Raw genomic sequence first — 57,671 nt, 5'->3', positions numbered from 1 at the left:
GCCAGATTGGGGCGTCAGGAAATAATGAGCCCTGAATCAAGGCGAATACTACTGTCAGCGCTGATGGGCCATAATACGAAACTAACGACCTGAACATTCGCCTGAAAAATCTTTTAATAAGATTCATCATGGTTATCGAACCATCCTGGTTATGATATCCGCAATTTCATCATCCGATGCCCATTGTGCTGTAAGCGCCTTAGCCCGCTCAAACACTGGCTCTATCAGGAAATACATCATTTCCAACTCTTGAACGTATAGCGCTGAGTAGTAAGCGGGATAAGTAATGTGAAGACGATGCGCGCTGTCTGCTGCTTTTTGGACAATGCCGTATATGCCAATAATCCCAACAACCTGTCCCGCTCTTCGCCCTGCCAGGGCACTGATTTCAAGGTTTAGATTCATGCCTGCTGCGACAAATGATGCCGTTGCTAAAGCAAACCCCACGTTTGTGAGTGAGCTTGCGGCAATATGGATATTAACAGCCATAAGCATTTGTTTGATACGTTCAAGCTGTTCTGTGGTTTTATCTTTAAATATTTCTTCGAAATAAATTTTGAACATGTCATACGCAACATTGTTATGTCGAAGAAGATAAATAACACCGTTTCTAAATCGAATGTCTTCAGCTTTTTGTTTCTTGCATACGTCCTGATATTCATCAGTAAAGCAGGACGTATAATACAGTGCGCGCGTTGCACCTGCGCCGATCGTTTCAATCTGATTTGATACGGCTTTTCCTACACCCGTTAATGCGTGGTCGAGTTTTAACGCAAGAATTTTATTCGCCTGCAAGTAACTTATCACTTCATCTCTGTAGCACATGACCGCTCCTTGCTTCCCTCGCGATCTTGTACATCAACAGCGTCTTTGATATCTGCACCGCCGTCATCTTTAAGCCAAAGATATGCCGGAATTGCCATTTTAATACCCTTTTTAAATTAATGAGTTTAGTGATGTGGAACGTTACTAAACCCTTAAAAGAATTTGTTTATTAGGCAAAAAGTGTTATGTGAAAATTTTATATTTCAACGAGATATGAATTATCGTTGAATTATTGATTTTTTAAATAAGGGGTAGGGGAACGCCGTTGTAGCGGCTAAGAAAATAAAGAGAGGAGGGTGTTCACGTTCCCTCTCCCTTTTGAGGAGAGGGAACGGTTGGAACGCAGAGTTAAATCGACGTCCGGCGATAACTCCGGTATTCAGGCTTCCAGAAGTTGTCGTCGATGGCCTGTTGCAGCGCGTCGGCTGAAGTTTTCACCGCCACGCCTTGCTGCTGCGCCATTTTACCTACCGCGAACGCGATAGCGCGCGACACCTTGTGAATGTCTTTCAGCTCTGGCAGCACCAGACCTTCACCGTTGTTGACCAGCGGCGAGTAGCCTGCGAGGGTTTCGCTCGCCGACATCAGCATTTCATCGGTGATGCGAGACGCGCCGGAGGCGATTACGCCCAGACCAATGCCCGGGAAGATGTAAGAGTTGTTGCACTGGGCGATCGGATAGGTTTTATCCTTCCACACCACTGGATCGAACGGGCTGCCGGTGGCAACCAGGGCGTTACCTTCAGTCCAGGCGATGATGTCCTGCGGCGTCGCTTCCACGCGGGAGGTTGGGTTAGAGAGCGGCATCACGATAGGGCGCTCGCAGTGCTTGTGCATCTCGCGAATGATCTCTTCGGTGAAGAGGCCGGTTTGCCCGGAAACGCCGATCAAAATATCCGGCTTCACGTTGCGCACCACGTCCAGCAGGGAGAGCACTTCGTTGTCGGTATCCCAGTTTTTCAGGTTTTCGCGCTTCTGCACCAGCTTGGTCTGGAACGGCAGCAGGTTTGGCATACCGTCGGTCAGCAGGCCGAAACGGTCAACCATAAAGACGCGAGAGCGCGCCAGCTCTTCGCTTAACCCTTCACGCTGCGTCTGCGCGATAATCTGCTCGGCAATACCGCAGCCGGCAGAGCCTGCGCCGAGGAAGACAATTTTCTGATAGCTCAGCTGGCTGCCTGCCGCGCGGCTGGCGGCGATCAGCGTACCCACGGTGACCGCTGCGGTACCCTGGATGTCGTCGTTGAACGAGCAGATCTCGTCGCGATAGCGGTTCAGCAGCGGCATGGCGTTTTTCTGCGCGAAGTCCTCAAACTGCAGCAGCACGTCCGGCCAGCGGTGCTTCACGGCCTGGATGAAATCATCAACAAACTGATAGTACTCATCGTCGGTGATTCGCGGATGACGCCAGCCCATATAAAGTGGATCGTTGAGCAACTGCTGGTTGTTGGTGCCGACGTCCAGTACCACCGGCAGGGTATACGCCGGGCTGATGCCGCCACAGGCGGTGTAGAGAGAGAGTTTACCGATGGGGATCCCCATCCCGCCAATGCCCTGGTCGCCGAGGCCGAGAATACGCTCGCCGTCGGTCACCACAATCACTTTGATATTGTGGTTAGGCACGTTTTGCAGAATGTCGTCCATGTTGTGACGGTTCTGATAAGAGATGAATACCCCGCGAGAGCGACGATAGATCTCTGAGAAGCGCTCGCAAGCCGCACCCACCGTCGGGGTGTAGATCACCGGCATCATCTCTTCGAGATGGTTCTGTACCAGGCGATAGAAGAGGGTTTCGTTGGTGTCCTGAATGTTACGCAGGTAGATGTGTTTGTCGATTTCAGTTTTGAAACCCTGATACTGGATCCACGCGCGCTCTGCCTGTTCTTCAATGGTCTCAACCACTTCGGGCAGTAAACCCAGCAGGTTAAAGCTGCTGCGCTCTTCTATGCTGAAGGCGCTGCCTTTGTTAAGCAGGGGGAATTCGAGTAAAACCGGTCCGGCATAAGGGATATATAAGGAACGATGTTTTTTCAGTTTGTTGTCCATGTCACTCACTCTTTTTATGAAGATCCGTCCCTGACACTGCTGTTTGTCATCTTTCTGGCCTGTGCTACGGGATTCGGTCAGCGGTATTATAAAGGAGCTAAATATGAATTACCGCAACACATAAACAAAAACACCATCGGAAGACCGATGGTGTTGAGGTTCTGTTTCTGGAACTTACTTGCCCGCGTGGCGTTTTCTGCCGGTGGCGTGAGTGACTTGCGTTTCATGGTCGCCTTCAATCACCACTTTACGTTGGTTTGAAAGCTTGTAGTTCAGCCCCAGAATGTGGCGTGCCTGACGGTTCGATTTCATGTTAACTCCTCAATCCTGTTGATAGTTTTAAGGACCAGTTTGCTCACGCAAACGAAATGTAACCCCTTAGGTTGCACATCCAGCATAGCAGGTTTTTACATTACCACTTCATTTCGCCGGTATTCACTTTGGCGCTCAGCTCCAGTGAGCTGGCTTCTGCAAGGTTCGGCCACTGTTTTTTCATCGTGTCGATTACGCTGGCTGAGTTTTTATGTTGACCCAACGCCAGTTCGAACTGCTGAAGGTACTGACGGGTAAAGTCGATAGCCCCGGTTCCGGCTGGCGGCGTGCCGAGATAATGCCCCGGAATGACGCGCGCGGGCTTATGTGCGGCCATATCATCCAGCGTTTCTTGCCACTGCTTACGGCTCGCTGGTGTCTGGGTGTCTGCTGTCCAGACGTGAATGCCCCAGGAAACCCCGGTACCGCCAAGAATGGTTTTCGCTGACGGGATCCAGACATAAGCCGCGTAGCTGTCTGGTTGCTCAATATCAATCTTTTCTCCGTCAACCATAAACGTGGTGGAGGTAAGCACCTGCGGCACAATCAGCTCGGTTGGCGCGCCGTCTTTCATCTGTGGACCCCAGAAGGCGAGCTTGGCGTCTTTGGTGGCTTTAATATGGTCAACGACATGCTGGGTGGCTACCACTTTGGCATTCGGGAAGGCTTTTACCAGCGGCTGCAGGCCGAAGTAAAAATCGGGGTCGCCAGACGTGATCACAATCTTATTCAGCGTTTTACCGCTGTGGCGAATTTTCTCTACCAGCGCTTCGCCATCTTTCACACTGAACTGCGCATCAAATAGAACAGCTTCTTTCGGGCCGGAGACCAGCGTTGATGAGACTGCGAAAATCCCTTTTTCTTGCGGGTTATAGGTATCAATGGTCAACGGTGCGGCAAAAACAGCCGGAGTGAAAAGGGTGGAAAGCAAAGCAAGGTGAGTGAGTTTCATACTGTTGTCTCTGTTGTGCAGGAAAGTCTCTATTGTACGGATATTCGCATTTGCCAGAATTCCTGAAACAAGACATGCTTAGTTTCATAAATCGAGCAAATGGAGTTTCTATGGATCGCGTTATTGCCGCTCAGGTCTACAACCGGATATGCGAGCTGGGAAGTTTGAGCGCGGCGGCCCGCGCGCTGGGGATTTCCCGACCGATGGTGAGCCGCTACCTTGAACAAATGGAGAAGTGGGCGGGAACACGGCTGGTTAACCGCTCAACGCGCAAGTTAACCCTGACCGCGGCAGGGGAAAAAGTGCTGCAAAAAACGCGGACACTCTCGCAGATCTCGCAGGAAATCGAAGGTCAGTCAGAGAAAGATCTGCCGTCTGGCACGTTGCGGGTGGCCTGTGCGCACTTTACCGCCATGCACCTGATTGCGCCGGTGTTGCCCGGTCTGCTTTCGCGCTATCCGCAACTGCGCATCGAGCTGGATGTGAACAACCACCCGGTCAGCCTGGTGGGAGAGCGCATTGATGTCGCTGTGCGCATTACGGATAACCCTGAACCCGGCATGATTGCCCGTCGGCTGGGAGAATGTCGCTCGGTTCTCTGTGCCTCACCCGATTATCTTGCACTGCACGGGACGCCCGTCAGCCCCGAAGAATTAGCACAGCATAACTGCCTGCACTACAGCTTTTTCGCCGGGCAGTCCTGGCACTTTCTGACCCCGGAAGGCGAAAACCTGAGCGTGGCCGTCAGCGGCAACCTGAGCGCCAGCATCTCTTCGCTGTTGATGGATGCGGCGATAAAGCATTGTGGTATTGCGATGCTGCCGGAGCGTGAAGCGTCTGCCGCGCTGGACCAGGGCTTACTGGTGCCGGTGCTGAGCGCGCTGGAGCCGAAACCGCTTGCCATCCATGGCATTTATCAGTCCCGGGAATATCAGCCAGCTGCACTGCGCGTGTTTCTCGATGAACTGGCCGGTTATCTGGCATGATAGCCGCGAACGCTCTTGATTACTTTGCCTTTAGCCAGGGCGTGGCGGTGCTCCAGAAAATAATATCGGCCCCGAGGTACTGTTCTGCGAACTGGTCAAACTCGGCTTTGGTAAAGGGCTTACCGGTCTGCGGATTTTTATAGGTCAGGGTCGGCTCCTGAACCGCCATGGCGATGAGCGGCAGCGTGTGTTTATTTTTATGGAAGAAGGGATAGGCGTTCTTCATGTGGGCCTTGCGGTTGGGAACAATGTCCGGTCCACCCAGGCCGATATTGTTAGCGCTGGCATACGCAAACAGACGCCCCATGTAGTTGTGGTCATTATCCCACTCGCACGGCCAGAAGTTCACATATTGCACAACGTGTGATTTCTGAAAAGCCTTTCGCGCAAAGGCGAGGTTTTCCATTTCACCCGCGAAATAGCTGTCGCAGGTAAATCCGGCCGGCGGATTTTTTTCGTCGATATCAATGGCGGTTTCCGGCAGGTTTACCCCGTATACCTCGCCATCAAAGCGTTTCGCCAGGGCGGCCAGCAGCGCCTGGTAGCGCTGGCGCACGGCAGGATCCCACTGACGCGCCACCCATCCTGAACCGACTGGCTTTCCTTCGCCGGGGTTATCGAACTGCGGTGCAATCCCGCCACCATATTGCTTATCGTGCATCAGATAATCCGGCACGTAGCGGGCATTAGGCTCAAAGAAACGATCCTGAAGCTGGATGAAGAGCTTTTTCCTGGCAGTCTTAAGACGCGCCAGATCCTGCTCAATGCGCGAGAAGTCATACTTGTCCTTCTCGGGTTCAAGCAAGCGCCAGTTGTAAACAATTTGCACGCCGCCGATGTCGCTTCGCGCAACAAGCGGAAACGCCGCATCGAGATCGCCGGAGCTGGTATAGATAAAGTTCTCCGGCGTTTTCGCCAGTGAAGACAGCGATAGAGCCAGTGTGGTTACGGCAACGGCCATCCTGATTTTTAGCGCCATATCATTATCCTTTTTGTTGGTGCAGCAGGTGAAAGTCCTGGAAAAGTCTGTGTTGCAGGGTGGGTTAGATGCGTAGTCTATACTTAACCCTTTGTAAGCCAAAAGGAGAGCAAGAATGACTATTCATAAGCACGGTTCGGCACACTGGTCTGGCGACATTAAGCGCGGAAAAGGAACGGTTTCCACCGAGAGCGGCGTTCTCAATCAACAGCCTTATGGTTTCAATACCCGTTTTGAGGGCGAAAAGGGGACCAACCCCGAAGAGCTGATTGGCGCAGCACATGCGGCCTGTTTTTCGATGGCACTGTCGCTGATGCTTGGCGAAGCGGGCTATACCGCCGATTCCATTGATACCACCGCGGACGTCTCTCTGGATAAAACCGACGGCGGCTTTGCTATCACGAAGGTTGCCCTGAAAAGTAAGGTGACCGTCCCAGGCATTGCCCCTCAGCAGTTCGATGGCATTATTCAGAAAGCGAAAGCGGGCTGCCCGGTATCGCAGCTCCTGAAAGCCGAAATTACGCTGGACTATAAGCTTAACTAAGTCCCAGCCGGGTTCGCGCCCGGCTATCCCTTCAGCGCGGCGGGGAACACCTCCGCCAGCCACGCAATAAACACCTTAAGACGGTGCGTCAAATGGCGGTTCTGCGGGTATACCACGTGAAACGGATAGGCAGCAGGGCGCCAGTTGCCCAGGATCGCCGTCAGCGTACCCGCCTGTAAATACGCATTTGCCGAATACTCAAAGGTCTGCACAATGCCCAGCCCCGCCGCGGCAGCCGCCAGGTGGGCATTACTTTCATTTACACCGAGATAATGCGGAATATTTATTTCCAGCGTCTCGCCGTTCTCTCTGAAGCGAAACGGAAATGCCCGCCCGGTGACGGGCGAGAGGTAGCTGATGAGCTTGTGGCCATTGCACAGCTCCTGCGGATAGGCGGGAACGCCGTGATTTTTCAGGTAGCCTGGCGTCGCGCAGGTGACCATTTCGGCGTTGCCAATATGGCGGGCGATGAGAGTCGAGTCGTTCAGCGGGCCGCCGCGGATCACGCAATCAACGTTACCGCTGATGAGGTCCACCGGACGATCGGCTACCCCAAGGTCGATGCGGATTTCCGGATAACGCTGCATAAAATCCGGCAGCAGGGGAATGAGCACGTCGCGGGCGGTGGAGCCGCCCACGTCAACCCGCAAACGCCCTTTTGGCGTCGCGCGGGAAACGCGAAACGCGGTGTCGATATCTTCGATATCTATCAGAACCCTGAGCGCTTTTTCATAGTATTTCGCCCCTTCAGGTGTGGTGACGACCCGGCGCGTCGTGCGGTGCAAAAGTCGTATTTCCAGATGCGCCTCAAGCGATTTCACCAGCTTGCTCAGGGTGGCTATCGGCATATTCAGAGAGTCTGCCGCGCGGGTAAAACTGCCGGATTCCACTACCCGCGTAAAGGCGCGCATCGCCATTAACTGGTCCATTAGGCCCCCTGATTATTTCTGTATGTAAATAGTCATTTTCATTTTTGCCCATTTTTCACTAATCACACAAGGGCTAAAGTTTGTCCATAGCAAACCCAACACAAGGTAAATAACATGAACACGACTCTTTCAGGAAAAATTGCACTGATAACCGGCGGCAGCACAGGTATTGGTCTGGCAACGGCACAGGAGCTGGCGGCGCAGGGCGCGAAGGTGTACATCACCGGACGTCGTCAGGCCGAGCTGGACGCGGCGGTCGCAGAGATTGCTTCTGGTGCAGTGGGCATTCGCGCGGACGTCTCTAAGCTTGCCGATCTGGACGAGGTCTATGCCCGGATCGCCAAAGAAGAAGGCCGCCTTGATATCCTATTCGCCAATGCGGGTGGCGGCGATATGCTGCCGCTGGGCGCGATCACCGAAGAGCAGTTTGACCGTATTTTCGGCACCAACGTTCGCGGGGTGCTGTTTACGGTGCAGAAGGCGCTGCCGCTGCTCTCCGCCGGATCGTCGATTATTCTGACCGGCTCGACGGTCTCCGTTAAGGGGACGGCCAACTTTAGCGTCTACAGCGCCAGTAAAGCTGCCGTGCGCAACTTTGCGCGTTCCTGGGCGCTGGATTTGCAGGGCCGGGGGATCCGCGTCAACGTGGTGAGCCCGGGCCCGATCAAAACCCCGGGGCTTGGCGATCTGGTGCCTGAAGAACACCGTCAGGGGTTGTATGACGCGCTGGCCGCTCAGGTACCGCTCGAACGTTTGGGCGCGCCGGGTGAAGTGGGTAAAGCAGTGGCGTTTCTGGCCTCAGACGCGGCCAGCTTTATTAACGCCATCGAGCTGTTTGTAGACGGCGGGATGGCGCAAATCTAATCCAGATTCCGCCAGCAGCGAACGTTCCGGCCCTTGTGTGAGGGCTGTAACGGTTGCGGATGTTCACATCCCTCCATTGCCATCGGGCAGCGATCACGGAAAAAACAGCCAACCGGCAAATGACGGTTTCCGGGAAGTTCAGTCTTACGCAGCGCCAGCCCCTCATCCAGCGGTTGACCCGTTCTGGGAACGGAGTCAAGCAGCAGCCGGGTGTAAGGATGGCGCGGCTCCCCCAACACCTGTGCGGCACTGCCCAGTTCAACAATCTGACCCAGATACATTACTGCCACGCGGTCGCTCATATGCCTGACCACCGAAACGTTATGGGAGATCAATACAAAGGTCAGATTACGCTGCTGTTGCAGTTTTACCAGCAGATTGAGGATTTGCGCCTGCACCGAGATATCCAGCGCGCTGGTGGGTTCATCGAGCACTATAATATCGGGATCGGACGATAGCGCCCGGGCGATGGCAATGCGCTGACGTTGTCCACCGGAAAATGCGTGCGGGAGTCGGTCGAGATACTCCGGGCGAATACCTACCAGCAGTGCCAGGCTTTCAGCCAGCTGGCGGCGCTCGCGCTCGCTGCTGCGTTTTTGCACCCACACCGGCTCGGTGATAATGCGCCAGACCGGTAGACGCGGGTCGAGTGAGGAGAGCGGGTCCTGGAAAACCATCTGCATGCCGCCCGCGTGCTGTGTCCGCTGGCAGGCGCCGGTGCTGGGTTTAAGCATACCCATTAATAGCTGAGCCAAGGTGCTTTTCCCGCAGCCGGACTCACCGACTATACCCAGTGTTTCTCCCCGGCGGATCTGTAAATCAAGCCCGTTGAGGGCATGTACCTGTTCCGTTACGCGGCCAAGCCAGTTTTTGCGTGCCGGAAAATTCACGTGCACGCTATCCAGTTCCAGCAGTACATCAGACATGGTGTTGCTCCCGTTGTGGATACCAGCAGGCAGCCTGTTGGCCTTCTGCGCCATTGGGTTGTAAGCGCGGTGTTTCACTGCATTTCGCCCCGGCGGCAAAGCAACGCTCGCGGAAAGCGCATCCTTGCGGAAGCTGGCTGAGGTTGGGTACTGTGCCGGGGATCGCCGGAAGCATGTCGCGCGGCTGACCATTTTCCGGTGCACACTGCAACAGACCAATAGAATAAGGGTGCACGGGATGGTGGATCAGCGTTTGCGTGGAGCCGCTTTCTATCACGCTACCCGCGTACATCACATACATGCGATCGCAGAGTTGTGACACCACGGCCATATCGTGGCTAATAAATAGCACCGAGGTGCCGCTGGCGCGTGCTTTGTGCTTCAGAAGCCGGAGCACCTGTAACTGAACGGTGACATCCAGTGCCGTGGTCGGTTCGTCGGCGATGATAAGTTCAGGCTCGCAGGAGAAGGCAAGGGCGATCATCACCCGCTGGCGCATGCCGCCTGATAGCTCGAACGGATAGCGTTCCATGACCTGTTTCGCGTCCGGGATTTGCATCTCCTCCAGCAGAGTAATCGCCTTCTGCTGCGCCTCACCCCGCGAAAGCGGCTGGTGCTGGCGGATCACCTCCACCATCTGTTTGCCAATCCGCCGCGTCGGGTTGAGTGCAGTCATCGGCTCCTGAAAAATCATCGCCACTTTAGCGCCTCGCCACTGGCGAAGCTGTTGCTCGGATGCCGTCAGGACATTTTCACCCAATAGCCTCACCTGACCGTGATGAATATGGTAGCTGCCTTCCGGCAGCAGGCGCATAGCCAGCATGGCGGTAACCGATTTTCCCGAACCCGACTCACCAACAACGCCAACGATTTCACCTCGTTTGATCTCCAGCGAGACGTTGTTGAGAGCATGGACCTCACCGCGAAAAATCGGGAAGCTCAGATGTAAATCTTCAATGGTTAATACCGATTCGGTCATGACTGTTTCCCTCCCGATTTCGGATCCAGCAGATCGCGGATACCGTCACCAAACAGATTAAAGCCCACGGCAGTAATCAAAATGGCTGCACCAGGAAAGGCACAGTACCACCACTGGTCGAGGACGTAGTTACGGCCAACGGCCACCATTGCGCCCCATTCGGCGGTCGGTTGCTGAGCACCCAAACCAATAAAGCCCAGCGTGGCGGCCATCAGAATGGCGCTACCGATATCCAGTGAGGCCTGCACAATCAGCGGTGGCAGGGCATTGCGCAGGATATGCCAGCGGATTAAATGCCAGCGCGATGCGCCAAACGTGCGGGCGGCCTGGACATAGGTAAACTGGCGCACCACCAGCGTTTGTCCGCGCGCCAGGCGGACGTAAAACGGAATGCGGACAATCGCAATCGCCAGCATGGCGTTAAAGAGGCTCGGGCCCAGCGCGGCTGCCAGCGCCATGGTGAGTACCAGGGAGGGAATAGAGAGCATAATGTCCATCACCCGCATGATGATGGCGTCGCCGCGCCCGCCCAGAACACCGGACAAACAGCCCAGCAGCGAGCCAATCCCTCCTGCAATGACCACAACGGCCAGCCCGGCGGTAATGGATTGCTGACTGCCCGTCAGTACGCGGCTGAACAGATCGCGGCCCACCTCGTCAGTGCCAAACCAGTGTTGCGCCGACGGTGCCTGCAGGCGGGCGGTCAGATCCAGCGCGTTCGGGTCGTGCGGCACTATCCACGGTGAGGTCACCATCAGGAGCAGCATGGCGATCATAATGACGCCACCGACGATCGTGAGCGGGCTTTGACGCAGCATCCAGAAGAGCTTTGCCCAGTTGATGCGTTGTCTCACGGTTTTAACCGGTACGGGCGTTTCCTGCGTTAACATCATTCGGCACCTCCGCGCCCGATTCGCGGGTCGATCCACAGGTAAAGCAGATCGACCACCAGATTAACCAGCACGTAGGCCAGCGAGACGACGACCGCGAAGCCCATCACCGCCGGGAAATCCAGCGCCTGGATGGACGTCACCACCCAGGCCCCCATTCCCGGCCAGGCGAAGACGGTCTCGGTGAGCACGGCACCGTAAAGCAGATCGCCCAGCGCCAGCCCGAGTACGGTAATTGACGGGATCATGGCGTTTGGTAAGGCATAGCGCAGCACGATGTACCAGCCTGGCAACCCGCTGGCGCGGGCGGTACGAATGTAATCCTCGCTCAACTGCTCAAGCATGGCCGAGCGTACCTGCCGCGCCACAATGCCCAGATGCACAAACGCCAGCGTCAGTGAGGGTAAAATCAGATGCTGCAGGGTGTTCAAAAACACCTCTGCGTTGCCTTCCAGCAGGGAATCGATCAGATAAAACCCGGTGACATGAGCTGGCGGGTCAAGCCAGTCGTCCAGCCGACCGCCACCGGGAAGAATTTGCAGATGACCATAGAACAGCACAATGACGCCCAGCCCGAGCCAGAATGCGGGGGTGGAGATCCCGGTCATTGCCATCAACCGCACCAGATGATCCAGCCAGCGGTTACGATACACCGCCGATAAAATCCCCAGCGGCACGCCAATCACCAGGGCCAGCAGCAGGGAACAAAAAGCCAGTTCCAGCGTGGCGGGGAAAAAGGCTTTTAAATCTTCCGCAACCGGACGTCCGGTGCGAATCGACGTCCCTAAATCACCGTGGGCGAGAGCCTCCACGTAGCGACCAAACTGGATGTACAGCGGTTGGTCCAGCCCCAGTTGCTGGCGGATGCCTTGTACAATTTCGTCGCTGGCACGGTCACCGGCCAGCAGACGGGCCGGATCGCCGGGGATCATGTGTGAAATAATAAAAGTAATAATACAGACACCGGCCACCACCAGGAGTAACCCCCAGCAGCGCTGGCGCACAATGCTCCAGAACGTCATACACTTTCCCCCGGCGAGAACCGTTACTTACTCATGGTGGCGATGTTGAACACCTGCTCGAGCATCGGATTAAAGGTGAAGCCTTTAACGTCTTTGTTCATCGCCAGCTGATAATTCTTCTGGAACAGATAAACGTAGGCGGCTTCGTCGATCACCACTTTTTGCGCCTGCTGGTAGTCTTTGGTGCGCTCCGCCTGATCGGTGGTTTTCAGCGCGGCCTGCAGCAGTGAATCAACCTCTTTGTTCTCATAGAACGAACGGTTGCCTGGCAGCCCTTTTTTGTCCGACTCGAACCAGTAGTTCATGAACATATACGGGTCGGCAAAGTCCGGGCTCCAGTTGCCGATGGCAATGTCATAATCACCTTTACCGACACGGTCGCGCATGGTGGCGTTTGCCAGTTTTTCCAGCTTGACGTTAATGCCGAGTTTGCCGAGGCTGGCCTGGGTGGAGAGGGCGATAGGCTCCCAGTTCGGGTCGTTGTCCGAGTAGAGGAAGGTCAGGCTGGCCGGTTTGTCTTTCACCTTCTCCAGCGCGGCTTTGGCTTTGGCCTCGTCAAAACTGTACTGCATGGCCGTCGCGTCAAAGCCCCACATGCCGTCCGGGATCGGGCCACGCATCTGCTTGCCATTGCCGCTCAGAATGCCTTTCACCATTCCCTGATAATCCGTCGCCCAGGAGACAGCCCGGCGTAAATCCACCTGATTGAGCGGTGCCTTACTGTTGTTAAGATACAGGTAGGTCACGCGCAAAGAAGGGTATTCTGCGACGGCCACTTTGCCTTCCTGTTTCAGTGCGGCCAGCTGATCAACCGGCAGAGAGTCAGCAATATCCAGATCGCCACGGGAAAGCTGCAGTCGGCGGGAGGCGCTCTCACCGATTATTTTCACGGACACGCGTTTAAAGTGCGGTTTATCACCCTGCCAGTGGGGATTTGGCACCAGTACCAGTTGCTGACCTTTCTGCCAGCTTTTCAGCATAAACGGGCCTGAACCAGCGGTGTTTTGCGCCAGAAAACCGCGCGCATCGTCCGCCGCATTGGCTTTCAACACCGCCGGGTTAATGATGGAGGCACCGTCGTTCGCCAGCGTGTAGAGGAACGGGGCAAACGGCTGACTGAGCGTGAATTTCACCGTATGGTCATCAACGGCATCAATTTTCAGGTCTTTCGGGAAGGCTTCAGACGGCCCCTGGCTGAGTTTCAGCAGGCGTTCGAACGAGAGCTTGACCGCTTCGGCGGTGACCGGCGTGCCGTCGGAGAATTTCGCGTTGTCCGTCAGGGTAAAGGTCCACTCTTTTTGGTCGTCGGAGGCTTTCCATCCTGTTGACAGATCGCCTTCCACTTCGGTTGTACCGGGCTTGTATTTCACCAGTCGTTGATAGGACGGATAGGTGACGGTCCAGTCGTTGTTATCAATCGTTACGGCAGGATCGAGCGTTTGCGGGTCAGCTGCTTTACCGATCACCAGCATGTCTTTCGGGACGGCAGCCAGCGCCAGCGGGGCGCTCAGTGCCAGCGTGGCGGCAATTACGGTCGTGAGAAGCGTTGTTTTCATGGTAGTGCTCCAGTTCAAAGAGGGGTGTGCGTCAATGGAAAACAGGCAAAACGGTCGTCAAGCAGCGGATAGCTGGCGGCATTCGGCAGTTCGAAATGCCACCATTCGCTGCTGATCCCCACAAAACCGCCGCCGAACATGATGGCGTTCAGCAGCAGACGGTTGCGCTGGGCGTGCGGTGGCACGGAGGGATGATACGGATGCGAGCGGTCATGCATTTCGTCAAAACCGGCACCCATATCCAGCACGGTGTTATGTTCATCCATCAGCGTGACGTCGATAGCCGTACCGCGGCTGTGATTGGAGCCAATCGCCACATCCACCACATATTCCGGGTTTGGGCAGGCATCCCACAGCTGGGCCTGCGCCTGTTGCGGTCGATAGGCGTCGTACACCACCAGTTTCAACCCGGCCAGCGTGGCAATACCGATGGCTTTCGCGAGTGCGGTGGCAGCGTCGCTATGCAGCAGGCACTGTGCTTCCTGATAGATCGGGCGGCCAGTGATGTTGTCGGCGGTGGCGTACTTCAGATCGATGTGCAGCGTGGGAAACGCTTTCGCCACATCAATCAGTTCACTCTCTTCGGGCATAGCTCCGCTCCTTTAGCGTTCGAATTGGCCAAACTCTTGTTGTAATTGTCGGTTTACGGCCAGGCGCGCCGGAAGCGCGTCACCTAACGCTTCCACCACGCCCGACAGCAGCAGGTTGAACAGACAGCTCACGGGGGCAAGCGAATCCCAGAAATGGCCGGTATCGGTTTTCACTTGCAGTAAATCAATCGGATAATCGCGTGCCCACGGACACCAGATATCAGTGATCAAGGCCAGGGGGATCTGTTTCTCACTCGCCACACGACAGTACTGCCGAGCGACTGCGGAGTAGGTGCGGGTATCTGTCAGCACCACATAGGGATGAGAAAATCCTGAGTTCAGAGATTCAACCCAGCTCCCGGATGCCCCCTCGGAATAGCTGACGCCCGGGCGGAGATACTCGAGGTGGCTGAAGAAGGCGTTGGCGATCCCGCGGGTTGACTGAATTCCCAGTACAAAAACGGCCTCCGCGTGAGCCAACTGATGCACCACCTGGCGGAAGGTGTCCGTTTGCGCCAACTGATACACCTGCGTGATGGCATCCACTTCCAGCGACAAAGCGTGCTGAAGGCGATTGGGCAGGGGGCGCTGCTGCTGCCAGGAGTCCAGACGCTCATTCATGCCCCAGGGCTGGTAAGGGTCGCGCAGGCTTTTCTTGGCGTCTTCCAGGTTACGATACCCCAGCTTGCGCAGGAAGCGTCCGACGGTGATGCCGCTGGTACCGGTCGCCAGACCAACGCTCTCTGCCGTTTCAAACGGAATTTGCGCGGTGTGCGCCAGTAGCCAGCTGCCAACCCGTTTTTCGCTGGGCGTCAGTTGGCTGAAGGTCGCTTCGATACGGCTCAACATCTCGGGTTTTGTCGTCATACCGCCTCGCTGTTAACAGGCTGTCAGTCGCCAGAATTGTGTTACCTGATTAACAATGCATGACGCGTGCCAGAGTCACAGGGCAGTGAGAACCTGCTGCGACGCAAACTTCATGCAATATTTAATTAACCAATGATCAACATTTGTGCAGCCTAGTTCACTTTTGGTGCACTGTCTGAGCGGGCAGGTATGAATTTGTTGAATACGTCAGCTTCTTCACATTTTTGATAAGATATAAATACAGTGAAAATAAAAGGGATCCCGGCATGGCGAATTTGTCCTGGCGTGTCAGCGTGCGCCTGATGGCTCTCGCAAAAAAAATAGCGATGGTAGCGGGGATCGTCCTGGTCGTGCTGCTTGCTGTGCGGGTGTATCTGTCTCAGCAGGGCCCGGAACTGCACCTCTGGCATACCTGGCGGGCAGATGAGATGTCCGTGCGCGAGCTGGACAAAGCCGATTTTGCCGGGTATCAGGCCCGGGAAAAGGCGATTTTCACCGATCTGGATAACGCGGTGACGGCGAAAACAGCGGGCGAGGAACAAACCCCGTTAAACCGTTATTACCGCCAGAGCCTGGTATGGCCCGGTCAGTTTTCACCAGATGCCAACCGTTCATTTGTGCTGATGCCTGCCGGAAAGCCGCGCGGTGCGGTGGTGTTGCTGCACGGATTGACGGACTCTCCTTACAGCGTCAGACACCTGGCTTTACATTATCAGCAGCACGGGTTTGTGGCAGTGGTACCGCGGCTACCCGGACACGGCACCGCGCCCGGCGCGCTGACGGACGTTGACTGGGAGATGTGGCTGGCGGCAACGCGCCTTGCTGTGCGGGAAGCCACGCGTCTGGCGGGAGAGAGTGCGCCACTCCATCTGGTGGGGTACTCCAACGGCGGGGCGCTGGCGATGAAATATACCCTTGATGCGCTGGATTCCACTTCACTTCATCGACCGCAGCAGGTGGTACTGCTTTCACCGATGATTGGCGTGACGGCCTTTGCGCGGTTTGCCGGTTTCGCCGGGTTACCGGCGCTGCTGCCGGCGTTTGCCAAAGCGGCGTGGCTGAATATCTCGCCGGAATATAATCCGTATAAATACAACTCGTTTCCGGTAAATGCCGCCCGCCAGTCGTGGCTGTTGACGAAGACCCTTCAGGAGCAGATTGGCCGCGCGGCGCGGGAACACAAACTGGGGCAGTTGCCGCCGGTTCTGGCGTTTCAGTCAGTGATGGATTCCACGGTCAGTACCCGCGCGGTGGTAACCGGGTTATTTGATCAGCTTCCGGCGAACGGCAGTGAACTGGTCATGTTTGATATCAACCAGGCGGCAAGTTTCCGTCCTTTGTTTAAGCCGTCATCCTGGACGGCGGCCTCGTCGCTGCTGCCCGTCGAACAGAGGCGTTACAGTGTCACGATTATCACCAATGCCAGCGAGCACAGTTTCTCGACGGTGGCGAAAATAACCCCGGCAGGCAGCACCCATGAGACAGTCATACCGCTTGCACAGTCCTGGCCGCAGGATGTCTACTCCCTATCGCATATTGCCGTGCCGTTCCCGCCGGATGACGATCTGTATGGCCGCGAACCTGGCGTGAAAAACCACTATGGCATTAGCCTGGGGACGATTGCGCTCTGGGGAGAAACGTCCGTGTTGAGCGTCGGAAAAGAGGCGCTCATGCGAGTCACCTCGAACCCGTTCTACGACTACATGCTGGAGAGGATCGACGGCCGGATCGGGGATCAATAACCGTAAAGAACCCTTGTGGCGTGAATATGTTAGGTCGCACTGATTAATTATGATAAACAGTAGGTTCAAGGCACCTTTCTCTCTCATTGGAACCCGCTCTTGTGCTGACAACGCTCATTTATCGAAGCCAGTTGAATTTATCCCACCCGTCCACCGAACTGCGGGAGCTGGTGGAGCGGGCCAGGGGCCGCAACACAAAACTGGATATTACCGGCGTCCTTCTGGCTAAAGGGAGTGATGTTCTGCAAATCCTCGAAGGGTCGGAAGAGAGTGTGGTCAAATTGTTCCACACCATCCGTGAGGATAAACGGCACAGTGGTGTGGTTGAACTGATGCGGGACTACGGCCCGCGCAGACGGTTCGAAAATGTCGGTATGCTGCTCTTCGACCTGCAAATCCAGTCGGCGAAAGACGTGCTACAGTCGGTACTGCATTACAGCAAGCTGGACAGCTATCTCGCCTCTGATGATCGGGTATTCAAATTTATCCAGAGGTTTATTACAGATCAGCGACCGTCCTCGTCTGGGGAACGTTACGACCCGACAAAATGGACGCTCTCACCGGAGACATTACCGTTTGGTGATAGCCTGGGCCTGCTGGCTAACCAATCTTGCCAGTTTGCGCTCCAGCCCATTGTTGAGCCCTCCGAAGGGAAGATTAGTTCACTTGAAGCCCTCATTCGCGGTAATGATGGCGGCAGTCCGGAGCATTTTTTCAGCTCCCTCGACCCGGACAAAATCTACGAAATTGACCTTCAGACGAAAGCCTATGCCTTTGCGCTGGCTGAAAAGCTCGGTATTGGTAACCATAAAATTGCGGTAAATCTGTTGCCGATGTCGCTGGTCAATGTTCCTGGCGCCGTGGCATTTCTGGCGGATCAAATTAAAAAACACGGGCTTAAACCGGAGCAGGTGGTCATCGAAGTCACTGAAAACGAGATGATTTCCGGCTTCAACCAGTTTAATAGCGCCATTAAACAACTTCGTGCTGAAGGCATTGGCCTGGCGATTGACGATTTTGGTTCCGGCTATGCGGGGCTTTCGCTGCTGACCCGGTTCCAGCCGGATAAAATTAAAATTGACCGGGAAATTGTCAGCAATATTCATCTCAGCGGCCCGAAACAGGCGATCGTGCGCTCGATTGTCAGCTGTTGCTCCGACCTCGAAATCACCCTGGTGGCGGAAGGGATCGAGAAAATGGAGGAGTGGTCCTGGCTTGAATCCGCCGGGATCCGCCGTTTCCAGGGCTTTCTGTTTGCCCGTCCGCAGATTAATGGCGTCGGTGATATTCACTGGCCTCATCTGGTGCGTTAGCCAATTTTCCTCCCGCGTTATTTCCCCTTCGCCCTGCCTGTGCTTAAATAGCTAAAACGGTTTAACATAGTTTAGCTAAGAGGGTTACATGAAAAAAATCTGGGTACTTGGCGATGCGGTGGTGGATTTGCTGCCTGACGGCGAAGGCAGATTACTGCAGTGTCCCGGCGGTGCACCGGCAAACGTCGCCGTCGGGATAGCCCGGCTGGGCGGTCCAAGCGCATTTATTGGCAGAGTTGGCGATGACCCGTTCGGGCGTTTTATGTCTAAGACATTAGCCGACGAGCGGGTCGACGTGAAGTATATGCGCCTGGACCCGGTGCATCGTACCTCTACGGTGGTGGTGGATCTGGATGACCACGGCGAACGCTCGTTTACCTTCATGGTGCGCCCGAGCGCCGATCTGTTTCTTGAACCCGCCGATCTGCCGAGCTTCAGCGCCGGGGAGTGGCTGCATGTCTGTTCCATCGCGTTGAGCGCAGAGCCAAGCCGTTCTGCGACCTTCAGGGCGATGGCCTCCATCCGGGAAGCGGGTGGTTACGTCAGTTTCGATCCCAATATTCGCCCGGACCTCTGGCAGGATGAGAACGAACTTCGCCGCTGTCTCGAACGCGCTCTGCAGGGTGCAGACGTGGTGAAACTTTCTCTCGAAGAGTTGGCCTTTTTCACTGGCGAAACGCAGGTGGAGACCGGTCTGGATAAGCTCATGAATCGCTGCCCGGCACATCTGGTGCTGGTTACACAGGGTAAAGAGGGCGTCATCGCATGGCATGAGGGCACCGTGAAACACTATCCGGCCACGCCTGTGAAATGTGTTGATACGACCGGCGCAGGCGATGCCTTTGTGGCGGGGCTGCTTTACGGGCTGGCCGCCGGTCAGCCGTTGACGTCCGTTATCGCTTTAGCTCAACGCTGCGGTGCGTTAGCCACCACGGCAAAAGGAGCCATGACGGCTCTGCCATATCAGCACGCCCTGTAATTCCTCCCATTGCTGGCCGCCATCCGGCGGCCTGAATTGTCGCCTCGATCACACTTACTAAAACGGTTTAGCAAAAAAGATTGCCGATCCAAAATTCAGAGGTTTAGTATCAGCAACCTAAACCGGTTTAGCAATTTAGCACGTTTAATGACTTCTTTTAGGGATGCGACAAAATGTATAAAAAACGCAGACTTGCCGTGATGATAGGCATGCTGGCCGGAAGTACCTCTGTTTTTGCCCAAACGGATATGACAAGCATCGAAGCGCGACTTGCGGCGATGGAACAGCGTCTTCAGGACGCGGAGACGCGCGCACAGGTTGCTGAGAAACGCGCGACGGATGCAGAACAAAAAACGCAGCAACTGGTTGCGGCTCAGCAGCAGGCGCAAACGACAACTCAGGAAGTGGCTCAACGCACCGCCGCGCTGGAGAAAAAAGCGGACCAAAGCGGTGGGTTTGAGTTCCACGGCTATGCCCGTTCTGGCCTGCTGATGAACGATGCGGCCTCCAGCAGCAAAAGCGGCCCTTATCTGACACCAGCCGGGGAAACGGGCGGAGCAGTAGGGCGTCTGGGTAACGAAGCCGACACCTACGTTGAGCTGAACCTGGAGCATAAACAAACCCTGGATAACGGGGCGACCACGCGCTTCAAAGCAATGCTGGCCGACGGTCAGAGGACCTATAACGACTGGTCAGCCGATACCAGCGATCTCAATATTCGTCAGGCCTTTGCGGAGCTGGGTAACTTGCCTGATTTCACCGGTGCGCTGAAGGGCAGTACCTTCTGGGCGGGTAAACGCTTTGACCGCGACAACTTTGATATTCACTGGCTGGATTCCGACGTCGTGTTCCTTGCCGGTACCGGCGGCGGCGTCTACGACGTGAAATGGAACGATTCGCTGCGCAGTAACTTCTCTATTTACGGCCGCAACTTCGGCAGCGTGGAGCAGACCGACAATAACGTTCAGAACTATATCCTCAGCATGAACCACTTCGCCGGACCGTTCCAGCTGATGGTAAGCGGTCTGCGGGCAAAAGATAACGACGACCGTAAAGACACCAACGGCGATCTTATCAAAACCGATGCCGCCAATACCGGCGTTCATGCCCTGGTTGGGTTGCACAATGAGAGTTTCTACGGCCTGCGGGAAGGGACAGCCAAAACGGCGCTGCTGTACGGTCACGGGCTGGGTGCGGAAGTGAAAAGCATCGGCTCTGACGGCGCACTGCTGTCTGAGGCGGATACCTGGCGCTTTGCAAGTTACGGTGTCACGCCGATTGGCGGGGGCTGGAGCGTTGCGCCCGCCGTACTGGCGCAAAGCAGTAAAGATCGTTACGTCAAGGGCGATAGCTATGAGTGGGTGACGCTCAACACCCGTCTGATTAAAGAGGTGACGCAGAACTTCGCCCTGGCGTTTGAGGGAAGCTATCAGTACATGGATTTAAACCCGGAAGGCTATAAGGACCGCAACGCCGTCAACGGCAGTTTCTACAAGCTGACCTTTGCGCCAACGTTAAAAGCGAGCAAAATCGGCGATTTCTTCAGCCGTCCGGAGCTGCGCCTGTTTGCCACCTGGATGGACTGGAGCAGCAAACTGGATCATTACGCCAGCGATGATGCCTTTGGCAGCAGCGGTTTCAACGCAGGCGGGGAATGGAACTTTGGGGTCCAGATGGAAACCTGGTTTTAACCCATCACGCTCCCGCCTGGCGGGGGCGTTTCGCACATCATAAAAAGAAGTCAGGCAGAGGTATCTATGGATTTTAATCAAATCGCCCGCGAGCTTATTCCGCTGCTCGGTGGCAAGGAAAATATCGCCAGCGCGGCGCATTGCGCAACCCGTCTTCGTCTGGTGCTGGTCGATGACGCGCTGGCAGATCAGCAGGCTATCGGCAAGGTCGAGGGCGTGAAGGGCTGTTTCCGTAACGCCGGGCAGATGCAGGTGATTTTTGGCACGGGCGTGGTCAACAAGGTTTACGCCGCGTTTATTCAGGCTGCGGGGATTAGCGAATCCAGTAAATCTGAAGCCGCGGATCTGGCGGCGCGCAAGCTGAACCCGTTCCAGCGTATTGCCCGTCTGCTTTCCAATATCTTTGTCCCGATTATTCCCGCAATTGTGGCGTCCGGCCTGCTGATGGGCCTGCTCGGTATGGTGAAAACCTACGGCTGGGTCAATGCGGATAACGCCATCTATATCATGCTGGACATGTGCAGCTCGGCGGCGTTTATCATTCTGCCTATTCTGATTGGTTTTACCGCCGCGCGGGAATTTGGCGGCAACCCGTATCTCGGCGCGACGCTGGGCGGCATTCTGACGCACCCGGCGCTGACCAACGCCTGGGGCGTGGCGTCGGGCTTCCACACCATGAATTTCTTCGGCCTTGAGATCGCGATGATTGGCTACCAGGGCACGGTATTCCCCGTGCTGCTGGCCGTCTGGTTCATGAGCATCGTGGAGAAAAACCTGCGTCGCGCGATCCCGGATGCGTTAGACCTGATCCTGACACCGTTCCTTACCGTCGTTATCTCCGGATTTATCGCCTTACTGATTATTGGTCCGGCGGGCCGTGCGCTGGGCGACGGCATCTCCTTTATCCTGAGCACATTAATTGAACACGCGGGCTGGCTGGCCGGGCTGCTGTTTGGCGGGCTTTACTCGGTGATTGTGATCACCGGTATTCACCACAGTTTCCACGCGATTGAAGCAGGTCTGCTGGGTAACCCGTCGATTGGCGTTAACTTCCTGCTGCCGATCTGGGCGATGGCGAACGTAGCACAGGGCGGCGCCTGTCTGGCGGTGTGGTTCAAAACCAAAGATGCCAAAATCAAAGCCATTACCTTACCTTCGGCGTTCTCTGCCATGCTCGGTATTACTGAAGCGGCCATTTTTGGTATCAACCTGCGTTTCGTAAAACCGTTTATTGCCGCGTTGATTGGCGGTGCGGTGGGCGGGGCCTGGGTGGTCTCAGTGCATGTTTATATGACTGCCGTTGGGTTGACCGCTATTCCAGGTATGGCCATTGTGCAGGCAAGCTCTCTGCTCAACTATATTATCGGCATGGTGATTGCCTTCGGCGTGGCGTTTACCGTCTCGCTGCTGCTGAAATATAAAACGGACTCAGAATAATGACGTTACCTTCACGCTGGCCTGCGATCCTGCAGGCCGTTATGAAAGGCCAGCCGCGCGCGCTCGCAGACAGCCATTATCCGCAATGGCACGCCGCGCCGGTGACGGGGCTGATGAACGATCCCAACGGGTTTATCTGGTTTGCCGGGCGTTATCATCTGTTTTATCAGTGGAACCCGCTGGACTGCGAACATCGGTTTAAATGCTGGGGGCGCTGGAGTTCTGCGGATCTGGTGCACTGGCAGCATGAGCCGCTGGCGCTGATGCCCGACGAAGAGTATGACCGCAACGGCTGCTACTCTGGTAGCGCCGTGGATAACGAGGGTGTTTTGATCCTGTGTTACACCGGCAACGTCAAATTCGATGACGGCAACCGCACCGCCTGGCAGTGTCTGGCCGTGGAACAACCGGACGGCAGCTTTAAGAAACTCGGACCTGTGCTTGCGCTACCGGAAGGTTACACCGGCCACGTGCGTGACCCGAAGGTGTGGCAGCACAATGGGGAGTGGTACATGGTGCTGGGCGCGCAGGATCTGCAAAAACGCGGCAAAGTGCTGCTGTTCAAATCCGCTGATTTGCACACCTGGGCGTCCTGCGGCGAGATCGCCGGTCACGGCGTTAACGGCCTGACGGACGCAGGGTATATGTGGGAGTGCCCCGATCTGTTTGCCCTCGACGGGACGCATGTTCTGATCTGCTGTCCGCAGGGGCTGGCGCGCGAGCCGCATCGCTACCTCAACACCTATCCAGCCGCATGGATGAGCGGGGCGTTTGACTATGCAAACGCCGCATTCGATCACGGCGATCTACACGAGCTGGACGCCGGGTTTGAGTTTTACGCGCCGCAAACGACGCTGGCGGAAGATGGTCGACGCATTCTGATCGGCTGGATGGGCGTGCCGGACGGAGAAGAGATGCTTCAGCCAACGCGAACGCATGGCTGGATGCACCAGATGACCTGTCCGCGCGAATTACGCTACCACGACGGCAAGCTCTGGCAGACCCCGGCTCGTGAACTGGAAGCGCTGCGTGAAGGTGAACAACGCTGGCAGGGGATCGCCAGTGATGCGCCAGAACTGGATGCGACGCGTCTGGAGTTTGAACTGAACACATCGCACGTGAACGTGGATTTTGGTGGAGCCTTGCGTCTCACGGTCGATGACCAGGGGCTGCGTCTGGAACGCGCCAGTCTGAAAACCGGGGAAACATTGACCCGATACTGGCTGGGGGACGTCAGCCATTTACGCGTTCTGTGCGACCGCTCCAGCGTTGAAATTTTCATCAACCACGGTGAAGGAGTGATGAGCAGCCGCTATTTTCCTGACCATCCGGCCCGTGTACGATTCGAAGGTGAGTCCGTCATCACATTACGCTACTGGTCGCTGCGCGCCTGCATGATAGAATGAGGGTTTTGGCAGCCGGATCTAAGTCGTTGTGAGAAAAACAAAACGCGTCACCATTAAAGACATCGCGGAACTGGCGGGGGTATCAAAAGCCACCGCCAGCCTGGTCCTGAACGGACGCAGCAAAGAGCTGCGCGTAGCGGAAGAGACGCGTGAACGCGTGCTGGCGATTGCCAAAGAGCACCACTATCAGCCCAGCATTCATGCCCGGTCGCTGCGTGATAACCGTAGCCACACCATTGGGCTGGTGGTTCCTGAAATTACCAACTACGGTTTTGCCGTGTTTTCTCACGAGCTGGAGACGCTGTGCCGTGAGGCTGGCGTTCAGCTGCTGATCTCCTGTAGCGATGAAAACCCGGGGCAGGAGACGGTGGTGGTGAACAACATGGTGGCGCGTCAGGTGGACGGGCTGATTGTGGCTTCCAGCATGCTTAACGATGCGGACTACCACAAGCTGAGTGAGCAACTGCCCGTTGTCCTTTTTGACCGCCACATCAACGACAGCGCGCTGCCGCTGGTGATCACCGATTCCATTACCCCGACGACGGAACTGGTGGCTGACATAGCGCGTCAGCATCCTGATGAGTTTTACTTCCTCGGCGGTCAACCGCGCCTTTCCCCGACGCGCGACCGCCTGGAAGGGTTTAAGCAAGGTTTGCGTGAAGCCAATGTAACGCTGCGCCCGGAGTGGATCATTCACGGCAACTATCATCCGAGCTCCGGATACGAGATGTTTGCTGAACTTTGCGCCCGCCTGGGACGTCCGCCGAAAGCGCTTTTCACCGCCGCCTGCGGTCTGCTGGAAGGGGTATTGCGCTACATGGGTCAACACAACCTGTTGCAAAGCGATATCAGGTTAGCCAGTTTTGACGATCATTACCTCTACGATTCGCTGACGATCCCTGTCGATACCATTCGTCAGGATAACCGCCAGCTGGCCTGGCACTGCTTTGATTTAATTAGCAAATTGATCGAAGGGGAGACGCCACAGCCCTTGCAGCGCAAGCTGGATGCCACCCTGCAACGACGCTATAAGTCATCTATATAGCTCTGACCGATACATCAATAACTTTAATTAATTTAAGTTTTGGATGCGCCGATAACCATAAGGAATAATTCTCCTTGAGGTATTGGTCTATGTCGTTGAAAAAGTCGTCCCTGATTGTCCTGTTCTCACTGCTTTTCTTCTTTGTTGTCAGCACCGTCACCAGCGTTGGCCTCATCATTAAAAGTAATAATTCCCTGGATAATGTGAACAAAGAGATCCAGGTTGTGCTGTCGATTATTGACCCCATCAACCACAGCCGCACCCTGCGCGTTCGGGTGATGGAGTATGTGAAGATGGTGGAAGCGGGCAACTCGGCAGATGAGTCTGCGAAGCTTGCCGCAGTGAAAGAGGCGCTGACCAAAGCGGACCACGCCTTTGCTGCCTTTATGGATTCACCGCGTCTGACGGATGAAGCGCCGCTGGTGAGTGCCTATCAGGATGCCTGGCAAAACTACCGCAACCAGGGACTGGTACCGCTGATCAATGCTGCCGAAGCGCACGATGTTGCCAAATTTAACGCCCTGATCCCGGACGTGTCCCGCCTCGACCGCCAGTACGAGATCGTTCTCGACCAGGTACTTTCCGTCCACCAGAAATACGCCAAAAGCCTGAACGAAGATGCGAGCAGCAACTTCGTCTCCGGCCTGGTGATGATTGCCGCTATCGCCTGCCTGTTTGTGGTGGTGATTGTCGCGGTCAGCCTGCTGATGAAGCGATTTGTGTTTGCCCCGGTAAACCTGGCACGCGAACACTGCAGCCAGATTGCGGCAGGCAAGCTGGACATCCCGGTGCCGGTGAAGGGACGCTCCGGTAACGAAATCGATCATCTTATGAGTTCGATGGAGCAGATGCGTCAGGCTCTGCTTGCGACCATCGCCCAGGTGCGCGATGCGAGCCATACCGTGACCCACGCAGCGCAAGAGATTGCCTCCGGGAATATTGACCTGGCGTCACGTACCGAACAGCAGGCGTCCGCGTTAACCCAGACGGCGGCCAGCATGGAAGAACTGAGCGCAACCGTGGCGAACAATACCGATAACGTCTATCAGGCCGGAAAACTGGTACAGGACGCGGTGAAAAATGCCCACACCGGTGAAGCGGTGACCCGTGAAGTCATCGACACCATGAATACCATCGCGGCGAACTCGAAGCGCATCGAAGATATTACCAGCGTTATCAACAGCATCGCCTTCCAGACCAATATTCTGGCGCTCAATGCGGCAGTTGAAGCGGCGCGCGCCGGTACGCAGGGACGCGGTTTCGCGGTTGTGGCCAGTGAAGTTCGCACCCTGGCACAGAAAAGCGCAGTGGCGGCTAAGGACATCGAGAGCCTTATTGCGCAGTCGGTTTCCAGCGTAAAAAACGGTGCCGAGCTGGTGAACCGTTCGGGCGAGGTGATCGATTCCATTATCGGTTCTGTTAATAAAGTGAATACGCTGATGGAGCAGATCTCCGTCGCCTCTGAAGAGCAGAGCCGTGGGATCAGCCAGGTCGGACAGGCGGTAACCGAGATGGATGGCGTAACCCAGCAGAACGCCGCGCTGGTGCAACAGTCCGCCGCGGCCGCGGCATCGCTGGAAGAGCAGGCGCAGCAGCTTTCGAGAAGTATTTCGAGTTTTAGTTTGCCGGTGCAGGCTTGATTGAATGGAAGGAGGCTCCTGAGGGAGCCTTTTTTGTGAGTATAACGTGTCACTATAAGCCATACAGAAGCTTATTTCGGATATATAGTAGGTATCAATGCAGCATAACTAACTATTTTTTACGGGGTTACTTATCATTTTGCAAGATAATAGAAGATTGGTAATAAATACTTTTAGATACTGCTAATTGTAATGAGAAATCAAGAGCATATCTGATTCATTAAGAATTTATTGTGAATAGTTGCCTTGTTCTCGACTTATCTGCTATTAATAATTAGAACTGCTTCAAAAAATGGCAAAAGCTTGTTTCGAATATATTCTAGCTCTCAAGTTGGGGGTTGTAAGATGGCTATAGATATTGTTTCGGAGGAGTTGAGTTTTTTTAAGTCTGCTACTACACGAATGCGCTGGTTGGTAAACAGTACGGTGCTCATATCTGCTTTAATCATGGTGCATATTTATCTTGCAAACTTTAGCTTACAGGACCAGCAACTTGAGGGTGTTGTTTATAATCGTTTTATAAATCAATTGGTTAATTACAGGCAGTGCCAAGGGGAGATATTTGTTGAGCTTGTTAAACATCCAGACAGTAGCATGGAAAAAAGGGAGAAGATCAAAAATGAAATTATAAAAAACTTTTCTGATTGTAGGGTCTTGTCCTCAAAGTTACGCGACTATTTATTCTTAACGCCACTTATGGATATCATAAAACAGTACTCCAGACTGGAGTATCAAGTTCAATCAAACGAACATACTTTGGCGAGTGAAAGTCTTCCTACCCGAACTATTCCCTTGCTTAATATGAATATTCCTGCAAATGATTTTGTTATTATAATGGCTATCTTGTCTATGTTTATAGTAATAGGTATTTGGATGAATCTGCGAGGTATTCATGCAGCTCTTTCGTCGCTATGTAGTCATGGTAATATTGATGTTCTTAAGGTTGCTCAATTAAATACCGTGTTTCTGACTTATTCTGAAGTGGGTGGTAATAGATTTGCTAGACAGGTCCGTGCACTTTCTATGTGGCTTCCATTTATCTCTATTGTATCTGCAACAATTGTTGGGTATTGGCCAATATTACACACCCGTTTTGGGAATGACGGTAACAGAATTGGTTATGACTATTACTTTGGGTCCGATGTAGTGATAGCAGTTTTCTTGGGATTATCCATAGTTATATCGTGTATGCATTGCTGGATTGCAATAAAATGCTATAAGGAGATTTCGGGGATTGACTCAATATTCGAAAGGACATTAATGAAAGCCCACCATAATTAAAAAAGGCTTCGATCCCATTTTTTATTTTTCTAGCAATATTTCCCTCCCTCATTCGTCTACCTCATCACAAGCCATAATCAGTTACTGTAAACGAGGTACACACCATGAGAGATTTTGATATGCACGAAAGAGGTCACGGACGCGGATTCGGTCGCCACCGTATGGGCAAGGGTTTAGTCATCGGCGCCGTGATCTTCGTTGTACTCGGCCTGCTGGTAATGTCCCTGTGGAACGCCTTGCTTCCGGCGATCCTCGGTGTGAAAGCCATCGGGTTCTGGCAGGCGCTGGGCATACTGGTGTTGAGCCGAATTCTGTTTGGCGGGCTGGGTTTCCGCCCCGGCATGTTTGGTGCACACCGCCGGATGCACGAGCGCTGGATGAACATGACCCCCGAACAGCGCGAGGCGTTTATTCAGCAGCGTCGCGAAGGGTTTGGTCGCCACGGGCGCGGTCACTGCGGCTGGCACGGCCATCGTGACGATAAGCGCGATGACAACGCGCCAAAAACGCCGGAAGCAGAGTGAGCGAAATGAAAGCCGGGGAGGCGGGCGGAACCATGCTGATGTCGGCGCTCAATGCCTGTCGCGCCAGGCTGAAAGCCTTCATACGCGGGCGCACGTCCGTCCGTGATGATGCCGACGACATTTTGCAGGAAGTCACGTATCAGCTGATGAAAGTGCAACAGCCAGTCGAGAACGTTGCTGCGTGGCTGTTCCGCGCGGCGCGTAATGAGATGACTGACCGGTCGCGGAAAAAACGCGAGGTTTCGCTCTCCGGCTATTTTACGGGCGACGATGAAGACGGTTTTCCGGAAGACGAGCTGGCCGAAACCCTGTTCGGTGTGCCGCAGACACCGGAAGAGGAGTATCTCAAAACGCTGTTGTGGGAAGAACTGGAACAGGCGTTGTCTGAACTTCCACCGCCGCAGCGGGAGGTATTCGAAAAGACCGAGCTTCACGGCTACAGCATTAAAATGCTGGCAGAGGAGACGGGTGCCAGCGAGCAGGCGCTGTTATCCCGTAAGCACAAGGCGGTGTTGTTTCTGCGTACGCGGCTGCGGGATGTTTATGACGCGCTGACCGGTGAATAGCGGCGACAGACAAAACCTTACACTTCCGGCACTTGTAGATTCATCACTATCGTTTATGATCGGGGCGTCTTGTTACTCTGGAATGTTATGCGCAACCGTCAGCTTCTCGGAAAATGGCTTTTGATCGTCACCTGTCTCGCGATGGCACTTTGTCTCGTGCAGCGTGCGGTGTATCTCAACCATTTTTTACAGGGACTGGATCCGCAAACTTCCCAGATAGCTGACGCCCCAGCTCAAAACAGCAACACTGAACAGCCCGGCCCGTCACCTTGTCAACTGGGCGCACACTCGCTTCTCTGCGCGCAGCCGCTGTTCTTCGACGGTGCGCTACCGGCCATTATTATCTTCTTTGCCCTCCTGCAGCTGTTTACGCAGGGGCGGGTATTTGTTTCCAGAGAACAACCCGTTCAGGCGCCGCCTCCCCGAATACATCTTAAAAACTGCGTTTTCCGTGAATGAAAAACATCGTCACCACACGATAATTTTCACTATTCACGGAGTAAAACATGTTTAACCTTTTCAGGGGGTTCGTCTTCCTGTGGCTGTCCTGCATCGGTATTACCCATGCGGCAGACACTGGCTGGCAGGTCTCCCCACAAAACGATCACGCGCGTATCCGCTTTCAGGCGGAAAGAGATCAAAACCGCATTCAGGGCTTGCTCACCGTCGAGCTAAAGCCCGGCTGGAAAACCTACTGGCGTGCGCCGGGCGAGGGCGGTGTCGCGCCGAAAATCAGCTGGCCGGAAGGCGTAACGGACAGCTGGTCCTGGCCAGTGCCTTCGCGTTTCGATATCTCCGGCATGACCACGCAGGGATATCACGACAAGGTCACGATCCCGATTGTCCTCGACGGGGTGAAGGGAGACGCGGTCGACGGAACGCTGACGCTCTCCACGTGCAGTAATGTCTGCCTGCTGACGGACTACCCGCTGCATCTTGATTTTACCCAGCCGGTCGATGCAGGTTTTCGTGACGCTTTTGACCATGCGATGCGCTCTATTCCCGGCTCGTCGGGCGTTTCATCTGACCTCACCGCCTGGCTGGCGGACGGCAATCTGGTCATTACAGGGACAACGGAAGGAAAGTGGGACAATCCGGGGATCTATTTTGACCCGCTGGAGGGGGATATTCTTCCGGGAGAACCCGTCATTAAGCACGACGGCCATCAGCTTCGGGTGATCGTTCCCGTCACCGATGAGTGGGGAGATAAGCCCACCTCGCTGGCAGGTAAAGCTCTGTCGTTTGTGTTGACTAATGGCAGTAAAGCCCAGCAAACCGTAATGACGGTTGGATCAACGCCTGCTGCGTCCGCAGCGCCCGGCACGGGCAAAATGATGCTCTTTGCGCTGTTGGGCGGGCTGATCCTGAACCTGATGCCCTGCGTGTTGCCGGTGATGGGTATGAAGCTCAACAGTATCCTGCATGCAGGCTCGAACAAACGAACGATCAGGCTGCGTTTTCTGGCAACCAGCGCCGGGATCCTCACCTCCTTTATGCTGCTTGCCGCGATGGTGACCGTGCTTAAGCTGACCGGGGCATCGCTGGGGTGGGGCATTCAGTTCCAGAACCCGTGGTTTATCGGTCTGATGGTCGCCGTGACTTTCCTCTTCGCGCTGAATCTGTTTGGGGTGTTTGAGATGCTGCTGCCTTCTGCTACCGCAGGACGCCTGGCCGCAACAGGCGGCGCGGGGCTGGGCGGCAGTTTCTGTGAAGGGATGTTCGCCACGCTGCTGGCCACGCCGTGCTCCGCACCATTCCTCGGTACTGCCGTGGCGTTTGCCCTCGGCGCACCGCTGCAGACCCTGTGGCTCATTTTTCTGATGCTCGGCGTGGGAATGAGTTTGCCGTGGCTGTTCGTCGCCCTGGTGCCCAAAACGGCCATGCTGCTGCCGAAACCCGGCCGCTGGATGAACACGCTTAAGGTGATCCTGGGCCTGATGATGCTGGCCTCCAGCCTCTGGCTGGCGACGCTGTTGAACCTGCATCTGGGTGAAACGGCTGGTCAGATCGTAATGCTGGTACTGATTGTTATTGCGCTGGCGCTCTTCACAATGAAGAGGCAAACGTACTCGCCACTGTTCTGGTTGGTGGTGATCTCCCTGTCGGTATTTGGTGGATACCAACTGCGCGGGTTGCTTAACGCATCACCTGTCCTCGCAACGCAACGTGTGCAGCAGACGATCCCGTGGCAGCCGCTCAGCGAAGAGGCCATTGAGCATGCGCTTGCGCAGGGGAAACGGGTGTTTGTAGATATCTCTGCCGACTGGTGTGTGACCTGTAAGGTTAACGAGCATCGGGTACTGAATCAGCCGGAAATCATTGCCGCACTGAGTCAGCCGGACGTGGTGGCCCTGCGCGGAGACTGGAGCCAGCCTTCCGCGCTTATCGCTGCGTTTCTTGAGAAGCGAAATCGCTACGCCATTCCGTTTAATGAGGTGTATGGCCCCGGTATTCCGGACGGAGAGATCCTCTCGCCGCTGCTGGATAAGCGCACCCTTGTCACCACCCTGAACAACGCAAAAGGCTAACCGTTTTATGAAAAAAATCCTTATTACAATGCTGCTACTTCTGGCCTCTGTTCAGGTGATGGCGGCAACACCCCTGACGCCGGACCAGGAACAACGTGCGCAGAAGATGATCTCTGATTTCCTGTTTAACGATCCGAACTCCCCGCGCATCGGCGCGAAAAACCCAAAACTGACGCTTGTGGTTTTTACGGACTACAACTGCCCGTACTGCAAAAAATTCGACCCGTACCTGGAGAAAATTGTCGAAAAATACCCGGATGTCGCAGTGGTCTTTAAGTTTTTGCCTTTCCGCTCGGAAAGTTCGCTGACCGCAGCGCGTGATGCCCTAACGCTCTGGCGCGCGCATCCGGAGCAGTTTATGAAATTGAACCATACCCTGATGGCCAGAAAGGGGTACCACGATGACGCCAGCATTCAGGAGGCGCAAAAACGGGCGGGGGTGAGTGTCACGACGCCAGATGAGGAGAGCCTGATGACGATTAAGCGCAGCCTGATCGTTGCAGAGAAAATGGGGATTCAGGGAACACCCGCCACGCTCATCGGTGAAGGATTGCTTCCCGGCTGGGTGCCGTTTGAACAGTTCGATGAAATGGTCAGTGACGCACTGAAAAACCGCTAACCTGAAAGGGGGCTTGATGCCCCCGATAAACCGGAGAGGGAAATGAATAAATTACTGTTACTTTCGGCGCTGGTATCTTCAGGGCTGGCGCAGGCGGCTGAAGCCATACCGGATGTGGTAAAACACTTTAGCGAGCAGCAGGACATTAAAATCATTAAGAAACTGGATGCACCTGGCGGCGCGCCAGCCTGGCTTGGACAGTATCAGGACATGGGCGTGACGCTCTTTTTAACGCCGGACGGCAAGCACGTGATCTCGGGGTATCTGTACGATGACAAAGGAAAAAACCTCAGCGAAGGTTATTTCCAGAAAGAGATCTATGCCCCAATGGGACGCGAAATGTGGAAAAAGCTTAACGCGGCGCATCCCCTGAAAGAAGGGGCGGAGAACGCTCCGCGCAAAGTCTTTGTGTTTGCGGATCCGTTCTGCCCGTACTGCAAACAGTTCTGGTCGGAGGCGCAACCGTGGGTGAAGGCCGGTAACGTTCAGCTCAATACGCTGCTGGTGGCGTTTCTCAACCCCAACAGCGGACGTAATGCCGCCGCTATACTAAATGCGAAAGATCCGGTCTCAGCCTGGCGTGATTACGAATTATCCGGCGGTAAAAAATTGCCCAAACCGGAAGGCAGCGCATCCCGTGAAACCGTTGAAATACTGCAGAAACACCAGGCGTTAATGGACGCTCTGGGCGCTAACGCCACGCCAGCCATTTATTATCTGAATGCGGAAAATGAGCTTCAGCAGGTGGTGGGTATGCCTGATGAAAAACAGCTTGAGGCAATGTTCGGGCCGAAGCCATAAAAGAGCAGGCAGAAACGGGGCGTTTCTGCCTGCTCTTCACTTAGCTACCCCAGCGACCTTTCAGGTAGTTAACCGCCTGCTGGGTCTGCGGCTGGTTCAGGTAATCTTCCCTGAACAGGATCGTACCATTCACGTTGGGTAGAGAATCGTTCAAATCGAGCTGTTTTTTCAGCTCCGGCACGCCGCCCTGAACCATCCAGTCCGGTTCATTTTTCGACGGTTCGCCCACTTTATAGAACGCAACGCCGATATACAGGCGAGTGTGGGTCGGCTTAACGACGTCGGCCCACCATTTGGTCAGCACGTCGTAGCGCGCAGCATCCCGGGAGAAAGGCCAGTAAATCTGCGGGGCGATGTAGTCGAGTAAACCTTGTTGCACCCACTGACGCGTATCGGCGTAGGATTCATCATAGGCTGCAGCACCCCGTGTGTCCGAGCCTGCCGGGTCAAATGAACGGTTACGCCACACGCCAGCCGGGCTGACGCCAAACTCGACACCGGGTTTTGTCTGTTTAATCGCGCGGGAAACCTGCACGATCAGCTGCTGCGTGTTGTGCCTGCGCCAGTCGGCTTTTGAGGCAAATCCCTGGCCGTACTGCCGGTAAGTCTTCCCGTCATTGAGCGCCGAACCGGGTGATTCAGCATAAAAGTAATCATCAAACTGCACGCCGTCTATCGGGTAGTTTGCCACCACTTCGGTGACCACTCGGGTGATCCAGTCGCGCACTTCCGGAATGCCCGGGTCGAGTACGAAACGATCGCCAGAAATGCGTACCCACTCCGGGTGCTGGACATAGACGCTGGACGGGGTCTGATATGACGTCCGGTTCAGGGCGGCGATGGTCGAGGGTTTGGTGTTGGTCGACACGCGGTATGGGTTGAACCAGGCATGCACCTTCATGCCGCGCTTGTGCGCTTCATCCAGCATAAATTGCAGCGGATCGTACCCAGGATACTCGCCGATGTTGCCCGTCAGCATATCTGACCACGGTAAAATTTTTGACGACCAGAGTGCCGTGCTGTCCGGTTTCACCTGGAAAAACACGGTGTTAATTCCTAGCCGCTTAAGATTGTCGAGCTTGCTGGTCAGTGCCTGCTTTTGCATCGCGATGCGTTGGTCAGCGCTGCGGCCATTCACTGATGCGACCGGTGGCCAGTCGAGGCGGGAGACGGTCGCCAGCCAGATCCCGCGCATCGGCTCGTTGGACTGCTGCGTCGGTGTACTGACGGTGGGAAGAGGGGTAACCAGTGATTTCGGTGGTTTTGAGGAGCAACTCACAAGTAAAAGCGCGCAGCCAGCCAGCGCACCAATCCGTTTTACATGTCGCGTCATTTGCGTATTAGCTCTTGATAATCCGACTGTTAGCCCAGGGATTAAAGGCGGGCGTTTCCTGTTCTGCGAGTCCTTCATCGTTGAGGGAGTCCAGATACAGGGCTTCGACTTCCGCGCGCGCCCACGGGGTACGGCGCAAAAATTTCAGGCTCGATTTAACGCTGGGATCTTTTCTGAAACAGTTAATTTTGATTCGGTCGCCCAACTCGTTCCAGCCATATTTCGTCACCAGGGCGTTGACCATCATCTCCAGCGTTACGCCATGCAAAGGATCGTTAGAAATGTGTGCAGTCATAAGCGTCCGGATGTCTCAATTTTAATGTGATTGGGTTAACCGGTGAAAGGGTACAAGAAAGCACGGGAAGCGGCAATGACATCCCGCGCTGATGCTTATTCCGCACGGCTGGCGTCCCGGTTGGTATAGGTGACAGGCACCCACCCATAGCCGCCGTTTTCGCCTTTGGTGACATAGCCGATACCCGGGAACGGTAGATGGGGCGCGGCAACCAGGTCTTTATTTCTCACAAAGCCCGCAAACGCCTCTTCGCGCATGCGTGCCGCTTTGTTCTGATCTTCATCGTAGGTGATGGTCACTTCGGGCTGCGGGAACTGGACCGCCGCGGCATGAATGATGTCTCCCACGAAGGTGATCTTCTCGCCTTTACTTTCCAGGGTATAGAATGCCGAACCCGGGGTATGGCCGGGATGAACCGTGCCGGTAATGCCCGGCAGGATCTCAGAAGTGCCGCTAAAAGGCACCACTTTACCGGCATCAAGGTAAGGTTTTAACGTTTTCTGCGCGACGTCAAAGTAGTTCTGCCCGTAACCCGTTTTTTTCTGATTGTCTTCGTTAAAGAAGAAGTCGATTTCCGGTTTTCCAACGAAAACGCGCGCATTGCTGAACACCGGCTTACCGTCTTTCACCAGGCCGCCAGCATGATCGGAATGGACGTGAGTGAGCAGGATTTCGGTAATGTCCTGCGGCTTAACCCCCTGCGTGGCAAGGCTCTCAATCAGACGTCCACCGTTACCGGGGCCAAAGAGCTGGCCTGAACCGGTATCCACCAGGATTTTGTGTCCGGGCATCGCAATCAGGAAAGCGTTAATGGACACTTCAGCCGGGTTGGTCTGGAAATTTTTCGCGAGCAAAGCATCAATCTTTTGCGGCGTTGTCCGGCGCAGTAATTTATGCAGATCCTGAGCGACGCTCCCGTCTGTAAACGAAGTGACGATAATATCGCCGACCTGAACGCGGTATCCGCCAGCTGGTTGTTCAACAACGTGCTGAGGCGTATTTGCCAAAACCTGTAATGAAGGGTAGAGAAGTAATGCACTGGATATCAGCGTGGACAGAGCAAGTTTTTTCACGGTAAGCATAAGAGTCTCCTTTGAAAGCGCTCATCTTACTTCTCCGTAAAAATAGAAGAACCTACCTAATAATGACAGGAGCCAGCATAATAGCCGGGTGGTGCAGGTCCCATTCCCGGCTCGTAAGACGTTATTTTTTCAGCGGTGCGTTCCAGCTATCCGGCGTGGCTTTTGACCAGGAGCCGTAAGCGGCATTAGGCAGCACAATCCAGTCATTGCCGAAGTGTTCAGCGCTGGCCTCAACCAGCTCACGTTGCTGCTCGCTCGGTTTTTTGTTTTTAAATTGCACGGCGAAATCCGGCAGGCTGTCGCCGAACAGCATCACGATCTGCTGTTTTTTGAGGATACTCTGGCGACGCTCTTCTTTGCTGACCGTATCCAGAAGTACACTCTCGTCTGTAACCTGTGGAAGTCCCAGAGATTTTAACGTATTGAGCGTGTCGGCTTTGTTTTCCTGCATACGATCCGAAACATAATAAATACGGACTTTGCTTTGATTCACGTGGTCAAGAAAGGCTTTCGCGCCAGGGATCAAACCCGGTTTTCCCTGTTTCTCCCAGTCACTCCAGGTGTCCCATTGGGTAAAATCGTGACACTGTTCCGTATCGCGCACCAGTAAAGGGGTGTTATCAAGGACAGTTTCATCCAGATCCATGACGACGGCGTAATTCTCTGGCGTTTTCAGATCTTTTAATTTTTCATTGAAACGTTCAGTAGCAAACCGATACGTCTGCATCTGAAGCGCCATAATCTCGGCCGATTTCTGCTGATAGCGCAGGGCCATTTCATACGCTTTGGGTTCACACAGGTCGCGATTAGCCGCCATTGCCGTTGTACTGAATACGGGTAATGCCAGCAGTAATACCTTAGCCATTGAATTCACACTTCTTTCCTCAACACCTTGTTAAAATCACGAAAGCGTAATGGAGTTCAATGACAGAAAAATGAATCTTATGTGGCAACTCAACTTACAGTGAGGCTGCCGCCCGGGCCGCAGTGTCATACAGTGATGATATGGTGCGTAACAGTTGTGCGGTTTCTCCAATAGATGCCCCTGAAATGCCACTCTCTGCCTGAATATTGATAAGACACGCTTCCCGTACATCACGGTATTTCATGCATAACGCTTTACCTTCCTCCGTAGTGGAGAAGAAGAGCTCTTTACCCGCTTTCTCGCTCGTCACGTAGCCTGCTTTGACCAGCTTTTTCAGGGCATAGGTCACTACGTGGGTATCTTCCACATTGAGGACGAAGCAGATATCGGCCAGCTTTTTCTTGCGGTCACGGTGGTTCACATGATGCAGCAGCGAAACGTCAAACGCCCCCATATCAGGCTCACCAGCTGCGGCCATACAGCGCACCATCCATTTGTTAAACGCATTGCTGGTCATGATTAATGCGTACTCCAGTTCCGATAATTCTGCACAACGCGCAGACACCAGATGATGGGAGGAGACGATACGGCCATCATTGCAATCGTCGTGAGGTGTTGAAGCACTCTTTTTTGTGGTCATAAGGTTCCTTAGCCAGAAATGTAAACTCGTCGATAAAATAAGAACATTTTATTGATAATTTGTTTACATGTTTTTGAGGTTCAGATATAGCTTTTTAGCGCAGGTTTTGCGAAGCCTGCCAACAAAACACAACATCGCTCGCCGCAAATTAAAAAAATAGCCGTCGGCGCGCAACGCTCACTTTCGATAGGGTAAACGTTTATGGACGGTACTACGCTGTTACCGCTGATCGGGATACCGATCGTGGTTATTGGTTTTGCACTGCGCTTCAACCCGCTACTGGTGGTTGTGGTGGCGGGGCTGGCGACGGGTCTGCTGGTCGGCATGGATTTCGGCATGCTGCTGGAAACCTTCGGCGAGAAGTTTGTGAATAGCCGATCGCTGGCGACCTTCATTCTGATCCTGCCCGTTATCGGTTTGCTGGAGTACTACGGGCTTAAAGAGCGCGCCCAGGCCTGGGTGGCGAAGATCGCCAGCGCCACATCTGCGCGTATTCTGATGCTCTACTTTGTCGCTCGTGAAGGTACGGCTGCACTGGGTCTGATGTCGCTGGGCGGTCATGCACAGACGGTACGTCCGCTGCTGGCACCGATGGCCGAAGGGGCGGCGCTGAACGAATATGGCGAGCTGCCGCAGCACATTCGCGACAAAATCAAAGCCCATGCCGCCGCGTGTGACAACATCGCGGTCTTCTTTGGGGAAGACATCTTTATTGCCTTTGGCGCGGTGCTGCTGATTGACGCGTTCCTGAAAGAGAATGGCATTCAGGGCATTGAACCGCTCCATATTGGTCTGTGGGCCATCCCGACCGCCATTGCGGCATTGATTATTCATATGACGCGCCTGCTGCGTCTGGATGCGAGCATCCGTCGCGACGTGATGGCCTGGCGCGCGGAGCAGGGAACGCAGGAGGCCGCGCAATGATGACGCTTATTACCATTAACCGCGTGTACTACCTGATTGGTTTTGTCGTAATGCTGCTGGTTGTGATGACCCTGCGCGATCGCGCCAATCCTAAACGCTTTACCACTGCGCTGTTCTGGTTTTTATTCGGCGGGATCTTCCTGTTTGGCGACCTGATGGTGCAGGAGCTCGGTAAATCGCTGGCCTACCGGATTATTGGCGGCGGCGTTATCGTTATCGCGCTGCTGGCGGGTTTTGGGCTGGTCGGGAAAGGGCACTATAAAATGGCCTCCGATGAAGAACGGGTTGCCTCGTCAAACCGGCTCAAAAACTGGCTGTTCCTGCCCGCACTGATGATCCCGGTGGTGACGGTTCTCGGGACGTTATTCCTGAAAGGGGTTTCTGTAGGCGGTGTGTTCCTGCTCGATCAGAAACAGCTCACTCTGGCGGCACTTTGCGTGGCCTGTGTCGCGGCGATCCTCACAGGCTGGTGGCTTACTAAAGGCACGCCGCTGCATGCGGTTCGTCAGTCCCGTCGTCTTGTTGATACCATCGGCTGGGCGGTGATCCTGCCGCAAATGCTGGCCATGCTCGGCGGGGTATTTGTGGCGGCAAATACGGGCGATTCAGTGCAGAAAGTGGTGAGCCTGTTCGTTAACCCGGATAGCCGCTTCATGCTGGTGGTCATCTACTGCGTGGGTATGGCGCTGTTCACCATGATCATGGGTAACGCGTTTGCGGCCTTCCCGGTGCTGAGTGCCGGCATCGCCTTACCGTTCCTGATCAACGTGCATCACGGCAACCCGGCGCCGCTGCTGGCGATTGGCATGTACGCGGGCTATTGCGGCACGCTAATGACGCCGATGGCGGCGAATTTCAATATCGTTCCCGCCGCGCTGCTGGAGCTGAAAGACAAATATCAGGTGATCAAGATCCAGATCCCAACCGCGTTAACCCTGCTGGTGGTGAACGTGTTCTTAATGTATTTCCTCGTGTTTCGCTAAGGAGCTGTTATGGAATTAACGCAACATCAGGCTGACGCGTTTGCCCGCATGCCATTGACCTATTTGCGCCAGGAATATCCGAACCACATTATGCACCTGCTGAATGATGATGGAGATGTTCTGCCACCTCGCGAATTGCACCCGATTTTCTACGGCTGTTTTGACTGGCATTCGGCGGTGCACGGCTACTGGCTGCTGCTGCGCTGCGTGCGTCTTTATCCAGAATTGCCGTGCAGAGAGGAGATTGTCGCGCTCTTCGCTGAGCACCTGACTGAAGAGAACGTGGCGAAGGAGCTGGCCTATTTCACCGCACCGTTCCGCGCGTCGTTTGAGCGGCCGTATGGTTACGGCTGGCTGCTGGCGCTGGCCCAGGAACTGAAACAGTCGTCGTTGCCTCAGGCCGCAGGCTGGTATCAGGCACTACAACCCTTAACGCTGGACATTCGCGACAGGCTGGTAGATTACCTGAACAAGCTCACCTATCCGATCCGCGTCGGGACGCACTACAACACGGCGTTTGCGCTCGCCCTGGCGCTTGATTACGCCCGGGCAGTGGAAGATAGCGCGCTTGAGCAGGATATTCTGACGGCGGCGGAGCGGTTTTATCTTGCCGACACGCGCTATCCGGCCCACTACGAACCCGGCGGTGATGAGTATATTTCCGGTGCGTTGACCGAAGCGTTACTGATGAGCAAGGTGTCAGAGGACTTCCCGGCGTGGTTTAACGCGTTTCTGCCGGAGGTGGGGTCGATTGCGGCACTGATGAACCCGGCGGAAGTGAGTGACCGAACCGACCCGAAAATTGCTCATCTGGACGGATTAAACCTGAGCCGTGCCTGGTGTATGAAGCATATTGCCAAAGCATTGCCGGCAAACCATCCGGCACAGCAGGCATTGCGTGATGCCGTGACAAAACATCTTGCCGCAAGCGTAGAGCATGTGGTGGGTAGCCACTACAGCGGCGGACACTGGCTGGCGAGCTTTGCGTTGCTCGCTCTGGAATAAACGAAGGTGCAGCGCCTTCAGGCGCTGCACCAGGTTTAGGCTGCGGCCCGGACTGCGGGACGTAGCCTGCTCAGGCTAAACAATACCGATCCCGTTGAGGCAATCACGGCGATCCACAGCGCCAGATGGACCGTTTGCTCATCAAGCGTTTGATGTTCGGGTGCTGCGGCGACGGTCAGCAGAACGCCTACCACGGCAGCGCCGAGACACTGACCAAATGTCCGGACGATAGACAACACCCCGGACGCATAACTGGCATTTTCCCGTGCCACATTCGAGAGCATTTCCCGGTTATTGGGGCTCTGGAAGCAACCAAACCCCACACCGCAAACCAGGCTACGCAGGCAGATATTCCATGCGGAAGGATTGGAAGGTAACGTCGCCAGCAGAACCAACCCGACGACAAAAATAATCAGTCCGATGGTCGAGATCAGCGGTGCTGAAAGCGTATCCGCCCAACGCCCGGCATGCGGGGCAATCAGCACGATACCGATTGGCCACGGTGTGAAAAGCAGGGCGGAAACGACCGGACTGTAGCCATAGACGCTCTGAAACAGGAACGGCAGCGCGACAAACGTGATGCCCTGACTCACAAATGAAGCCAGAGAGGTCAACGCGGCAAGTGTAAAGCGGCTATTTTTGAACATGACGGGGGGCAGTAATGGCGCCCGGCTGCGGCGAATATGCCAGATAAAGGCGATGGCACTGACCATGGCGATAAGCGCCCACGTCACGCTTTCCTGACCAGCGCTTTGTAACACGTTCTGAAAACTGTTGGCCGTCATGATCGTCGAACCTAACAGTGCGGCAGAGAGCACAGCCCCCATCGTATCAAAGGGAGCACTATCAACAGCCGCTTTGCGAGGAAGAGCCTTCCAGGCCAGCAGCAAGGCAATGCTTCCTGGAATAATGTTAATGGCGAACAACCATTGCCAGCTCAGTGTGTCCAGTATCGTGCCGCCCAGCACGGGCGCAATCGCGGTACTGGAGGCGATAAGCAGAGCGTGTAACCCCAGAATGCGGCCAAGCAGTCGACCGGGGAACACGGATCGCAGTATCGCCGGGGCTATACTGAGGGTGGCCGCACCGCCGATACCCTGCAATATACGCATTCCGATCAACACCTCGGGTGTTTTCGCCAGTGCACAGCCGAGGGAGGTGAGCGTAAAGGTGGTAAGCCCGGCCAGAAAGACCCGCCGATAGCCAATGCGAGCCGCCAGCGCAGCGAAAATGGCGAGTGTCATTGCCGCCGACAACAGATAACCATTCGCAAACCAGACCGCGACATTCGCGGACACCTGCATGGCATTCGCCATGGAGGGCAGCGCTATATTGATCATGGTGCCATCAAAGACGCCCATCAGCGTGGTGGTCATCACTGCAGCCATGACCCGGGCGCGTTCATCTCCCGGCAGCCCTTCATCGCCGGGTTGATTTGAAAATAGCATCATCATCGTAACTCCAGATAAGAATGTTGATGACGAAACTATAACCATGGGGTATACAGGGCGGAAGACGCAGCACCTGCAACTTATCGTTGCATTAAACGCCTTATATGAGGAACCACCGTGACCGATCCCGATTTTAATCTGCTTGTTGCGCTCGACATCCTGCTGGCTGAAGCCAGTGTTGCGGGCGCGGCGCGGCGTTTAAACCTGAGTACCTCCGCCATGAGCCGTACGTTGAGCAGACTTCGGGAGGTGACTGGCGATCCGATCCTGGTGAGAGCCGGGCGTCATATGGTACTGACACCCTGGGCCGAAGCCACACGGGACCGCGCCAGAAGCGCCGTGCATGAGGCGAGGGCGGTGCTGCAACCCTCTGCCGACACACTGAAGGTGGAAAGTCTGGAGCGGCTGTTCACCATCAGAGCCAACGACGGTTTTGTGGTGGCGTTTGGACCCTTGCTGATTGCCGCCGTGGCGGACGTCGCGCCTGACGTGTGTATCCGTTTCACCCCGAAACCGGAGAAAACGTCGCGCTATCTTCGCGAGGGATTAGTTGACCTGGAAATTGGCGTGCAGAGCAATATGGGGCCTGAAATCCGTCTGCAAAGGTTATTTCAGGATCGGTTTGTTGGCGCGGTGCGCAAGGGGCATCCGCTTGCGTCACGCCCGACAGTGAGCCTGAATGACTATGTCTCCTGGGGGCATGTGGTCGCCTCGCCCGACGGATCGTTACACGGTTTTGTCGATGAGGCGCTGGCGGAATTAGGGATGAAACGTAAAGTCGCCAGCGTGGTGCCCAGTTTTCCGACGGCATTATCCGTCGCGCTGACGTCCGATCTGATCGCGATGGTGCCGGCGTTGTATTTGCTGAATCAACCGATGACCGGGCATGCGCACGTCTTTGAACTGCCCTTCAGGACCCGAACCATTACGGTCTCACAGATGTGGCACCCGCGAATGGAAAGGGACCCTGGTCATCAGTGGCTCAGAGAGAAGGTTCGCGACGTGTGTCGGGCGGTACGCTGACGACTCATACACCTTTTCGCGGTACGGTGAGGATGAAGCGAGTCGATACGGTATCCGATTCCACATGCACTTTACCGTGATGCGCAGTGACGATGGACTTGACGATGGCAAGCCCAATGCCGCTCCCTTCACCTTTACGTTGTCTGGATGGATCAACCCGATAAAAACGATCAAACAACCTTGGCAGATGTTCTTCCGGGATGGGGGTTCCGGGGTTTTCAATCACCAGTTCAAAATCGCTTTCCTGTTCTCTGATCGAGACGGTGACCGCTTTCCCTGCTGGGGTATAGCGCAGCGCATTAGAGATCAGATTACTAATTGCTCTTCGGAACATCTGCGGATCGCCTTCCGTCAGGCAGGGCATACCGTTGAATTTCAGCGATACGTTGCGTTCTTCCGCCCACGCCTCAAAGAAATCGAACACTTTAACGACCTCTGCGCTCAGGTCGAACATGACCCTGTCAGGAATGAGCTGGTTATTATCCGCCTGGGCGAGGAAAAGCATATCGCTGACCATTCTGGTCATCCGGTTGTATTCTTCAAGGCTTGAGTACAGGACATCTTCCAGCTCCTTTTGCGAACGGTTCTGGCTCAGCGCGATTTCGGTTTGCGTCACCAGATTCGTGATGGGCGTTCTGATTTCGTGCGCGATATCGGCAGAGAAGTTGGCCTGGCGGGTAAAGACATCTTCAATTTTTTCAATCATATGGTTGAATGAGATCACCAGCTGTTCCAGTTCGACAGGCACGCGGGAGGGCTCCAGCCGCGCGTCCAGATTTTCAGAGGTGATGTTTTTAATGGCGTTGCTGACGTTACGCAGCGGCAGGTGTCCCTGGCGAACCGCGATTCGAACGATAAGAATAATCAGCAGGCCGATCGCCGTGGCGATCGCAAACAGATTTGTTTTCAGCGCCTCAAGGTAGTGCAGATGGAAATTAATGGAGAGCCCGATAAGCATGACATAGCGCTGCGTTTTTCCCTGCAGCGTCGCTGTTCCTGAAGAGGCGATAATCCGGTACGTTTCCATTTTCATATCAGACCCGGCGTGTATTGACCCGGCGGGTTCCTCTACCGACCAGAGAAATACGTCCTGTGCGCGGCGGTGCATGCTAAAGTCTGCCGAGTTCATCGCCGGGCGTAATGCCGCCCCTCGTGCCGAGCTGAACAGTTCATTTCCCTGCGGATCAAGAAGCAGGACGGCAACGTTGCGGTAACTGGCAATCGACTCTTTGATTTTACTGACTTTCTTCTGATCGGGTTCTGACGGGGACTGCAAGATGCGCTGCATCGCGGTGCTGATTTGCTGCAGATCGTTAACATCCTGCTCGGCAAAGTGTTTTTCAACGGAATGCAGCATAAACCAGGTTAAGGCGAAAAAGGCCAGGATCGTGGAGAGGCTGATAAAAAAGGTTAGCCGCAGAGCAAGAGAAAAAGGGCGCCTGAGGGGCTTACTGCGCATCCGGGACCTCCAGCATATAACCCACGCCGCGCACCGTCTGGATCAGTTTGGGCTCATAATCGCTATCTATTTTCGCCCGCAGTCGCTTCACCGCAACGTCAATCGCGTTTGTGTCGCTGTCAAAGTTCATATCCCAAACCTGGGAGGCTATCAGGGAGCGGGGGAGCACTTCTCCCTGATGACGCATGAAAAACTCCAGCAAGCTGAATTCTTTGCTGGTCAACAGAATACGGTTTCCGGCGCGGCTCACTTTTCTTGAAACGAGATCTACCGTCAGGTCCGCCACCTGAAACTGGCTTTCTGTGATCACCGTATTTCCGCGTCTTAGCAGCGTTCTCACCCGGGCGAGAAGCTCAGCAAAAGCAAATGGCTTAATCAGATAATCATCTGCCCCCAGCTCCAGCCCCTTAACCCGGTGTTCGATCGTGCCGAGGGCAGTCAGTAACAGTATCGGCATGCCTTTTCCGGCAGAACGAAGCATGCGGACAATATCCCAGCCGTTCACATCGGGAAGCATGATATCCAGTATCAGTAGATCATATTCGGCGGTCATGGCGAGATGGTACCCATTCAGACCATTGTCAGCGTGGTCGACAATAAACCCTGCTTCAGTGAGCCCCTTGCTGAGGTATTCACCGGTTTTAATTTCATCTTCAACGATCAATATTTTCATCTTGCTCCCCTGACTGACTGCTGATGACATTCTAGTGAGCCTGCGATCGTTAACAATGACTTAGGGTAAAAATGACAACATTGTCATTATCCTGTCACCCGTCAAACAGGATGCGTTCAGTAGAGTAGCCCTAACAATACTCTGGACTTCATTTGAACCGTTATGTTCCTGTTAAAACGACTTATCATCAGCACGGTATTTATTCTGGCAGGCTGCGTCTCGTTGGCACCTGACTACCAGCGACCGGCGGCACCAGTACCTCAGCAATTTTCGCTTTCACGCAACGGCCTCACACCCGCAGTGACGGGATATCAGGACACTGGCTGGCGTCATTTTTTTGCTGATCCTCAGGTCGCCGGGTTGATTACCGTAGCCCTGAATAACAATCGAGATTTAAAAATGGCCGCGCTGAAGGTTGAGGAGGCCCGGACACAGTTCAATGTGACCGACGCAGATCGTTATCCTCAGCTGAATGGATCGTCTGGTATCACTTACAGCGGTGGTCTGAAAGGTGACAAACCTGGCACACAACAGTATGACGCGGGTATTGCGCTTAGCTACGATCTCGATTTCTTCGGCAAGCTCAGAAACATGAGTGAGGCTGACCAACAAAATTATTTCGCCAGTGAAGAGGCGCGTCGCGCCGTGCATATTTTGCTCGTCTCGAATGTGTCGCAGAGCTATTTCAACCAACAACTGGCGTATAAACAACTGCGTATTGCACGGGATACGCTGAAAAATTACCAGCAGTCCCTGGCGTTCGTTGAGCAACAGCTGGTGACCGGCAGCACGAACGTCCTGGCGCTTGAACAAGCTCGTGGGCAAATTGAAAGTACCCGGGCAGAAATTGCCAAAAGAGAAGGGGAACTGTCGCAGGCCAACAATGCCCTGCAGCTGGTTCTTGGAACCTATCGCGCGCTCCCGTCCGAAAAAGAGATGGACGCCAGCGATATTGCACCAGTAAAACTGCCGCCGCATCTGTCATCAGAAATACTGCTGCAGCGTCCGGATATTATGGAAGCGGAGTATCAGCTTAAAGCGGCTGATGCCAGTATCGGCGCGGCACGTGCGGCCTTTTTCCCGTCCATATCGTTAACCAGTGGTCTTTCGACAAGCAGCACGGAATTATCCAGCCTCTTTACGCCAGGGAGTGGGATGTGGAATTTTATCCCTAAAATTGAGATCCCCATTTTTAATGCGGGCAGGAATAAAGCCAATCTGAAACTGGCTGAAATTCGCCAGCAGCAGTCCGTTGTTAATTATGAACAGAAAATTCAGTCCGCTTTCAAACAGGTTGCTGACGCGCTCGCGTTGCGAGACAGCATCAACCAGCAGCTTGATGCACAGCAGCGTTATCTTAATTCGCTGCAAATAACGCTTCAGCGTGCCCGAGGGTTATATTCCAGTGGCGCGGTCAGTTATTTGAATGTGCTTGATGCGGAACGTTCGCTTTTCTCTACGCAACAAAACATCCTCGACCTTATCTATTCCCGGCAGGTTAATGAAATTAATCTTTTCACCGCGCTGGGTGGCGGTTGGGCTGAGTAAACTTATTTAATTAAACAGGAAAATAAAAATGCGTAATTCTCTTAAAGCCGTTGTATTCGGTGCGATCTCTGTGATGTTCTCTGCCAGCCTTCAGGCTGAAGTTCATCAGCATGAGGAGATGAGTGTCGCCAGTGATGCCGGCGCAGAGCAAATCATCAACGCCACGGGTGTCGTGAAAGACATTGACCTCACGAATAAAAAAGTCACGATTTCTCACGAAGCTATACCTGCAATCGGCTGGCCTGCAATGACCATGCGTTTCACTTTTACTAATGCTGACGAGAGCATCAATGCCTTAAAACCAGGTCGTCATGTTGATTTTTCATTTGTTCAGCAGGGCAATATCTCTTTACTTAAGAGCATTAAATAGAGAGGAATGGCATGACCTCTTTCAAAATAAAATATGCCGCCATGATTATCAGCAGTCTCCTGATTGGAGGAGTGATATCCGTGACGGCATGGCAAACAATTCATGCATCTGAAAAAACAGAAAATAGCGCATCTGAAAGAAAGGTACTTTTCTGGTATGACCCGATGAAACCAGACGTTAAATTCGATAAGCCCGGTAAATCGCCGTTTATGGATATGGACCTGGTGCCGAAATATGCGGATGAAAATAGCGAAAAAAGCAGTGCCGGTATACGTATTGATCCGACTCAGGTTCAGAATCTGGGGTTAAAAACACAAAAAGTCACCCGTGGAGCACTGAATTACTCCCAGACGATCCCGGCTAACGTCAGTTATAACGAATATCAATTCGTCATTGTTCAGGCACGCTCGGAAGGCTTTGTTGAGAAAGTGTACCCCCTGACAATTGGCGATCATGTGAAGAAAGGCACGCCACTTATTGATATCACCATACCGGACTGGGTTGAGGCGCAGAGTGAGTTTCTGCTGTTATCCGGTACCGGCGGTACACCCACGCAAATAAAGGGGGTTCTGGAACGGCTTCGGCTTGCCGGCATGCCGGACGATGACATTCAGAGGCTACGTGCAACCCGGACTATCCAGACCCGGTTTACCATAAAGGCACCGATTGACGGCGTGATCACGGCTTTTGACCTGCGTACCGGTATGAATATTTCTAAAGAGAAAGTGGTCGCGCAAATTCAGGGAATGGATCCGGTCTGGATCAGCGCTGCAGTACCTGAATCTATCGCTTATCTGCTGAAAAACTCGTCGCAGTTTGATATTTCCGTACCCGCTTATCCGGATAAATCGTTCCCGGTCGAAAAATGGAACCTTCTGCCCAGCGTGGATCAAACGACCCGCACATTGCAGGTGCGATTGCAGGTATCAAACAAGGATGAGCTCCTGAAACCGGGCATGAATGCGTTTCTGAAACTGAATACCCAAAGCCCGGAAATGCTGCTGATCCCATCCCAGGCCGTGATAGACACCGGCAAAGAACAGCGTGTGATTACCGTCGATGCTGATGGTCGTTTTGTGCCCAAAAAGATCCACGTTCTGCACGAATCTCAGCAGCAGTCCGCTATTGATACTGGACTGAACGAAGGGGATTCGGTGGTGGTCAGCGGTCTGTTCCTGATTGACTCCGAGGCCAATATTACCGGTGCGCTGGAACGTATGCGCCGTGCTGAAAAAACTGACGACACGCATTCAGGTCATTAAGGAGACGATGATGATTGAATGGATTATCCGGCGGTCAGTCGCCAACCGTTTCCTGGTGATGATGGGGGCGCTGTTCCTCAGCGTGTGGGGTACCTGGACCATCATCAATACCCCGGTCGACGCCTTGCCCGACCTGTCTGACGTTCAGGTGATTATTAAAACCAGCTATCCAGGCCAGGCCCCGCAGATTGTTGAAAATCAGGTCACGTATCCGCTTACGACTACCATGTTGTCGGTGCCAGGCGCAAAGACCGTGCGGGGATTTTCTCAGTTCGGCGACTCGTATGTATATGTTATTTTTGAAGATGGCACCGATCTGTACTGGGCCCGATCTCGCGTTCTGGAATACCTTAATCAGGTTCAGGGCAAACTGCCTGCGGGGGTGAGTTCTGAAATCGGCCCTGATGCCACGGGGGTGGGCTGGATATTTGAATATGCTCTGGTTGACCACAGTGGAAAGCACGATCTTTCAGAACTGCGCTCATTGCAGGACTGGTTCCTGAAATTTGAACTCAAAACCATCCCGAACGTGGCTGAAGTCGCGTCCGTGGGCGGTGTGGTTAAGCAGTATCAGATTCAGGTCAATCCGTTAAAACTGGCCCAGTACGGTATCAGCCTGCCGGAAGTTAAGCAGGCGCTTGAATCGTCTAATCAGGAAGCAGGGGGATCATCTGTTGAAATCGCGGAGGCGGAGTATATGGTCCGCGCCAGCGGTTATCTCCAGACCATTGATGATTTCAATAACATTGTCCTGAAAACCGGTGTAAACGGGATCCCGGTTTATCTGCGTGACGTTGCCCGCGTACAAACAGGCCCGGAAATGCGGCGTGGGATAGCAGAGTTTAACGGTCAGGGAGAGGTCGCTGGTGGCGTCGTGATCCTGCGTTCGGGCAAAAATGCGCGCGACGTCATTACGGCGGTGAAAGATAAACTGGAAACGCTAAAGGCGAGTTTGCCCGAAGGGGTCGAGATCGTGACTACTTACGATCGCAGCCAGTTAATTGACCGGGCCATAGATAACCTGAGTTCTAAACTCCTCGAAGAATTTATTGTGGTCGCCATCGTCTGTGCGCTGTTTCTGTGGCATGTACGCTCTGCGCTGGTGGCGATTATCTCACTGCCGCTTGGGCTGTGTATTGCCTTTATTGTCATGCACTTCCAGGGGCTGAACGCCAATATCATGTCGCTGGGAGGCATTGCTATTGCCGTTGGCGCGATGGTGGATGCGGCCATCGTGATGATTGAAAACGCGCACAAACGGCTGGAGGAGTGGGATCACCAGCATCCGGGGAAACAGATTGACAACGCCACGCGCTGGAAGGTTATCACTAACGCCTCCGTCGAAGTGGGCCCTGCGCTGTTTATTAGTCTGCTGATCATCACCTTATCGTTCATCCCCATTTTTACCCTTGAAGGGCAGGAAGGGCGGTTGTTTGGTCCGCTGGCGTTTACAAAAACCTATTCCATGGCGGGTGCGGCCGCGTTGGCTATCATCGTGATTCCTATCCTGATGGGGTTCTGGATACGCGGGAAGATCCCTGCTGAGACCCGTAATCCACTGAACCGGCTGTTGATTAAGGCCTATCATCCGCTACTGATTAGGGTGCTTCACTGGCCGAAAACCACTCTGCTGGTCGCGGCGTTATCCATCTTCACGGTTATCTGGCCACTGAGCCAGGTTGGCGGTGAGTTTCTGCCGAAGATCAATGAGGGGGACCTGCTGTATATGCCGTCAACCTTGCCAGGCGTTTCGCCGGCTGAAGCCGCCGCGATCCTGCAGACCACGGATAAACTCATCAAAACCGTTCCTGAAGTCGCCTCTGTTTTTGGCAAAACCGGTAAAGCCGAAACGGCAACGGATTCCGCACCGCTCGAAATGGTAGAAACCACGATACAGTTGAAACCGGAAGTTCAGTGGCGGCCCGGCATGACGATTGACAAGATTATTGACGAACTGGACAAAACCGTTCGTTTACCTGGCCTGGCAAATCTTTGGGTCCCGCCTATCCGCAACCGCATTGATATGCTCTCAACCGGGATAAAAAGCCCCATTGGCATCAAGGTGTCGGGTACCGTTCTGGCTGATATCGATGCCACGGCGCAGAGCATTGAAGCAGTAGCCAAAACGGTGCCGGGCGTGGTTTCTGCCCTGGCAGAACGCCTGGAAGGGGGGCGCTACATTGATGTGGACATCGACCGGGAAAAAGCTTCCCGCTATGGGATGACGGTGGGCGATGTGCAATTGTTCGTCTCTTCGGCCATCGGCGGGGCGACGGTAGGTGAAACGGTGGAAGGTGTCGCCCGCTATCCAATAAATATCCGCTATCCCCAGGACTACCGGAACAGCCCAAATGCGCTGAAACAGATGCCGATCCTTACGCCGATGAAACAGCAGATCACGCTGGGAGATGTGGCTGATATTAAGGTCGTGTCCGGCCCCACGATGCTGAAAACGGAGAATGCCCGGCCCGCCAGCTGGATTTACATCGATGCGCGGGGCAGGGATATGGTATCGGTGGTAAATGACATTAAGACGGCCATCAGTCAGAACGTGAAGCTGCGGCCAGGTACCAGCGTGTCATTCTCCGGACAGTTTGAACTGCTCGAGCACGCGAACAAGAAACTGAAGCTGATGGTGCCGATGACGGTGATGATCATCTTCATTCTGCTGTACCTGGCATTCCGTCGCGTAGATGAAGCCTTATTGATCCTGATGAGTCTACCTTTCGCCCTGGTCGGGGGGATATGGTTCCTCTACTGGCAGGGCTTCCATATGTCTGTGGCAACAGGCACCGGGTTTATCGCTCTTGCCGGGGTTGCAGCCGAGTTTGGTGTGGTCATGCTGATGTATCTGCGACATGCCATTGAAGCGCATCCGGAGTTATCTCATCGGGAAACATTTACCGCAGAGGGGCTCGATGAAGCGCTTTATCATGGTGCCGTACTGCGTGTTCGACCGAAGGCGATGACCGTTGCGGTGATCATTGCAGGTTTACTGCCTATTCTCTGGGGAACCGGTGCGGGGTCAGAAGTGATGAGCCGGATAGCAGCACCAATGATTGGGGGAATGATCACGGCTCCGCTGTTATCGCTGTTTATTATTCCTGCGGCGTACAAGTTAATTTGGCTGCGCAGGCATAAACAATCATAAAACAATCCCGCTCTAGTGGCGGGATTTTTACGAGATGAATGTTTAGCGCGTCTGGCTGATAAGCTTGCGCCAGGCACTGTTATGCAGAGTAAACAGCAGCATCTTATAAAAGGAGGTGGAAAGAATAGAGCTGCCGGTAAGCAGTAACATCACAATGCTCACTAGCACTGCGGTCAGACTGACGCCCGGAGAAGCGCTACCGCTCAGCGCGGCCAGCAGATAGATTACCGTTATCACCAGGCTTATTACTGCCAGCGTAAGATGTAAACGCACAGCGCGCATACTGCCTTTGCCAATCATAAACATGGTCACGCCGTTTATACCGGCGAACAGCAGGGCGATCAGCACAACCCACACGAATACGCGTTCGGCTGGCTGGCCGAGTACGGCGAGTACGCCATACCCCAGCCACAACTGAGGAATAGCGAAACTGACAATCACCCCGAGAGTACTGATCGCCGCCGGAATGCCCATGGTATGTAGTCCTGGGGATTTACCCATTTCTTTGGCCAGCTGCGTCTTGAGCTGCTGCAGCTGTGTCGTGGTGGCATTGTTTATGCTAGCGGCCACCTCGTTACAGTGTTGCAGGCGACGGGTTAAAACTTTAAGCATTCGAATACTCAGCGTTTAGTTAGGTAAGAATAGTGGCGTAACCGCACGCAGCCAGTCAAGGGCAGGGAAGTCATCATCCAATTCCTGACGGGTTGATGACTAAGCGCTTCGCCTGCATTAACAACCTGCTGATAGAGGCATCGGACCGCCTGTTCCATTGGCTGCAGATCATCGAGGGCTGCCGGACCTTGGCTTATGAAGAAAAAAAACGCAGGTGATTTTGCGTTTTTTTATTTCAACCCAAAAAATGTCGACAAATCAAAATATAAAAATATTTCTGCAATTAAGTTTTGATTAATAAATAGATTAACAATTAATGATTACTTAATTGTTAATTAAAAACAAGAACTATTTTTTTTGCCTAATTTTGAATGGGGTGGTATTTATTCTGATAATAATTAGCCACTTGAGATTTTGCTCTGGTCAAATTGGCTGTATCTGTTATTAATGCTTTGTTTTCGTCGTTAAGTGGTGTATTTCACTATGTAATTAATGGTGCGGCAAAATGAAATTCCGTATTATTAAAGTCAGTTGCGGGAAGTGATTACACCACCCATATTTAAGAACGTTCTGATTGCCAGTTATTGCATTGGCAAAAATATAAAATATATCACAAGCAGCTTCTGCCAGATTGAAGCTGGCGGGGGCTTTATTGACAAATCTGTATGGAAATAAATGGATCCCAGAAACCATTTCAAAATAGATGGGGCGAACTCCGAAAAGCCAAATGAGTAGGATGACTAATATCGAGGAAATATCATGTCGAATCAAGAGACTATTGTTGGTGGCTGGACGACTTATCATACGTTGACCGAAAAAGATTGGCAGGTATTTAAAGAAGCCATGGCGGGATTTGTTGGTGTAACGTATGAGCCGCAGGCCGTCTCAACGCAGTTAGTGGCCGGGACAAATTATCGCTTCAAGTGCCTTGCTTCAATTCCGCCTGCATTAGTGGTGTGGGAATCTATTGTTGAAATCTTCCAGCCTTTGCAGGGCGCTCCACATATTGTCGGAATCACCAGAATCTGAATTTCAATTAATACTGTGTCAATGCGTGATTTAGGAAAGCATTCCAGACTTTGACGGTCTTTTCTTAAATAAGTGATTTTTATTAACTTGGTGTTTTATATTTAACCGAGTTCAAAGAGTTCACTCCGTTCTTAGTAACTGAAAGGGTATTTAATAATGCTAAATCATATTCTACAGGCTGGCACCAATCCATCGATTAACAGTAATAACATGAAAGCGAGCGCTGATGCCTCTACCACAGCAGCCGTGATCATTCAAAACTATGTCGGCACCATTTTAACGCAGGCCGATCTCTCCCTGCCGGATATATTACCCGATCTACCGGAACATCAGGCAAAGGCCAGAGACCATGCCACATCCTGGCGTGATGTCATACAGCCGCAAATGATCTCAACCAATACGGATATTGTGAGCTTCTCTAACAATTTTGATTCCTATTATGATCCTTTGGTTAAGCTGGCGGTAAAAATACAGCAAAACCCTTCGGACACAGCATCAATTAATACTTTTAAACTGGGTGTTCAGCAACTTCAGGCGTTGGTCGCTCAAAAACAAACCGCTACGCATAACGTGGTTAATTCAGTGGGCGGTTTCCAGACCACGCTTGCCGAAGATGCCCGCAATTTCGCCAGTGATTTTACTACGGCAGAAGCGGCATTAGCCGGTAAAGACGGACAAATTGCCGCACTGGGGAAACAGATCGACGCTATTAATTCCGCCATGAGTAAAGACTTGACTATGATTGCAGCGGGTTCAACCGCTGCAGTGGTAGGAGGATTAATGATTGCCGTGGGGGCACTGGCGGAAATTGCGACCGCAGGTGTCAGTACCGCACTGATTGTCGGTGGATTGGTGGTCGTCGGGGCCGGTGCTGGTGTTGCCATTGCCGGGGGAGTTGACTATGCCAAGCAAACCAGCGCGCTCAGCACGGCTATTACGACCAAAACAAAACTACAACAACAGTATTCTGCCACCAAAAACGTGAATACGATTGTTCAGAATCTTTCGGGCCAGGCATCCGCTGCGGTTCAGGCCGCGGGTTCTTTACTGGCAGGTTGGCAGACGCTTGAACAGGACTTTATTGTCTTCCAGTCGGCGCTGACCAGCGCGACCCCTGATTTAGGCTATTTCCTGATCGCGCAACTCAATGCGGCGAAAGCGGACTGGGATGATGTTGGCAATCATGCCCGTAAGCTATTGGATTATGGTTCTTTACCGGTCAGCAACGCATCGGTCACCAGCAGTGGGATCCTGTTGCCTAACCCAACGGCGACGTTTGCACGGCTGGCTGCTGCATAGCGTTTATTAATCATCAATCAGGCCCGTGAGGGTCTGATTGTTTTAACAGACAAACCGGACGCATCGTTTCACGATGATGCCAATAAGTGACCCGTGTCTAAGGTTCAGAGTATGCCAGCATTGAAAGTCAGCTTTACTCAGGCATTAACGGCTCAACAAAATGTGCGTCAACAGATGACGCAGGTCGCACAACAATTAGAACAGCTTCCGCCCATTAACGATCCGCAGATCCCCGATCTGAATGGAAATATCCTCTCCGTCCACAATCATGCGAATTATTATCTGTCTGACATTGTGGTGAGAATGGATTCGTTGTATTCCGAGGTTATCAATTTTGGAGACGAGCTGGATTCTACGGTTGCCAACATCCGTTCTGAATTAAATGGGCCTGACGGACAGGAATATCTCACAAAAGCTCAGGGGCAGATTAAGCAATTACTCTCCGACAGCACGCCGCTATCTGCATCTCTGAATGATTTCAATGAGGTTGTTATTTCCTTTAATAATGACATTACGACGGACTCAAGGAACTTGCTAGCCGATCAGCAAAGGGCGCAACAGTTATTAGCTGCCGATCGGGCAAGGTTAGAGGCTCTTAACGCTCAGCTGAATGCGCTGAAAGCTGAGCTTGAAAGTAAAAAGAGGATGGAAATTATCATCGGCATTTTTACTTTTGGGATTGGCGCCGCGATTATGGAATTAACTGGCTATGTGCAAAGCACGGAGCAGGCGATTGCTCAGGCGCAACAGGAAACGGGGATGCTTTATCAGGAAATAGGACAACTCGGCGCCACCAGTGATGCATTGAACGCATTGACCAAAGGAACCGCTATTTTGTGTGGCCTGACACAATCTCTTCAATATGGTTGGCAAACCGTGACGGCCGACCTGTCGGAGGTCACCCAACAACAGGTGACTGCGGATTTTCTTATAGTCTCCGTTAATACCGTACAGGCGAACTGGCGGGAAGTGATGCGCACCGTTGAGCAATTGCAGTAAGCCAAAAACCAATTAACGACTTTGAGGTTTTCATTATGATCATGCAAGCCATTGCAGCTGCGAAAAATGATACTGAATCATCATCAACCAATGCCTTAATGACAGGTATTCAGGGCATCGGTGCTTCATCGATTGCTCAACAGACTTATGCGAGCACTGTATTATGTCAACCCAATATTCATTTAGATATTTTACCCGATCTTCCTGCACAGCAGGCTATTGCGCGCGATCAGGCGCAGGAATGGTTATCTTCGATTAATCCGGCGGCCATCTCTTCGCTGGTAAATGTGCGTAATTTTTCGAATCAGGTGGGGGCTTACGTCGATGCACTTCTTCCGGCGGCACAAAAATATGACATGGGGGATAAAAGCCAGCTTCATTATATCCAGCAGGGTATCCAACAGTTGCTTTCTCTTGCTCAGAAAAACGTCACTTCCACGGGAGTGTTTGTCGATAACGTCCAGGTTTATGTGAATGGGATCAACAGCAGTCAGAGCACATTTAAAGCGGCTAAAGAAACCGTGCAGACGCAAATTACCGGTGATAAAGGGGAAATATCGGCACTCCGGCAGAAGCTAAACGATCTGAATAAACAGATGGATGCAGATATTGTGCAGATTTCGGCGGGAGCGGTGAGCGACATTATAGGGATCGGCATGATTGTCATTGCGGCCACAACAATTATCGAAACCGGTGGGGCAACGCAAACGCTTCTGGCTGCGGGTATTACCCTGGTCGCAGGCGGAACGCTGGCGATGACCATAAGCTCTGCCGATATCGTCAAAGCGCAAAAAGAGTACAGCACAACGTTGACCAATCTCGTCGGGCTTGAACTGGAGGTGGCTGTTTTTGACACGGTTTATAACCAGTTGACGGCCAGTGAAAGACTTTCTCAGTCTGCCATTGATTCCGCTAAGTTGCTGGTCAACGGATGGCAGACCGTTGCTGATAGCTACCAGCAAACGCTGACCGACCTGCAGCAGAGTTCAAAGGGGTATCTGGCACTGAGGCTGAGTGCGATGAAACGCCAGTGGCAACAGCTAGGTGAACAGGCGGGAAGCGTGATGCAGTTAGGGCCGCTGCCTTTCAATACTGTTCCCGCAAATGAACTGAAGTCGAGTGCATGACAAGCGAAGATTAATATTTGGCTGCTGCTGCCCGGCAACCGCCGGGCTGACAGGCTTGTTTCCGTCCGAAGGCGGTATACCGTCAGCGCTGTTGGCTGAAGGTGAGTGGTACAAAACAGAGCAGGGAATGCAATCGCATTCAGCCTGCATTGATCATGCGGCGGTGCGCTTCGGCCATGGCCTCATGTGGGCCGGACTGACCGTTATTCATGAATTCATGGGCAACCGCTGCTCTTTTATGCTCATCCATCGCTGCGTAAGACGTTGACGAGACGGTCATGGATACAGTGTTATTTCCCATCATCTTCTGATGACTTTCCACCATTTTCTGGTGCGCATCCGCCGATCCGTTCGTCATGGTTTCATGAGCAATAATGGCCTGTTCATGCTGGTCCATACCGGTCATACGAGGAACAGTACCCTGGATCCTGACAGGAGCCGCGGCAGACTGCATCTGGTGAGCAGGAGCTTGCACATTGTTGACGCGCTCATGGATATCCACGGTTTCAGTGGCCCAGGCCGAAGAAATTAAACCAAAGCCCAGCAAAGATGTTAATACGATATTTTTCATGATAACTCTCCATTTCTGAATTAGTGATGTCCGGGGAAGTACAACCGATATTTTCAGTTCCATAACTGAAACAGGTTCGGCAGTGTTTATTTATCCGGGAGAGGGCTGGATATTCATTTCCTGGCATACTCTGACGCCGAGTATTGATGAAGTGATTCAGCCTTTCTGATAAGTTGCACTAATTATATCGAATGGCTTCTGTTTGCTGCATGACATGCTAATGACATCTTTGTCATGAATGTCAGGGTTTACATCGATAATATACAGAGGTGAATATGAAAATGTTCGCCAGGAAAAATCAGGTAGTTGGGGGGATCGGTAAGTGTATGATTAATCGTAGCCTGTATGAACGGCAGATTCAATTTAACTATTCTGGGTTTGAGGAATATACATAATTTGACGCATCACAATATTTAGTGTAACCAGTTGTTTTAAAATGATATTTTTAAAATTTAAATTCTAATTTACAGTTATGAACTAAGTTTCGGGTTCATAACTGTGTTGAAAACTGTCCATAAATCACTCTCAGTTGCGTCCATTAGTTCATGAACTAAACATTTTATTTTTGTGATTTAGATCAGCTTTTAGGGTTCAGTAATATTAATTTATATCCGATGTGCGATTGCATAGTACCTTTCCGACAACAGGTGCAGCGGTAAATGCATTTGGCTAGCCCCGCACAATACTGCCACAAAACCCGTTTCAAGCTGATTGACCGCCAGTGAGTCAGGCATACTAATTGATACGATTCACCGTTTCTTTAGCGCTCCCAGCGATAACTACGATCTTCGCTGAGACGGTTGCTTATCCAGCAATTGTGTAATAAATCATCTGAATGTTCAGTTGTTCCGTAGCGTTCCTGGTAGTCAGGAGATGAGGCGATAACTCAGCGTACATCTGGAGATAATCGCCGGGCAACTATATCTTCCTTTACGGCGTATATCGCTCACATCGGACCTTCAGCTTTGTTGGCTCTTCCGCTTTGTGCCATGAATCGACTGCAATGACCTGCTCCCCGTTGATTAATACACCCCGATGTTAGTAATGTCTTCATAAGCCACATGAGGACATCCCCATGAAGAAGCGTTTTTCCGACGAACAGATCATCAGTATTCTTCGCGAAGCGGAAGC

54 protein-coding genes and 2 pseudogenes are annotated in these 57,671 nt (G+C 53.5%); 30 read left to right on the top strand and 26 right to left on the bottom strand.

The genetic code is table 11. The features are described 5' to 3' along the window. Positions 1-132: 132 nt before the first annotated feature. The 5 genes and pseudogenes from JGF26_RS12025 to JGF26_RS12005 form a co-directional block, all read right to left on the bottom strand. A complete protein-coding gene (locus tag JGF26_RS12025) occupies positions 133-825 on the bottom strand; it encodes a hypothetical protein (protein WP_134708183.1) in 693 nt (230 codons plus the stop codon). Positions 826-830: 5 nt separating this feature from the next. Next, positions 831-923, bottom strand: a pseudogene (locus tag JGF26_RS12020) (type VI secretion system tube protein Hcp); the annotation flags it as partial. Between the two features lie 250 nt (positions 924-1,173). Then, positions 1,174-2,871, bottom strand: a complete 1,698-nt coding sequence (locus tag JGF26_RS12015) for an NAD-dependent malic enzyme (protein ID WP_028018933.1) — start codon at positions 2,869-2,871, stop codon at positions 1,174-1,176. 174 nt (positions 2,872-3,045) lie between these two features. After that, the gene (gene sra / locus JGF26_RS12010; RefSeq protein WP_008501714.1) at positions 3,046-3,183 is read right to left on the bottom strand and encodes a stationary-phase-induced ribosome-associated protein; all 138 of its coding nucleotides are present in this window, start codon (positions 3,181-3,183) and stop codon (positions 3,046-3,048) included. Between the two features lie 100 nt (positions 3,184-3,283). Further along, positions 3,284-4,135 carry a Vmh family MBL fold metallo-hydrolase gene (locus JGF26_RS12005; protein WP_134708184.1) on the bottom strand — a complete coding sequence of 284 codons (852 nt, stop codon included), beginning with the start codon at positions 4,133-4,135 and terminating at the stop codon, positions 3,284-3,286. Between the two features lie 110 nt (positions 4,136-4,245). Between JGF26_RS12005 and JGF26_RS12000 the strand changes: the two genes are divergently transcribed. Beyond that, the gene (locus JGF26_RS12000; RefSeq protein WP_128347673.1) at positions 4,246-5,121 is read left to right on the top strand and encodes a LysR family transcriptional regulator; all 876 of its coding nucleotides are present in this window, start codon (positions 4,246-4,248) and stop codon (positions 5,119-5,121) included. 19 nt (positions 5,122-5,140) lie between these two features. Here the strand turns inward: JGF26_RS12000 and JGF26_RS11995 are convergent, their stop codons facing one another. Further along, positions 5,141-6,100 (bottom strand): hypothetical protein, encoded by a 960-nt coding sequence (locus JGF26_RS11995; RefSeq protein WP_134708185.1) that lies wholly within the window; start codon positions 6,098-6,100, stop codon positions 5,141-5,143. A 115-nt stretch (positions 6,101-6,215) separates the two neighbouring features. Between JGF26_RS11995 and JGF26_RS11990 the strand changes: the two genes are divergently transcribed. After that, entirely contained in the window at positions 6,216-6,644 is a 429-nt protein-coding gene (locus tag JGF26_RS11990) for an OsmC family protein (RefSeq protein ID WP_023311893.1), read from the top strand. A gap of 23 nt (positions 6,645-6,667) precedes the next feature. Here JGF26_RS11990 and JGF26_RS11985 read toward each other — a convergent pair whose 3' ends face one another. Beyond that, positions 6,668-7,573, bottom strand: a complete 906-nt coding sequence (locus tag JGF26_RS11985) for a LysR family transcriptional regulator (protein WP_028018937.1) — start codon at positions 7,571-7,573, stop codon at positions 6,668-6,670. Between the two features lie 114 nt (positions 7,574-7,687). On the opposite strand from JGF26_RS11985, the gene JGF26_RS11980 reads away from it, so the two are divergent. Next, entirely contained in the window at positions 7,688-8,437 is a 750-nt protein-coding gene (locus tag JGF26_RS11980) for an SDR family oxidoreductase (RefSeq protein WP_134708186.1), read from the top strand. Here the strand turns inward: JGF26_RS11980 and JGF26_RS11975 are convergent. Genes JGF26_RS11975 through JGF26_RS11945 form a run of 7 tightly spaced genes read right to left on the bottom strand, consistent with a single transcriptional unit; the run spans position 8,434 to position 15,267 of the window. Further along, positions 8,434-9,363 (bottom strand): ABC transporter ATP-binding protein, encoded by a 930-nt coding sequence (locus JGF26_RS11975; protein WP_134708187.1) that lies wholly within the window; start codon positions 9,361-9,363, stop codon positions 8,434-8,436. The two genes, JGF26_RS11980 and JGF26_RS11975, sit on opposite strands and share 4 nt — an antisense overlap. After that, positions 9,356-10,342, bottom strand: a complete 987-nt coding sequence (locus JGF26_RS11970) for an ABC transporter ATP-binding protein (protein WP_028018940.1) — start codon at positions 10,340-10,342, stop codon at positions 9,356-9,358. Before JGF26_RS11970 ends, JGF26_RS11975 begins: the two co-directional genes overlap by 8 nt. Beyond that, positions 10,339-11,235 (bottom strand): D,D-dipeptide ABC transporter permease, encoded by an 897-nt coding sequence (gene ddpC, locus JGF26_RS11965; protein ID WP_049006481.1) that lies wholly within the window; start codon positions 11,233-11,235, stop codon positions 10,339-10,341. Before ddpC ends, JGF26_RS11970 begins: the two co-directional genes overlap by 4 nt. Continuing rightward, positions 11,232-12,254, bottom strand: a complete 1,023-nt coding sequence (locus JGF26_RS11960) for an ABC transporter permease (protein ID WP_128347677.1) — start codon at positions 12,252-12,254, stop codon at positions 11,232-11,234. Before JGF26_RS11960 ends, ddpC begins: the two co-directional genes overlap by 4 nt. Positions 12,255-12,277: 23 nt before the next feature. Further along, complete coding sequence (locus JGF26_RS11955; RefSeq protein WP_028018943.1) at positions 12,278-13,810, bottom strand: ABC transporter substrate-binding protein; 1,533 nt, start codon at positions 13,808-13,810, stop codon at positions 12,278-12,280. A 14-nt stretch (positions 13,811-13,824) separates the two neighbouring features. Further along, a complete protein-coding gene (ddpX, locus tag JGF26_RS11950; protein ID WP_049006477.1) occupies positions 13,825-14,400 on the bottom strand; it encodes a D-alanyl-D-alanine dipeptidase in 576 nt (191 codons plus the stop codon). Positions 14,401-14,412: 12 nt separating this feature from the next. Further along, the gene (locus tag JGF26_RS11945; RefSeq protein ID WP_028018945.1) at positions 14,413-15,267 is read right to left on the bottom strand and encodes a MurR/RpiR family transcriptional regulator; all 855 of its coding nucleotides are present in this window, start codon (positions 15,265-15,267) and stop codon (positions 14,413-14,415) included. Positions 15,268-15,533: 266 nt separating this feature from the next. On the opposite strand from JGF26_RS11945, the gene JGF26_RS11940 reads away from it, so the two are divergent. The 15 genes from JGF26_RS11940 to dsbG all read left to right on the top strand — a co-directional run bounded on the left by JGF26_RS11940 (position 15,534) and on the right by dsbG (position 32,839). Beyond that, positions 15,534-17,009, top strand: coding sequence for an alpha/beta hydrolase (locus JGF26_RS11940; protein ID WP_134708188.1), 1,476 nt, complete (start codon positions 15,534-15,536; stop codon positions 17,007-17,009). 101 nt (positions 17,010-17,110) lie between these two features. Next, positions 17,111-18,322, top strand: a complete 1,212-nt coding sequence (locus JGF26_RS11935) for a diguanylate phosphodiesterase (RefSeq protein WP_134708189.1) — start codon at positions 17,111-17,113, stop codon at positions 18,320-18,322. A gap of 88 nt (positions 18,323-18,410) precedes the next feature. After that, positions 18,411-19,301, top strand: coding sequence for an aminoimidazole riboside kinase (locus JGF26_RS11930; protein ID WP_134708190.1), 891 nt, complete (start codon positions 18,411-18,413; stop codon positions 19,299-19,301). A 173-nt stretch (positions 19,302-19,474) separates the two neighbouring features. Further along, positions 19,475-20,992 (top strand): carbohydrate porin, encoded by a 1,518-nt coding sequence (locus tag JGF26_RS11925; RefSeq protein WP_049007659.1) that lies wholly within the window; start codon positions 19,475-19,477, stop codon positions 20,990-20,992. A 66-nt stretch (positions 20,993-21,058) separates the two neighbouring features. After that, a complete protein-coding gene (locus JGF26_RS11920) occupies positions 21,059-22,429 on the top strand; it encodes a sucrose-specific PTS transporter subunit IIBC (protein ID WP_049007660.1) in 1,371 nt (456 codons plus the stop codon). Further along, the gene (locus JGF26_RS11915; protein ID WP_134708191.1) at positions 22,429-23,835 is read left to right on the top strand and encodes a sucrose-6-phosphate hydrolase; all 1,407 of its coding nucleotides are present in this window, start codon (positions 22,429-22,431) and stop codon (positions 23,833-23,835) included. Before JGF26_RS11920 ends, JGF26_RS11915 begins: the two co-directional genes overlap by 1 nt. 28 nt (positions 23,836-23,863) lie before the next feature. Continuing rightward, positions 23,864-24,880, top strand: coding sequence for a LacI family DNA-binding transcriptional regulator (locus JGF26_RS11910; protein WP_028018952.1), 1,017 nt, complete (start codon positions 23,864-23,866; stop codon positions 24,878-24,880). An 89-nt stretch (positions 24,881-24,969) separates the two neighbouring features. Beyond that, on the top strand, positions 24,970-26,520 hold the full coding sequence (locus JGF26_RS11905) for a methyl-accepting chemotaxis protein (protein WP_028018953.1): 1,551 nt from the start codon (positions 24,970-24,972) through the stop codon (positions 26,518-26,520). Between the two features lie 345 nt (positions 26,521-26,865). Next, positions 26,866-27,801 (top strand): hypothetical protein, encoded by a 936-nt coding sequence (locus tag JGF26_RS11900; protein ID WP_133175277.1) that lies wholly within the window; start codon positions 26,866-26,868, stop codon positions 27,799-27,801. Between the two features lie 104 nt (positions 27,802-27,905). Continuing rightward, on the top strand, positions 27,906-28,325 hold the full coding sequence (locus JGF26_RS11895) for a hypothetical protein (protein ID WP_028018954.1): 420 nt from the start codon (positions 27,906-27,908) through the stop codon (positions 28,323-28,325). A gap of 5 nt (positions 28,326-28,330) precedes the next feature. Then, complete coding sequence (locus tag JGF26_RS11890; protein ID WP_134708220.1) at positions 28,331-28,891, top strand: RNA polymerase sigma factor; 561 nt, start codon at positions 28,331-28,333, stop codon at positions 28,889-28,891. Between the two features lie 87 nt (positions 28,892-28,978). After that, positions 28,979-29,350 carry a hypothetical protein gene (locus JGF26_RS11885; protein WP_049007666.1) on the top strand — a complete coding sequence of 124 codons (372 nt, stop codon included), beginning with the start codon at positions 28,979-28,981 and terminating at the stop codon, positions 29,348-29,350. A 47-nt stretch (positions 29,351-29,397) separates the two neighbouring features. After that, a complete protein-coding gene (locus tag JGF26_RS11880; protein ID WP_134708192.1) occupies positions 29,398-31,419 on the top strand; it encodes a protein-disulfide reductase DsbD domain-containing protein in 2,022 nt (673 codons plus the stop codon). 7 nt (positions 31,420-31,426) lie between these two features. Continuing rightward, entirely contained in the window at positions 31,427-32,038 is a 612-nt protein-coding gene (locus JGF26_RS11875; RefSeq protein ID WP_134708193.1) for a DsbA family protein, read from the top strand. 42 nt (positions 32,039-32,080) lie between these two features. Continuing rightward, positions 32,081-32,839 (top strand): thiol:disulfide interchange protein DsbG, encoded by a 759-nt coding sequence (gene dsbG, locus JGF26_RS11870; protein ID WP_134708194.1) that lies wholly within the window; start codon positions 32,081-32,083, stop codon positions 32,837-32,839. Positions 32,840-32,879: 40 nt separating this feature from the next. On the opposite strand, the gene JGF26_RS11865 is transcribed toward dsbG, so the two are convergent. The 5 genes from JGF26_RS11865 to JGF26_RS11845 all read right to left on the bottom strand — a co-directional run bounded on the left by JGF26_RS11865 (position 32,880) and on the right by JGF26_RS11845 (position 37,054). Next, positions 32,880-34,172 carry a glycoside hydrolase family 10 protein gene (locus JGF26_RS11865; protein ID WP_134708195.1) on the bottom strand — a complete coding sequence of 431 codons (1,293 nt, stop codon included), beginning with the start codon at positions 34,170-34,172 and terminating at the stop codon, positions 32,880-32,882. A gap of 7 nt (positions 34,173-34,179) precedes the next feature. After that, positions 34,180-34,467 (bottom strand): VF530 family protein, encoded by a 288-nt coding sequence (locus JGF26_RS11860; protein WP_134708196.1) that lies wholly within the window; start codon positions 34,465-34,467, stop codon positions 34,180-34,182. A 95-nt stretch (positions 34,468-34,562) separates the two neighbouring features. Then, complete coding sequence (locus tag JGF26_RS11855; protein ID WP_134708197.1) at positions 34,563-35,549, bottom strand: MBL fold metallo-hydrolase; 987 nt, start codon at positions 35,547-35,549, stop codon at positions 34,563-34,565. A gap of 121 nt (positions 35,550-35,670) precedes the next feature. Then, on the bottom strand, positions 35,671-36,366 hold the full coding sequence (locus JGF26_RS11850; RefSeq protein ID WP_238934224.1) for a 5'-nucleotidase, lipoprotein e(P4) family: 696 nt from the start codon (positions 36,364-36,366) through the stop codon (positions 35,671-35,673). A 142-nt stretch (positions 36,367-36,508) separates the two neighbouring features. Continuing rightward, a complete protein-coding gene (locus JGF26_RS11845; RefSeq protein WP_134708199.1) occupies positions 36,509-37,054 on the bottom strand; it encodes a winged helix DNA-binding protein in 546 nt (181 codons plus the stop codon). Positions 37,055-37,255: 201 nt separating this feature from the next. On the opposite strand from JGF26_RS11845, the gene JGF26_RS11840 reads away from it, so the two are divergent. Genes JGF26_RS11840 through JGF26_RS11830 form a run of 3 tightly spaced genes read left to right on the top strand, consistent with a single transcriptional unit; the run spans position 37,256 to position 39,966 of the window. Next, positions 37,256-37,978, top strand: coding sequence for a DUF969 domain-containing protein (locus tag JGF26_RS11840; RefSeq protein WP_008501655.1), 723 nt, complete (start codon positions 37,256-37,258; stop codon positions 37,976-37,978). After that, a complete protein-coding gene (locus JGF26_RS11835; RefSeq protein WP_028018965.1) occupies positions 37,975-38,961 on the top strand; it encodes a DUF979 domain-containing protein in 987 nt (328 codons plus the stop codon). The genes JGF26_RS11840 and JGF26_RS11835 overlap by 4 nt, the downstream gene beginning before the upstream one ends. Before the next feature lie 9 nt (positions 38,962-38,970). Beyond that, a complete protein-coding gene (locus JGF26_RS11830) occupies positions 38,971-39,966 on the top strand; it encodes a DUF2891 domain-containing protein (protein WP_134708200.1) in 996 nt (331 codons plus the stop codon). 35 nt (positions 39,967-40,001) lie between these two features. Here JGF26_RS11830 and JGF26_RS11825 read toward each other — a convergent pair whose 3' ends face one another. Beyond that, on the bottom strand, positions 40,002-41,417 hold the full coding sequence (locus JGF26_RS11825; RefSeq protein WP_167587201.1) for an MFS transporter: 1,416 nt from the start codon (positions 41,415-41,417) through the stop codon (positions 40,002-40,004). A 117-nt stretch (positions 41,418-41,534) separates the two neighbouring features. Here JGF26_RS11825 and JGF26_RS11820 point away from each other — a divergent pair, with 117 nt between their 5' ends. Beyond that, on the top strand, positions 41,535-42,440 hold the full coding sequence (locus JGF26_RS11820) for a LysR family transcriptional regulator (RefSeq protein ID WP_129325121.1): 906 nt from the start codon (positions 41,535-41,537) through the stop codon (positions 42,438-42,440). Positions 42,441-42,444: 4 nt separating this feature from the next. Here the strand turns inward: JGF26_RS11820 and JGF26_RS11815 are convergent, their stop codons facing one another. Together JGF26_RS11815 and JGF26_RS11810 are read right to left on the bottom strand one after the other, a co-directional pair. Next, entirely contained in the window at positions 42,445-43,899 is a 1,455-nt protein-coding gene (locus JGF26_RS11815; protein ID WP_134708202.1) for a Cu(+)/Ag(+) sensor histidine kinase, read from the bottom strand. Then, entirely contained in the window at positions 43,889-44,572 is a 684-nt protein-coding gene (locus JGF26_RS11810; protein WP_028018970.1) for a copper/silver response regulator transcription factor, read from the bottom strand. Before JGF26_RS11810 ends, JGF26_RS11815 begins: the two co-directional genes overlap by 11 nt. Before the next feature lie 162 nt (positions 44,573-44,734). On the opposite strand from JGF26_RS11810, the gene JGF26_RS11805 reads away from it, so the two are divergent. From JGF26_RS11805 to silA, 4 genes are read left to right on the top strand one after another with little or no spacing between them, the layout of a single operon-like run. Further along, positions 44,735-46,120: an efflux transporter outer membrane subunit gene (locus JGF26_RS11805; RefSeq protein ID WP_134708203.1), complete on the top strand. Its 1,386-nt coding sequence runs from the start codon at positions 44,735-44,737 to the stop codon at positions 46,118-46,120. 28 nt (positions 46,121-46,148) lie between these two features. Continuing rightward, complete coding sequence (gene cusF, locus JGF26_RS11800) at positions 46,149-46,490, top strand: cation efflux system protein CusF (RefSeq protein ID WP_049007678.1); 342 nt, start codon at positions 46,149-46,151, stop codon at positions 46,488-46,490. Between the two features lie 11 nt (positions 46,491-46,501). Then, positions 46,502-47,752, top strand: coding sequence for an efflux RND transporter periplasmic adaptor subunit (locus JGF26_RS11795; RefSeq protein WP_028018973.1), 1,251 nt, complete (start codon positions 46,502-46,504; stop codon positions 47,750-47,752). A 10-nt stretch (positions 47,753-47,762) separates the two neighbouring features. Then, entirely contained in the window at positions 47,763-50,903 is a 3,141-nt protein-coding gene (gene silA / locus JGF26_RS11790; protein ID WP_134708221.1) for a Cu(+)/Ag(+) efflux RND transporter permease subunit SilA, read from the top strand. Positions 50,904-50,945: 42 nt separating this feature from the next. Here silA and JGF26_RS11785 read toward each other — a convergent pair whose 3' ends face one another. After that, the gene (locus tag JGF26_RS11785; RefSeq protein ID WP_134708204.1) at positions 50,946-51,515 is read right to left on the bottom strand and encodes a hypothetical protein; all 570 of its coding nucleotides are present in this window, start codon (positions 51,513-51,515) and stop codon (positions 50,946-50,948) included. 759 nt (positions 51,516-52,274) lie between these two features. Between JGF26_RS11785 and JGF26_RS11780 the strand changes: the two genes are divergently transcribed. From JGF26_RS11780 to JGF26_RS11765, 4 genes are all read left to right on the top strand, one after another. After that, positions 52,275-52,544: a hypothetical protein gene (locus tag JGF26_RS11780; protein ID WP_134708205.1), complete on the top strand. Its 270-nt coding sequence runs from the start codon at positions 52,275-52,277 to the stop codon at positions 52,542-52,544. Between the two features lie 156 nt (positions 52,545-52,700). Beyond that, on the top strand, positions 52,701-53,843 hold the full coding sequence (locus tag JGF26_RS11775) for an HBL/NHE enterotoxin family protein (RefSeq protein WP_028018976.1): 1,143 nt from the start codon (positions 52,701-52,703) through the stop codon (positions 53,841-53,843). Positions 53,844-53,954: 111 nt separating this feature from the next. Next, entirely contained in the window at positions 53,955-54,842 is an 888-nt protein-coding gene (locus JGF26_RS11770; RefSeq protein WP_134708206.1) for an HBL/NHE enterotoxin family protein, read from the top strand. A gap of 35 nt (positions 54,843-54,877) precedes the next feature. Beyond that, entirely contained in the window at positions 54,878-55,969 is a 1,092-nt protein-coding gene (locus tag JGF26_RS11765) for an HBL/NHE enterotoxin family protein (RefSeq protein ID WP_128347701.1), read from the top strand. Between the two features lie 139 nt (positions 55,970-56,108). Here the strand turns inward: JGF26_RS11765 and silE are convergent, their stop codons facing one another. From silE to JGF26_RS22400, 3 genes and pseudogenes are all read right to left on the bottom strand, one after another. Then, complete coding sequence (gene silE / locus JGF26_RS11760) at positions 56,109-56,540, bottom strand: silver-binding protein SilE (RefSeq protein WP_134708207.1); 432 nt, start codon at positions 56,538-56,540, stop codon at positions 56,109-56,111. Positions 56,541-57,181: 641 nt separating this feature from the next. Beyond that, positions 57,182-57,474: pseudogene (locus JGF26_RS22565) on the bottom strand (LysR family transcriptional regulator); the annotation flags it as partial. A 12-nt stretch (positions 57,475-57,486) separates the two neighbouring features. Then, a partial coding sequence (locus JGF26_RS22400) for a hypothetical protein (protein ID WP_205733988.1) occupies positions 57,487-57,671 on the bottom strand: 185 nt, incomplete at its 5' end.

Source organism: Enterobacter sp. E1 (assembly GCF_016809815.1).
Classification (GTDB): Bacteria; Pseudomonadota; Gammaproteobacteria; order Enterobacterales; family Enterobacteriaceae; genus Enterobacter; species Enterobacter adelaidei.
This window is presented reverse-complemented; position numbering and strand designations above follow the sequence as displayed.

Excerpts from the sequence above, each read along its gene's own strand:
- JGF26_RS12025 (WP_134708183.1), bottom strand. The coding sequence starts at position 825 with ATGTGCTACAGAGATGAAGTGATAAGTTACTTGCAGGCGAATAAAATT.
- JGF26_RS12015 (WP_028018933.1), bottom strand. The coding sequence starts at position 2,871 with ATGGACAACAAACTGAAAAAACATCGTTCCTTATATATCCCTTATGCC.
- sra (WP_008501714.1), bottom strand. The coding sequence starts at position 3,183 with ATGAAATCGAACCGTCAGGCACGCCACATTCTGGGGCTGAACTACAAG.
- JGF26_RS12005 (WP_134708184.1), bottom strand. The coding sequence starts at position 4,135 with ATGAAACTCACTCACCTTGCTTTGCTTTCCACCCTTTTCACTCCGGCT.
- JGF26_RS12000 (WP_128347673.1), top strand. The coding sequence starts at position 4,246 with ATGGATCGCGTTATTGCCGCTCAGGTCTACAACCGGATATGCGAGCTG.
- JGF26_RS11995 (WP_134708185.1), bottom strand. The coding sequence starts at position 6,100 with ATGGCGCTAAAAATCAGGATGGCCGTTGCCGTAACCACACTGGCTCTA.
- JGF26_RS11990 (WP_023311893.1), top strand. The coding sequence starts at position 6,216 with ATGACTATTCATAAGCACGGTTCGGCACACTGGTCTGGCGACATTAAG.
- JGF26_RS11985 (WP_028018937.1), bottom strand. The coding sequence starts at position 7,573 with ATGGACCAGTTAATGGCGATGCGCGCCTTTACGCGGGTAGTGGAATCC.
- JGF26_RS11980 (WP_134708186.1), top strand. The coding sequence starts at position 7,688 with ATGAACACGACTCTTTCAGGAAAAATTGCACTGATAACCGGCGGCAGC.
- JGF26_RS11975 (WP_134708187.1), bottom strand. The coding sequence starts at position 9,363 with ATGTCTGATGTACTGCTGGAACTGGATAGCGTGCACGTGAATTTTCCG.
- JGF26_RS11970 (WP_028018940.1), bottom strand. The coding sequence starts at position 10,342 with ATGACCGAATCGGTATTAACCATTGAAGATTTACATCTGAGCTTCCCG.
- ddpC (WP_049006481.1), bottom strand. The coding sequence starts at position 11,235 with ATGATGTTAACGCAGGAAACGCCCGTACCGGTTAAAACCGTGAGACAA.
- JGF26_RS11960 (WP_128347677.1), bottom strand. The coding sequence starts at position 12,254 with ATGACGTTCTGGAGCATTGTGCGCCAGCGCTGCTGGGGGTTACTCCTG.
- JGF26_RS11955 (WP_028018943.1), bottom strand. The coding sequence starts at position 13,810 with ATGAAAACAACGCTTCTCACGACCGTAATTGCCGCCACGCTGGCACTG.
- ddpX (WP_049006477.1), bottom strand. The coding sequence starts at position 14,400 with ATGCCCGAAGAGAGTGAACTGATTGATGTGGCGAAAGCGTTTCCCACG.
- JGF26_RS11945 (WP_028018945.1), bottom strand. The coding sequence starts at position 15,267 with ATGACGACAAAACCCGAGATGTTGAGCCGTATCGAAGCGACCTTCAGC.
- JGF26_RS11940 (WP_134708188.1), top strand. The coding sequence starts at position 15,534 with ATGGCGAATTTGTCCTGGCGTGTCAGCGTGCGCCTGATGGCTCTCGCA.
- JGF26_RS11930 (WP_134708190.1), top strand. The coding sequence starts at position 18,411 with ATGAAAAAAATCTGGGTACTTGGCGATGCGGTGGTGGATTTGCTGCCT.
- JGF26_RS11925 (WP_049007659.1), top strand. The coding sequence starts at position 19,475 with ATGTATAAAAAACGCAGACTTGCCGTGATGATAGGCATGCTGGCCGGA.
- JGF26_RS11920 (WP_049007660.1), top strand. The coding sequence starts at position 21,059 with ATGGATTTTAATCAAATCGCCCGCGAGCTTATTCCGCTGCTCGGTGGC.
- JGF26_RS11915 (WP_134708191.1), top strand. The coding sequence starts at position 22,429 with ATGACGTTACCTTCACGCTGGCCTGCGATCCTGCAGGCCGTTATGAAA.
- JGF26_RS11905 (WP_028018953.1), top strand. The coding sequence starts at position 24,970 with ATGTCGTTGAAAAAGTCGTCCCTGATTGTCCTGTTCTCACTGCTTTTC.
- JGF26_RS11900 (WP_133175277.1), top strand. The coding sequence starts at position 26,866 with ATGGCTATAGATATTGTTTCGGAGGAGTTGAGTTTTTTTAAGTCTGCT.
- JGF26_RS11895 (WP_028018954.1), top strand. The coding sequence starts at position 27,906 with ATGAGAGATTTTGATATGCACGAAAGAGGTCACGGACGCGGATTCGGT.
- JGF26_RS11890 (WP_134708220.1), top strand. The coding sequence starts at position 28,331 with ATGAAAGCCGGGGAGGCGGGCGGAACCATGCTGATGTCGGCGCTCAAT.
- JGF26_RS11885 (WP_049007666.1), top strand. The coding sequence starts at position 28,979 with ATGCGCAACCGTCAGCTTCTCGGAAAATGGCTTTTGATCGTCACCTGT.
- JGF26_RS11880 (WP_134708192.1), top strand. The coding sequence starts at position 29,398 with ATGTTTAACCTTTTCAGGGGGTTCGTCTTCCTGTGGCTGTCCTGCATC.
- JGF26_RS11875 (WP_134708193.1), top strand. The coding sequence starts at position 31,427 with ATGAAAAAAATCCTTATTACAATGCTGCTACTTCTGGCCTCTGTTCAG.
- dsbG (WP_134708194.1), top strand. The coding sequence starts at position 32,081 with ATGAATAAATTACTGTTACTTTCGGCGCTGGTATCTTCAGGGCTGGCG.
- JGF26_RS11865 (WP_134708195.1), bottom strand. The coding sequence starts at position 34,172 with ATGACGCGACATGTAAAACGGATTGGTGCGCTGGCTGGCTGCGCGCTT.
- JGF26_RS11860 (WP_134708196.1), bottom strand. The coding sequence starts at position 34,467 with ATGACTGCACACATTTCTAACGATCCTTTGCATGGCGTAACGCTGGAG.
- JGF26_RS11855 (WP_134708197.1), bottom strand. The coding sequence starts at position 35,549 with ATGCTTACCGTGAAAAAACTTGCTCTGTCCACGCTGATATCCAGTGCA.
- JGF26_RS11850 (WP_238934224.1), bottom strand. The coding sequence starts at position 36,366 with ATGGCGGCTAATCGCGACCTGTGTGAACCCAAAGCGTATGAAATGGCC.
- JGF26_RS11845 (WP_134708199.1), bottom strand. The coding sequence starts at position 37,054 with ATGACCACAAAAAAGAGTGCTTCAACACCTCACGACGATTGCAATGAT.
- JGF26_RS11840 (WP_008501655.1), top strand. The coding sequence starts at position 37,256 with ATGGACGGTACTACGCTGTTACCGCTGATCGGGATACCGATCGTGGTT.
- JGF26_RS11835 (WP_028018965.1), top strand. The coding sequence starts at position 37,975 with ATGATGACGCTTATTACCATTAACCGCGTGTACTACCTGATTGGTTTT.
- JGF26_RS11830 (WP_134708200.1), top strand. The coding sequence starts at position 38,971 with ATGGAATTAACGCAACATCAGGCTGACGCGTTTGCCCGCATGCCATTG.
- JGF26_RS11825 (WP_167587201.1), bottom strand. The coding sequence starts at position 41,417 with ATGATGCTATTTTCAAATCAACCCGGCGATGAAGGGCTGCCGGGAGAT.
- JGF26_RS11815 (WP_134708202.1), bottom strand. The coding sequence starts at position 43,899 with ATGCGCAGTAAGCCCCTCAGGCGCCCTTTTTCTCTTGCTCTGCGGCTA.
- JGF26_RS11810 (WP_028018970.1), bottom strand. The coding sequence starts at position 44,572 with ATGAAAATATTGATCGTTGAAGATGAAATTAAAACCGGTGAATACCTC.
- JGF26_RS11805 (WP_134708203.1), top strand. The coding sequence starts at position 44,735 with ATGTTCCTGTTAAAACGACTTATCATCAGCACGGTATTTATTCTGGCA.
- cusF (WP_049007678.1), top strand. The coding sequence starts at position 46,149 with ATGCGTAATTCTCTTAAAGCCGTTGTATTCGGTGCGATCTCTGTGATG.
- JGF26_RS11795 (WP_028018973.1), top strand. The coding sequence starts at position 46,502 with ATGACCTCTTTCAAAATAAAATATGCCGCCATGATTATCAGCAGTCTC.
- silA (WP_134708221.1), top strand. The coding sequence starts at position 47,763 with ATGATTGAATGGATTATCCGGCGGTCAGTCGCCAACCGTTTCCTGGTG.
- JGF26_RS11785 (WP_134708204.1), bottom strand. The coding sequence starts at position 51,515 with ATGCTTAAAGTTTTAACCCGTCGCCTGCAACACTGTAACGAGGTGGCC.
- JGF26_RS11780 (WP_134708205.1), top strand. The coding sequence starts at position 52,275 with ATGTCGAATCAAGAGACTATTGTTGGTGGCTGGACGACTTATCATACG.
- JGF26_RS11775 (WP_028018976.1), top strand. The coding sequence starts at position 52,701 with ATGCTAAATCATATTCTACAGGCTGGCACCAATCCATCGATTAACAGT.
- JGF26_RS11770 (WP_134708206.1), top strand. The coding sequence starts at position 53,955 with ATGCCAGCATTGAAAGTCAGCTTTACTCAGGCATTAACGGCTCAACAA.
- JGF26_RS11765 (WP_128347701.1), top strand. The coding sequence starts at position 54,878 with ATGATCATGCAAGCCATTGCAGCTGCGAAAAATGATACTGAATCATCA.
- silE (WP_134708207.1), bottom strand. The coding sequence starts at position 56,540 with ATGAAAAATATCGTATTAACATCTTTGCTGGGCTTTGGTTTAATTTCT.